The organism is Pseudomonas sp., from assembly GCF_035554175.1.
In the GTDB taxonomy this organism is placed as follows: domain Bacteria; phylum Pseudomonadota; class Gammaproteobacteria; order Pseudomonadales; family Pseudomonadaceae; genus Aquipseudomonas.
This window is the reverse complement of sequence record NZ_DATMIV010000009.1, coordinates 1-57671: the sequence shown is the minus strand read 5'-3', so window position 1 is coordinate 57671 and position 57671 is coordinate 1. Positions and strand designations below refer to the sequence as shown.

The following is a 57671-nucleotide window of genomic DNA, read 5'->3' as shown; positions in this document are numbered from 1 at the left end:
CGACGCTTTGGCGCTGGAGTCGGAACGCATATTCACGGATGATATGGCCTTTCAAGCGCCGGCGTGGCCGAGCGTTCTTCATATTTATTGAGTATTTTCACTGTGGTCAGCCTTGTGGCGGCCACCTGGACGGGATGATGACTGCTCTACGCCCCCTTATTTTGTTGCTCGCCGGCGTTCTTGGCCTGGCGGGTTGCAGCGTTCACCAGCCGGTGTCGCTGTACCAACTGGACAGCGGAAGTCCGGTTCAGCCTGCGCAAAGCGCGGGCATGGCGGTTTTGCTGGGGCCGGTAATCGTGGCCGATTACCTGCAACGCGAGACCTTGCTGCAACGACAACCGGACGGCAGCCTGCAAGCGGCGACCGACGGTCGCTGGGCCGGCAGCCTTTCGTCGGATATCGATCAACTGCTGATGCGTCAGGTGGCCGGTCATCTGGACAGCCAGCGTGTGGTGCTGGCGCCTGCTACGGCCGGGTTCTCGCCGGACGTGCAGGTGCTGCTGACCATCACGCGTCTGGATTCCGGGGCCAAACAACCGGCGATTCTCGATGCGCAATGGCGTTTGATCGATCGCCGGGGCAAGGTGCGCGATAACCGCATCATTCATCTACAGGAGCAGCACGCCGGCAGCACCGCTTCGCAGGTGCAGGCGCAAGGGATCCTGCTGCAGCGCTTGGCCGAGCAACTCTCGGTGGCGCTCAAGCCTCTGGCCAATCAGCCGCCCGTGGCTGAGGCACCGCGCAAGGCAGCGCCGAAACCGGCAGCGCCGGCGGCTGATGCCGAGAAGCAACCGAAGATTCCGATGGCTTCACCGATTCGTACGGATATGGAAGTGTTTCGCTTCTAATGCTGAACGAGTCAGAACAGAGCCCGCCTTGTGCGGGCTTTGTTGTGTCTGTGGCACAGAACATTCGTCAGCGCTGACCCCTTCGCGAGCAGGCCCGCTCCCACAGATAGGCAGAAGATCGCAGCCTTCGGCAGCTCCTGAGGTATCAGAGCGGCACACATATTTTTGACGCCGATTCCATGCAGGAGCTGCCGCAGGCTGCGGTCTTACTGCAGGCAACAAAAAGCCCGCAGACAATCCCTTGTCTGCGGGCTCTTGTGCATCCGGCCTAAGCCTTACGCCCGCCGTTCATGCATCCGCGCCAGTTGCCGTTCGAGCATTGACGGATAAGGCTCCATCAACCGCTCCACGCAGCAAGCGCCCTCTGGACTGGCAATCGGCCGGATCCGTGCACGCTGGCGGATCAGCGCATCATCGCTGATCTTGCGCTCAACCAGCAGCAGATTGCGGCTGTGCTGCGACAAGGCCAGTGCATCCTGGGCCGAATCGGTCAGCAGCAGATCAATCTGGCTCAAACCGAACAACTCATCGCCCAACGTCAGGCCAAGTTGCAATTGCAGGGTGATGCCGCTGTCCGCCACCTCGATTTGCAACTGATGACCCAGCGCCCGCAGAAGCTCGCCGCAACAAATCGCATTGGTCAGGTAATCGTCGCCGCAGTCTTCGGTGTGGAACAGCAGCAGCGTGCTGCCATCGTTGAGGGTTTCTATTTCGCCCTGATACAACGAAGCAGCCTGCTCGAGGCAGTCGCGATAGCGTTCCTGCAATTCTTCCAGGCGTGCCCGGGGCAAGCGGCGCAGCTGTTCCTGCGAACCGAGCTGCACAGCCAGCACGGCGGTGTGCTGCGGCACGTTGGGGGTCGGCTTGCGCGTGAGCGGTTGTGCGGCGCCGCTGAGTGATTCGTCGCGCAGGTCGGCAAAGGCGTCGTCGTCATCATCGTCTTCGACCGTGCTGACCAGATGACGCGGTGCCGGTTTCTGCGCGGCCATCGGACGGGTTTCGTCGAAGCTTGGATCGCGCAGATTGCGCACTTCGAATTCCGGCTCGTCTTCTTCGAATTCAGGTTCCACTTCCGGCTCAGGCGCAGATTCCGGGGCATAGCTGGCGTGCAGCTGGCGCGCCAGATCGCCGATTTCATCCTGACGATCGATGCCCGGCGTGTGCTCGTCGATGCGGCGCAGCCACACGCGCAATTGCAGCAGCGGCGTGGACAGGTAGCGACCCATGCGCAGGCTCAGAGCCAGCGACAGCGCCAGCAGAATCGCACTCAAAATGCCCATGCTTTGCAGGCTGATGGTCATTGGCTGCTGGAACTGATCCATGTCCAGGCTGATGCGCAGTTGCCCGGCGGTCACGTCCTGGAAGGTGATCTTGCTCTCGTACATGCCTTCGGCTTCGCCCAACAGGCTGTGCTTGGGCCGCTGACCGGACTCGGCGAGGATGCGGTTGTCCACACTGTAGATCGCCGCGTGGGCGACCAGTTTGTTCTTGGTCAGATTGTTGAGCAGCACGTTGAGGCTGAGGATGTCGTTGGACACCAGCAGCTCGGTGGCGGAGGTCGCGGTCTGCGTGGTCAGGCTTTCGCCCAGCGCATCGGCCTGCTCGTGCATGGCCTGCTTGAACTGCAGACCCATCACCCCGGCATAGATCACCAGGGCCAGAGCGACCAGGATCACGTTGTGGCTGGCAATGCGCAATGCAATCGGTACACGGCGATGGCGCAGTGCACGGAAGATCAGCAGGAAGAAGTTATCGGTTTTGACTGGCGTGGGCCGGTTCACTTGAGCTCGGCTCTTTGTCCGTGAAGTTGACGCGCAGTATAGCGACAGGCCCAAGGCGGGCAAAGCGCTCGCGGTGCCCGATGGTCACTGAAAGTGGGTAGAATGCGGTTTTTTTCCAGTTGCGGGGGTGCGCGTTGCGCGAAATCGTCCTGATTAACATCACGGGAGTCGACCGTCCGGGTCTGACGGCGGCCATCACCGGTGTTCTGGCACAAGGTGGTGTGAATATTCTCGACATCGGTCAGGCGGTGATCCACGACACCCTGTCGTTCGGCATCCTGGTTGAAATTCCCGACTCGGAGCAAGGCAAGTCGGTGCTCAAGGACATCCTGTTCAAGGGCTACGAACTGGAGCAGCAAGTGCGCTTCACCCCGGTGTCGGAAGAGGATTACCAGCAGTGGGTGGGCAATCAGGGCAAGAAGCGCCATATCGTTACCCTGCTGACGCGCAAAGTGACCGCCGGCCAATTGCAGGCTGTCAGCGCAATCACCGCCAGATATGGTCTGAACATCGACCATATCGACCGTTTGTCAGGGCGTATGCCGCTGGACACGCCGGCCGACAAGGGCAAGGGCTGCATCGAGTTTTCCGTGCGTGGCGAAGCGGCCGATCCGCAGGCCCTGCGCGCCGAATTCCTTAGCGTCGCTCAGGAACTGAACGTCGATATCGCCTTCCAGGAAGACTCGCTGTTCCGCCGCAACCGGCGTCTGGCCGTATTCGATATGGACTCGACGCTGATCGAAGCCGAAGTGATTGACGAGCTGGCCAAGGCTGCCGGCGTCGGCGATCGGGTTTCGCAAATCACCGAGCGCGCCATGGCCGGTGAACTGGATTTCCGTGCCAGCTTCAAGGAGCGTCTGGCACTGCTCAAGGGTCTGGACGTCAGCGTGCTCGACTCGATCGGCGCCTCGCTGCGCTTGACCGAGGGCGCCGAAACCCTGTTCGCCGAACTCAAGCGCCTCGGCTACAAAACCGCGATTCTCTCCGGCGGCTTCACCTATTTCGCCAAGCAATTGCAGGCCAGACTGGGTATCGACTACGTATTCGCCAACGAACTGGAAGTGGTCGACGGCAAATGCACCGGTGTGGCGATCGAGCCGATTGTCGATGCACAGCGCAAGGCCGACCTGCTCAAAGATCTGGCGCACAAGGAAGGCCTGCGTCTGGAGCAGACGATTGCTGTCGGCGACGGTGCCAACGATTTACCGATGCTGGCGATTGCCGGGTTGGGCGTGGCGTTTCGCGCCAAGCCGTTGGTCAAGCAGTCGGCGAAACAGGCGATCTCCACCCTTGGACTGGATGGTGTGTTGTATCTGCTGGGTTTGCGCGATCGCGACGGGCAGTTGTAACTGACAAAGCCAAAAGATCGCAGCCTTCGGCAGCTCCTACGGGGAAATGCATTCCAAATGTAGGAGCTGCCGAAGGCTGCGATCTTTTGCTTTAAAGCGATTTCCACAACGAATCGAAATCCTCCTCGTCCGCGCCATTCTGCGTGGGGTCCAGCGAGCGATAAGCGAACTGATTGAAACTGTGCGTGCTCGCTACCCGGCGATCCAGTCCGGCGCGGTGTTCTTCTCCCTGGGTGTTGATCAGCACCTTGCTGCCTTCCTGAAATGGCAGACGCGGCGCAAGCACGGTGGCCGGCAAATCGATTGCACTGATCTCCGGCAGCAATAATCCGCGCAAATACTGGTGGTGATCGTCCTGTGGGCGCACCAGTTGCAGGCCGCACGGCTGAGCGTATGGCGCGACCAGTTCAATACCCATCTGCGTGCCGCTGCCGCGCACCTGACGAATCCAGCGGATCACCGCAATACTCCAGCCCTTGTTTTCGCTGTCCTGAATCCCGAGCATTTCCCCGGCCTGTAGTTCGGACGGCACCTCGCTCGGCCAGGCCAGGCAATAACCGCCGGGGCTGTGATTGATCACGGGCAACGCATAGGTCGGATAATTTGGCGCGTTGCCGGGGCCTTCGTCTTCGCTCAACTGGTCGTACTGGATTTCCTCGTACGGCAACAGCTCATCGTTGCTTTGCGGTGCCGCGTCGAACGCCTGGCTCCAGCTGTCCTTTTCACCCTTGGCCACGACGCTAGTGAAATTCGCCGCACGGACGACCGGGTGTTTGAGCAATTCGCTGAAGGTGCGCTCGCCGCCTAGATAAAAGTGCAGCGCGCTCATGCCGACGCACACGGTCAACGTGCCCTGGCCGGCGATGCGCTGAAAGCTGCGCTCGGCAGCCTGTCCCCATGTGGCATGCAGGTGTTGCAGGGTATCGATGCTGAGGCCGGCAGAGACGGGCAGTGGCGTGGATGTCGGTTGCTGCAGCAACAACGCTTCGAGGCTCTGCACCAGGGCTTGCGGGTCGAAGCCCAGCAGTGCGCCTTGTTGCTCGCTGCGAAACATTTTCCGGTAGCGTGGGCCGACATCAAGGTCCGGGCTGATCGCGAACAAACCGTCATCGGTGCGTTCGGATTGCAGCTTGAGCAGGGCGCTCCACGGCTCGATCACCTCGGCCAGGCGAGCAATCTGGCTCTGGCGCAACTGATTGCAGCGGGCGCTGGCCAGGAGCAGTGCGGCGATATAGGTCTGCTCCACGCTCAGGTCGCTGGTCAGACAGGCCAGGTCATCGCGGATCCGGCGCTGTTGCAACTGCAATTGCGCGGCGCAGCGATACAGTTGATGCAATTCGAACCACACATGCTCTGGCGCTGAGCTATACAACTGCGTGGCGCGCAACAGTTGTGCCTTGAGCGCATGAGCAGCGCGTTGCAGTGCGATGCTGACCAGCGCCGCACGATCCTTGCTGTACTTCGGCGCGATGCGCATGACGATCTGTTTGTAGCCGATAGCCAACTGGCCCTGAAGCGCCTGGCAAAGGTTGCTGACTTTGCGTGAGCGTTCGTCGAGCATGATCGCCTGATGCAGAAAATGCCGTTCCAGGTGCTGGCAGACGAAATACACCTCGGGGCGCAGCAACTCCAGCAGCTGCAGGCGGTTGTCGCTGGGCGTGAGGAGCAGATTGAGTTCGCCAAGGCCTTGATAGAGCAGGCGGGCGGTTTCGCCGATATTGGCCTTGGGCAGGCCGGCAATCCAGCGCTTGAGGTCGCGCGGGCTGGCATCGCAAAACGACAGGCGCGTTTGCGTGGGTGTCGGAGCACGTAGCTTGGGAGAGGAGAGGGTCTGGCTCATGCCCCAAACCATAGCAGCAAAAAGCGCAACATGCCGCTACGGCGAGCCCTGTAGGAGCAGCCGAAGGCTGCGATCTTTTGATTTTGTTTTTAAAAATCAAGATCAAAAGATCGTCCGAACGCGGCTCGAGCCTTCGGCAGCTCCTGCAAGGCGACCGTCAGTTGGAATTCAGGCTTTTGGCAGTGCCAGACCCTGGCCCATCTGCACCGGCGAGCCGGCCACCAGCTCTTCAGCCCACTTCACCTGATCCGGGCCGAACAGTACGATCGCCGTCGAACCCAGCTTGAAGCGTCCCAGTTCTGCACCTTTTTCCAGATGAATCGGTGCGCGGGCGGCTTCGTCGTAGCGGAAGGTTTTCAGCTCGCGCTTGGGCGGCGTGACCAGACCGGCCCACACGGTTTCGATCGAAGCGACGATCATCGCGCCGACCAGTACCACAGCCATCGGCCCGCGCTCGGTGTCGAAGATGCACGCCACACGCTCGTTGCGGGCGAACAGTTCCGGCACGTTTTCAGCAGTGGTCTGGTTGACCGAGAAGATCCGGCCCGGAATGTAGACCATTTCGCGCAGGGTGCCGGCCAGCGGCATGTGCACGCGGTGGTAGTCCTTTGGCGACAGGTAAATGGTGGCGAAGTCGCCGCCCATGAACGGCGCGGCGTTGGCCGCATCCCCGCCGAGCAGTTCCAGCACGCTGAAGCTGTGGCCCTTGGCCTGGAACACACGACCGTGTTCGATCGGGCCGAGCTGGCTGACCGCACCGTCGGCCGGGCTGAGGATCGCGCCCGGGGTTTCGTCCAGCGGACGCGCGCCGTCTTTCAAGGCGCGGGTGAAGAAAGCATTGAAGTGCTCGTAAGCGGTCAGGTCTTCGACCAGCGCTTGCGACATGTCCACCTGATAACGCTTGGCGAACCATTGGGTGAAGGCATTCTTGAACCAGCGCACGCGGCACTCGGCAACACAGCCGGCCAGGCGCGACAGCAGGTGATGCGGCAGCAGGTACTGACTGAGGATAAACAGACGCTCTTTCATTAGTTGTCCTTGGAAGCTTGAATCTCGACAGGCGTGTCGGGGTGGTTGCCCCATTCGCCCCAGGAACCGGCGTAGCCCTTGACCCGCGGATACCCGAGGGATTTGGCCACCAGATAAGTGAAGCCCGACCGGTGATGGGTCTGGCAGTGGGTGATGATTTCCTTGTCCTTGGTGATCCCCAGATTTTCGAGGATCTGCGGCATGTCCGTGCGGATGCGCAGCTGACGTGTCTGGTCCATGCCGGCGGTCCATTCGAAATTGACCGCGCCGGGGATGTGTCCGCCCTTGGCGGCGAGGACTTTCTCGCCTGAGTACTCAAGCGGCCCGCGCGCATCCCAGATCGCCAGATCGGCAGCGCCGAGACGGCTTTGCAGGTATTCGCGGGTGGCGGTCGGCTCGTCGTGCAGGGTCAGCGCGACCGGGCCAGCCACAGTAGGCGGAACCTGGATCGACATGGGCATGCCGGCCGCCAGCCACGCCGGCAGACCCCCGTCTATATAGTGGTACTTGTCGTGGCCGATGACGTCGAGTAACCAGATGAAGCGCCCGGCCCAGCCGCCGCCCTCATCGTCATACACCACGTAGACCGCGTCATGGCGATGGCCCAGCTCGCCAAACAACGCTGCCAGATCGGCTTTGGCCGGCAGCAGTCCCGGCGCCGGCGGCTGGCCGAGCTGAGTGCGTTTCGGATCGACAAAGCGTGCGCCGGGCAGGTGACCTTCGGCATACCGGGCAGGGCTGGTCAGGTCCACCAGAATCAGTTCAGGGGACTCGAGTCGCGGCAGCAGGTCGCTCGGCTCGATGACGAGCGGCAAGCCAGAGAAGTCAGACATGTGAGGTCTCCAGAGCACAAAGGGGGGGATTGTAGCGCAGGCTCATTGGCCACGGCTGCTAAAGCTGTGCAGGGCTTTTTCAATGCACTGCGCGGTTTTGCCGAAGGCTTGCACGGTGATGTCGGCGAACGGCCCGCCGCCTTGATCGGCGACGACGATCATGATCACCCGGCCGTTGTTGACCAGTGAGCGCAGGAACAGATGTTCGCCGCGAAACAGCGCGCGCAGGCCCGCCGGCAGCAGGGCGGAGAACTGGGCGTTGTTCTCTGGCGTGATCCGCACCTGCGCCTGCTGCGCGAGCAGGCGTTGCAGGACTTTGCTCTGGCTGACGACAAAACTCAGCGCCGCCGCGTCTTTCGGCAGCCCGGCAGTTTGATGCACGCGCAGGGTCGAGTGCGTGCGATCGGACATCAGCAGCATCACCCGCCGCATGCCGCTGGCCAGCAGCGCATCGCGGGCGGCGACCGTCAGGCTCATCGCGTTGGTGAAACGGCTGGGTTCGGCGAGCAGTTCGGCGCATTGCCGCCGCCACCGGCTCAGATCCTCGGCATTGGGGGTCGGCGCCGGGAGCATGCCGGCCGGCAATCGATGGCTGCCCCACGGCCAGATCAGCGCAACCGCCGGGTGCCACAGATCAGGCATTGCGTGCTGACGCGCACTGTTCGCCGCTTGCTGGTGCAACTGTTGCTGCACGTCGTCCACCGGCATCTGCAGATACAGGCTGGTCAGGTACTGCCAGCGTTTGTTGTGCGGACTGTCCCAAGCCTGCTGCGCTGACAATGCCAGTCCATTGGCCAGCAGCACGGTGTTGGCCGGTTGGTTGAGCCAGCGGCGCAGTGTCGGGTCATCGTCGAGGCGATTCTGCTGACGCAAAGGGTGCTCGCTGTCACGGGCGATGCGCAGCACTTTGACCAGTTCGCGTTGCTCGCTGAGCAGTGACTTGTAGCCTTGCTCAACCCAGATCGGCAGATGCCAGGCCTGTACCAGCGCTTCGGCAATCTTCAGCAGGCGCACGCCGAACAGTTGCTGTTCGACGATACGCGCCGACTCGCCCTTGTGGATCACACGCAGTTCCCATTCTTCGAGCAATTGCGGATACGTCAGCGCCAACGGCCACAGCGGCGACAGAAACAGCAGACTGCCCCAATGAATGTCCTGCCACAGCCGCGCCAGGCGACTGGCAAAAAAACCGTTGGCCTGTTGCGTCGCGTGCTGGCTGATCAACTGCAATTGGCGCAAGGCCTTGGGGATTTGCATCTGTGGTTCGGCGGGCAAGCGCGCCAGCAGTTCTTCGGTGCGGGCCAGGCCCAGGCGATTGATCGCCACCTCGAGATTTTCCGCCGGCGCGGCCATGGTGCCGTGGGTGTGACGATTCGCCTCACGGATGATGCTCAAGGCCAGTGCCGGGCTGTCCTGCATCAGATCGGCGATATCGCGAAGCGAGCTGCGATTGTCGCGGATCGCTCGGCAGACTTTGTCGTGAGCCTCTTGCGGTACGGGCAGGCGAACGCTGTCGAGCAGCTTGACCCAGCCATCGAGCGTGGTCGGTTTAGCGTGTGGGACGTTCGTTTCATTAGCCATGTCTGGACGAGATCTTCACTGACTGTAGACGCGCCCGGCATGGGCTAAATTGGCTTTTCGCCTGAACTGGCTATAGTCTGGCGCAGTTTTGCCGATAAGTAGAAGAAGAGATTTTTTAACTTCCGAATATGACCTTGAACCCGACTTAAACAAGTACCTTCTACCTATGGCTAAAATTATCGGCATCATCGTCGTATTCGCGAGCGTGCTCGGCGGATACGTGCTCTCCCACGGCAAGATTGCCGCTCTGATCCAGCCCTTCGAGGTGTTGATCATCGGCGGTGCGGCCCTCGGCGCCTTCCTCCAGGCCAACCCCGGTTACATGACGATGCACGTGCTCAAGAAGTCCCTGAGCATGTTCGGTTCGCGTTTCACCCATACGTTCTATCTGGAAGTGCTCGGCCTGATCTACGAGATCCTCAACAAGAGTCGCCGCGAAGGCATGATGGCCATCGAGGGCGACATTGAAGACGCGGCCGCCAGCCCGATCTTCGCCAAGTACCCGGCGGTACTCAAGGATGAACGCATGACCGCGTTCATTTGCGACTACCTGCGCATCATGTCGTCGGGCAACATGGCGCCGCACGAACTCGAAGGCCTGTTCGACATGGAACTGTACAGCCTCAAAGAAGACCTTGAGCATCCATCGCACGCGGTCAATGGTATTGCTGACGGCATGCCCGGTTTCGGTATCGTCGCGGCGGTATTGGGTATCGTTGTGACCATGGCGTCCCTGGGTGACGGCGACCAGAAATCCATCGGCCTGCACGTCGGTGCGGCACTGGTCGGTACCTTCTTCGGTATTCTCGCGGCGTACGGCTTCTTTGGACCGCTGGCCCACTCCCTGGCCCACGATGCCAAGGAAGAACTGAACGTCTACGAAGCCATCAAGGCCTCGCTGGTGGCTTCGGCCTCCGGCATGCCGCCGTCGCTGGCGGTCGAGTTCGGGCGCAAGGTTCTGTACCCGGCGCACCGTCCGAGCTTCGCCGAGCTGGAACAAGCGGTTCGCGGTCGTTAAGTCATGGAAAATAATCAGCCGATCATAGTCAAGCGCGTCAAGCGCATTGCCGGCGGGCACCACGGCGGGGCATGGAAAATCGCCTTCGCCGACTTCGCCACGGCGATGATGGCGTTCTTTCTGGTGCTGTGGCTGCTGTCCACCGCCACACCGGAACAGAAGATCGCCATCGCCGGTTATTTCAAGGATCCGGTCGGCTTCTCCGAAAGCGGCACGCCGTACATCATCGATTTGGGCGGCACGCCGACCCTGGCGCCGGAAAATACCCTCAACCCGGAAGTGAAGTCGCAGCCGCAACCGGACAAGGTCACCGTCGATACCGATCAGGTCGAAGGCATGGCCGAGCAGGTCGAGAAAGAGCGTCTGGAGCTGTTGCTGCAAGAGCTGCAGAACAAGGTCGACGAGAACCCGCAACTGCAGAAATTCAAGGATCAGATCCTCTTCGAGATCACGCCGAACGGCTTGCGCATCCAGATCATGGACGCCGAGAACCGGCCGATGTTCGACTCCGGTTCTGCGCGCCTGAAGCCCTACTTCGAAGACATCCTGCTGGCCATGGCCGACACCATCAAAGCGGTGCCGAACAAGATCAGCATCAGCGGCCACACCGACGCCAAGCCGTACACGGGCACTGGCGATTACGGCAACTGGGAACTGTCGGCCAACCGCGCCAACGCCGCACGCCGGGCATTGGTTGCCGGCAGTTATCCGGACGCGCAGGTGGCGCGGGTGGTCGGTTATGCCTCGTCGGCATTGTTCGACCGGGAAAACCCGTTCAACCCGGTCAACCGCCGAATCGACATTGTCGTGCTGACCAAAAAAGCCCAGGCCGCTATCGAAGGCGCGCAGGGTGCGGACGCAGCCAAACCGGTGGATCAAGGGCAGAACGGTGCTGCTCCGGCGGCCCCGGTTGACCCGAACGCGCTGCCGGCGGACAAGCAGCCAGTGCCGGCGCACGAGCTGCGCGAGCGGCTTAATCTGTTCGACGATCCCGCGCCGAAGCCAGCTGAACCCGGTGGGGCGGTGCCAGCGCCGAAACCGTGATCAAAAAAACCGACAGTGATGTCGGTTTTTTTAGGGCTGGGCGGGCGGCGTTCCGATGAGAGGCTTTTCGAAAATGGCGAAATTCTAAAACCCGCGACGAATCCGATTCTTCAACTGCTCATGAAACAGCTCGGCATCACGCTTGTAAGCCCCCTTCACCGACTCATTGATCGAATCCAGCGCCATCGACCGCTGGTTGGACATCTCATTGCGATACGCGTCGATAAAAAAATCCAGATCACTGGCCGTACTCAGCTTCGGCCATTTATCCAGATACAACGGCAACTCTGCCGGTCCGGTCCTGAACGAGCAGATCCGCCGGTTGCTGATGGTCGCCTCGCCGATTTCAAACGGCACCCACCACGACAACGCAGTCTTCTCCGACACCACCGCCAGCAAATGCGTGCACTCGGTGATGTTGCGCGTGATCACCCCGGTGATGTCGTCGGTGGTCTGCGACTCAGGGTCCAGCACGTCGAGGTACGTCCTGATCTTTGCCTGGGTCAAACGGGTGTTGATGGCGATCGCCTGGGTGCGATCCACATGGCGGTAGCTGATAAAGACCGGCATCAGAAATGTCCTTTAAGGGCGAGCTCGCGGTAATAGGCACCAAGTGCCGTCAGGCGGCAGCCGGTGGAGTGGAGGGCGGCGTAGTACATGTGTTCGGCGTCGACCGGCTCGATCAGGCTGTGGCGGTTGCACTTCTGCAATTGGGCGAACACCTCGCCGTGCTCGGGCACGAACGCCTGCTCGGTGGGCTCGTAGCTGGGGTCGAGCGGAAATATCGATTCGGCTTCGGCGAACCAGTCCGGCAGTTTTCGCAGGATTTGCTTGGGGATCAGCGGCGAGACTTCGCGCAGCGAAATGAACTGCGAAACATTGGTCTTGAATACCGGGCGCTGTTCCCAGGCACTCAGAGCGTTATCGACAAACGAGTAGAGGCTACCGGGGGTGATGTCGCCGAGGATGTTCGCCGCGCCGCCGTGCAGTGCTTGCAGAAGCAGGCCGGTGAACACGCCATGTTGCGCACCCTCCAGCGCCGGCTGTGCTTTTTTGCAGGCCGTCAGAATGGTCATGCCTTCGCCGACCACGCTGCTCTCGCTGCGCAAGGCACGCACTTCGCCGGCCGATCCGCTCTGGCAGCAGTCGAGAATGATCACTTTGTTTTTGATCCGCGTGGCCTTGGCCGCCCAGTTGAGGATGTCGCTGATGCGGATGCCGTCCTTGGTATTGCGGTAGTCCTGGGGCAGCAGCATGCCTTCATCGTTGTCGGTGTCGAAGCCGCCATGCCCGGCGAAGTACAGCAGCGCGACATTGCAGTCGCCAGAGAACAGCTCGCGAATCTGGTCTTCGAGTTTCCCTCTGCCCAGGGTGTCCTCGGCGGACGTCAGCACAACATTCTTGAAGTTGGGGTCGCCATTGGCGTTGGTTTTCAACACCGAGGCCATGGCCATGGCGTCGTTGCAACACCCGCTCAAGGGCGAAATATGCGCGTAGTGGTTAATACCGATAAACAGTCCTTTGCGCATGGCTATACCGCCGCGTGCATGCGGATTGCGCTGATGATGCTGTTGGTCAGATAACAGTTTTGCATGGGGTTCCTCAGAGATCGCGTAAGCGAAGGAGGAAACGAATGTAGGCCGCTGGTGCGGCCCTACAAGGTCTGCGCAGCAAAACAGAAGTGTCCTGCAAGCAGGCGCGCAAACGCCTTACAGAAAAGACTGATGTTTAAGCGAGGGGTAAATACGTCAGATGCGCTCCGACAGCCGGCAGCCCCTGGGGAAGGGCTGCCGACGCGCCTGTTTAGTAGCCGTTTTCGGGCAGGCTGGCGATGATCGAGCGGTAGCTGTTCATCCGTTGTTGCTGGATGCGGCCGTCCTCGAGTGCCTTGAGCAGGGCGCAGCCCGGTTCGCGATCGTGCTTGCAATCGCGGAAACGGCAGGTGCCGAGCAGATCGTCGAACTCGATGAAGCCGGCTTCGACGTCGGTGCGGCTGACGTGGCCCAGGCCAAATTCGCGAATACCCGGGGAGTCGATCAACTCACCGCCGCCGGGGAAGTGGAACAAGCGCGCGGTGGTGGTGGTGTGCGTACCCTGACCGGACAGCTCGGACAACGGCCCGACACGGGTTTCGACTTCCGGCAGCAGGCTATTGACCAGCGACGACTTGCCGACGCCGGACTGACCGACGAACACGCTGATGCGTCCGTCGAGCTGCTTCTGCAACTGCTCCATACCGTCACCGTGGTGCGCCGACACTTCCAGCACCGGATAACCCAATGTGCGATAGACCGCCAGCAAGGCGTTGAGCGCCGGGGCGTTCTGCTCGTCGATCAGATCGAATTTGTTCAACAGCAGCAACGGACGGATGCCGGCATGTTCGGCGGCGACCAGATAGCGGTCGATCAGGTTGGCGTGGGGCTCGGGCAGTGGGGCGAAGACAATCACGATCATGTCGACGTTCGCGGCAACCGGCTTGAGCTGGCCGCGGCTGTCCGGGCGGCACAGTTCGGTGCTGCGTGGCAGTTGCGCGACGATCACGCCAATGCCCTGGTTACCGGCGCGCCAGACCACTTTGTCGCCAGTCACCAGTGCCGGCAGGTTGGCGCGCAAGTGGCAGCGGAACACTTGGCCGGCGAGTTCGCCATCGACAGCCTCGACTTCGACCTGGACACCGAAGTGGGCGATGACCAGACCGTGTTGTTCAGGGCCGAGGTCGCCGCCTTCGAGGGCTTCGACCGCCGAGGACTCGCGTTTGGCGGCGCGTGCGGCGCGCTCGCCCTGAATCTTTTCGATGCGCCAGTTTTGACGACGATTGAGTTGGCGTTTGGCCATGGGTGTTCCGTCTGAAGAATGCAGCGATTAGGTAAAACGGCCGCGAGTTTAGCACGCCCGGCCACCGGCCTAGGCTAAACTGCGCAGCATTGCCTAGGAGCCCGAATATGCAAAACCCGCAGAACCTGATCTGGATCGACCTGGAAATGACCGGTCTGGACCCGGACAACGACGTGATCATCGAAATGGCCACCATCGTCACCGACAGTGACCTCAATACATTGGCCGAAGGCCCGGTGATCGCCATCCACCACAGCGACGAAGTTCTCGCGCGCATGGATGAGTGGAACACCCGCACCCACGGCAACTCCGGCCTGACCCAGCGCGTGCGCGACAGCCGCATCAGCATGGCCGAAGCCGAAGCCCGGACCATCGCCTTCCTGGAACAATGGGTACCGAAGGGCAAGTCGCCGATCTGCGGCAACAGCATCTGCCAGGACCGTCGCTTCCTTTATACCCACATGAAGGCGCTGGAAAGTTACTTCCACTACCGCAACCTCGACGTCTCCACGCTCAAGGAACTCGCCGCGCGCTGGGCACCGGAGGTGCGCGACAGCTTCAAGAAGGGCGGCACCCATCTGGCGCTGGACGACATCCGCGAATCGATCGCCGAGCTGCAGCATTACCGCGAGCATTTCATCAAGTTCTGATGTGATCCCGGCGTTATGCGGCGCCCTCTTTTGGTGCCGCAGCGAAATGGCTAGACTGCGCGCCTTCCTGCCTGGACTGCCACCATGTTGCTGATGCTCTATCTGATCGCCATTACCGCTGAAGCCATGACCGGCGCGCTGTCTGCCGGACGGCGCGGTATGGACTGGTTCGGTGTGGTGCTGATCGCCTGCATTACGGCTTTGGGCGGCGGTTCGGTGCGCGATGTGCTGTTGGGGCATTACCCGCTGACATGGGTAAAACATCCTGAATACCTGGTGCTGACTTCGGTCGCGGCAATGTTCACGGTGTTCACTGCGCGCTGGATGCGTCACCTGCGCTCGCTGTTTCTGGTGCTCGATGCCGTCGGCCTGGTGGCATTTACCCTGATTGGCTGCATGACCGCCCTTGAAATGGGCCACGGCATGTTGGTCGCGTCAGTCAGCGGCGTCATCACCGGCGTGTTTGGCGGCATCCTGCGCGATATCTTCTGCAACGACATTCCGCTGATCTTTCGGCGCGAACTTTATGCGAGTGTCTCCTTTGCCGCAGCATGGTGTTACATGCTGTGTCTTTATCTGAATGTGCCCGGTGAACAAGCCATTCTGATCACTTTGTTCGGCGGGTTTTTGTTACGTCTGCTGGCGATCCGTTTTCATTGGGAAATGCCAAAGTTTGTTTATAACGACGAGCATTAATGCTTGTTGCGGGAAAAAATAGTTGGTTGCCGGATAAACGCCTATAAGCCGCTAGAGGCGCAAGTGCATGTTCTTACATTTTTCGCTTTGCGGTTCCTTTAAAAGGTCTGTAATTTTTTTGTTGGCATCTTTTCGATGTCAATATTCAAGTGACTTTTTTAAAGGAATGCATCATGAGCGAAAGCATGGACGCTACACACGAACAACCAACCATTGCGCCGATTCTCGCAGGCCTTGGCCTGATGAGTGTCAAGTTTGATGCCAACGATGTTACTCGCAGCAAGTCGCTGTTCGGTAATGGTCGAATGCAGGTGAAAGTGCAGGTTCTGGTTTCCGGGGTAGATGCCGACGGCAATGCTATGCACGTACCGGCGCAGGTCATGGACAGCATTGAACTGGTGCATTACAACACTGGCAAGACGTTGCGCGACGGCTGGGTTGCGAGCACTGAGCAAGGAAGGTTTACCGTTGAGGCGCAAACTCCGCTTACCGTCAGAGAAGATGCCGAAGATGATGTGGAAAGTGACAGCGTCCATCCTCAGGTTCGCACGTTCTGGGTGTCCTCTTCGGGCGCTGGTACGACCCAGATCGGTGCGCGCCTGTCTCTGAATGGGGTGAGGATTGTCAGTAACGGGACCACGCTTTCCAGTGTTCATGACAGCAGCGTAACGCTCGAAGCAAGAACGCCCGAGACCTATTCGATTGGACTGTTTGACTGGTTTCAGACGCGCCGCGGCAATGAAGAACCCGGCAATCGTATCTGGAACTATTATTTAGGCCTGTTTCCGCAGGGGCAGCAGATCAGACTGGTCGACTGGATTGTAGATGGAGTACAACCAGGCGATGATCACGTCTTCGCGGGCGGTAACAAACTTAATGAAATAAAAACGAATTATATGGAGGCTACGCTTGTTCGTCGCGAACGATCCGAGTTCACCGCGTACTTGCCGTTTGCCGGAAATCAAAATCTGTACAATTTTACTTCTGATGCCATTACAAGACAGGAGAAGCGGTATAGCGTAACTGTCAATGATCGCGATGGTTACCTGACCGTCGTTCAAGTCCTGTCCGAATATTCGAAAGATGCGGGGAAATACAAAGTCGGCAGCGTGCTTCACTTCCGTGCCATTGATCAGTACGGTACAGAGCATAAGCTGGCGATTCGCGTGAATTTTTACGAGCGTAATTTGTATCTGGAACGAGGGTGAACGGAGCTCCATCGATGCAATATCGGTGGGTGTAGTAACTATGTATATGTTCGGTATTGCGCCTGCCGATAAGCTGTGAGGTTCAATTATCGGAATTCGCACCAGAAGTGCGTTTTCCGATACCCGCCGTTGGTCCTTCAACTACGTGGCCAACATAAAAACCCTCAAGGACGAGCATTCATGACTGGCAAACCGCCAAAGGTCAAACCTTTACCATCCCCAACCAAAACCCTCGATTTCAGCATAGATGGCCCTGATCGGCCGTCGTTCTTGTTTTCAACATTGCCGCATCTGACCGTTGCGCACGGCCAGGCACCCGATGCCCCGAGCTTTGGGCATGATTGGGTGTCAGTGATGCCAGCGGTCGGTATAAGCGCAAGCCCGATATCTACCACGGCCGCCGGATTCGCAGCGCTTTTCACCAATTCATCGCTGGCGGATTACCGGATACCCACTCCAAAAGGTCTTGGCGAACCTGATGCGCAGGGCGTCTGGAATTTCAAACAGCGTCAATATGTCACCGTCGCTGATGATCATATCGTGCAAGTGGTCCGGGACGCCGAAAGTGGCCTGTTTCGAGCCACACAGGCTGGTGAACTGCATCCTTCCGGTCCGCTGTTGGAGCCAGGCACGCAGGACGGATTGTGGTTTCCGCTCGATAGTGGCGATCCGCGCAATCGTCCTCCAGGCCAGTATTCGAAACATAGCCACACGACAGAACTGATCCGTCGCACGGGGTATTCAGTGGACGATTTCTCCCCGGTCGCCCTTGAACGAATTCTTGCCGTGAGTGGCGTGGACACACTGCTGGCGCAGCAATCCTCTATTCATCCTGAATCGCTGGCCTTGCTGCAGGACACGCTAAGGCGCTTTACGCTCGATCAGAACATCCGCCTGTTCATCACAAAAATGCAACATTCAGATCCGTCGGTGCGTGCGCAGGCCGATCCACAACTGCAGGCTTTGCTGCCGTTACACGAGGGTGATCCGATCGAGCGTGGTGTCCAGCAACACCGCGCTTTCCTTTTTCAGGAGAGTGAGCGTGCGTTCGAACTCGACTGCGATGAAAACACGTTGCGGATGCGGCGGATTTTTCCTCAACTGCCCAAGACGACCGCGCAAGCGCTGTGGCGGCAGGCAAGTGCAAGCGACCATCTGCATTTACGCCTCCAGCCAGGGATGCCGAGGCACATGGCAGAAAAGACGCTGTTGGCGCTGCGCAACGTTCGTCTTGCCCGAGCCTGTGAAGGCATTTTTCTGGATTCGGTATCCAGCCTCGACAGCGACCTGCTGACGTTGCAAATGCTCGGGCAGCTTGAACATTGGCCGCGAGACGTGCGCATCGAAATTCGTCAGGGCATGTCGCAAGGCAAAACCCTCAGCGCTATCGGTGATGCGTTGTCGCAAGTGCGTTACACATTGACACGTCAGCAGCAAGGCTATGTGATCCAGGGCAGCGACATACCGTTACCCGAACGATCGATGGATCTGTATGCCGCAGTCTGGCGTCTTTTGCAGCCCGGGCAACGCCGACTGCTCGTAGTGGCGCACGGCGATGGCGCGACGTTACAGCAGTTGATTCGAGCACAGCCCTTGCCATCGCGAAAGGCTGTGAGCGAATTGCTGGGTCTGACGCCGCTGCCATCGGTTGCCGAGGTCGGCAGATTGCAAGACCGGCACGCGGGGTATTTGCGTGGCGGATCTGACGAGGAGGCCAAATCGACGAAACCATTCGAAGAGCGCATTCGTAATCTTTATCCGGAAATTCCGGATGAAGAAGTGAAAACGTTTATAAACCAGCGCCTACAGCACGACCTCGGCATGGTTTTGAATCGTCTGGAGAAAGAATTCGCAACGCTGCGCCAAGAGTTGGAGGTATGGCGCGTGCAAGTGCCTTCCCATCCAACGGAAGGGGCCGAATGGAACGCTCAAGATCTGGCGGATCAACTGCAGTGGCGTCAGCAATTCAGTGACAAGCTGCAAGTCGTTTGGCAGCAAAAGTTGATTTCGTCTGACGATGAAAGAGATGAAAGCTTCTCTTCTTTCATTGATTTTAACGCTGAGTTGCCGCGCATGAGCGTGACGTTCGAGCATGTGACAGAGCTGGTGCTGGATGCACGTAATCCGAACGTGATATTAGGCAGCTTTCTCGACAGCTTCCCCAACGTGCGTTATCTGCTTCTTGAGAAAGTGCGAATGGACGGCTTCGCTACGGGCATTTTCCAGATGCGCGACTTGCGGCATCTGATTTTGAAAGACTGCTCACTTCGAATGTCTGAAACCGAGGCGGAAGGACTGTCGAGAATCGAGACCCTGACCCTGCTGAGGCTTGATGGAAATCCGTTGGGTGTGGTTCCTCATGTAGGATTCATGCGGCAGATGAAAGAGTTGTACCTGGGCAACACGGGTCTGTCTCAGATGCCTTCCGGTGTGGAGCAACTGAGTAATCTGAAACTGCTTGATTTGCGCGGTAACAATATTGTCGATATTAGCGAAGATTTTTTTGAAATACCGGACACCCAGGAAGTGTATGTCAATTTGATTGATAATCCCTTGAGCCCGGCTGCGGTATTACATATAAATGAGTATCTTCGAAACGCGAGCCTGGATCGCGAGATCGTTATCAGAACCCACGAGCCGGTTTTTGACGATATTTTCGAACTTTCGGATTTTTCCGATAGTGGCTTGGGGTCTGAAAGCAGTGACGATGATGCCTGAGCCGCTTATGATCTGATCGGCGCCGTCGAGTAGTAATATAAATTTAGTCCATCTCTTGTATCGTATTTCAAACGATGTCGTAAAGGTGGATTTTTTTTGGGTCATTATTTTTAGAGGGTAAATATTGCATTGGCTGTAAAAGGGAGCGTGAGTGGCGAATTGCTAATGAATAAGTTTCGAATTTTTTCCCTGTTGGTGTTGCGATTTGCATCATTACATATGGATATAGAGTGCTTCTGTTGTTTGGGCTGAATGCGTGTATCAATATGCTTGGTCGGGTGCGTGGAACTGTGCCGGCAATCATTAATTATTAGGATGTTGATATGTTTGAGCAGGATTTGAGTATTCAGGAACTTAAAGTAAAGTTTGATTCTCCGACCATTCGTCATAAGGCGCTGTATGCCAACGGTCGTATGCAAGTCCGGGTGTTGGTGCTGGTGACGGCAGAAAACTCGCAGGCTCAAGGCGTGTCGCTTTATGGGCATCCGGCCCTGCAAACCCTGAAATTGATCAGCTATGACACCGCTGCACCATTAGGTGGTGACTGGGATGTAGGGACGCGGGAGAACCGCTATGCGCACGATATGTCGGGTGGTGCGGCGCGCGTTGTGCCGCTGGTGCCAGCATCGGATAACCGGATCTCCGATCCATCGGAAACTACGCAGATTTTCGAGTTCTGGGTCACCTGTAGCCGCCCGGGTTCGATTCAGATTGCCGCCGAGATCACCCTGCAAGGCACCAGGTATCGAAGCGATGGCCGCAATGGCTTTGACAGCAGTATTACCCTGGAAGCAATTGCCCCCAAGCAATATCCAATTGCCCATTTCGTGATGGAAAAGACCAGAGTTCTGGATATGCCCAGCCTTTATGAACGGACCGAATTGCACAGTATCGCTTTACGGGCGGAAGGTAGGCAGATCAACTTGCTTGACTGGAAAAGTTTCGATACCAAATATGATGAAGAATTTGCCACTGAGTTCTTCTCGTCGGGTAACGCGCTCGATGTATCGAGCGGGTTGCGAAGTTATGTAGCGTATATTGGACCGATCTATGGTGCCCAAGTCACCGCGCGTACCTTGAAAGGATTCCGCTCCATACTGCAGGATCCGGGGACAATATCAGTCCTCAGCCATTTGACAGCGGACTATCCGGACAAACCCGCGCGTAAGGCTCAATTGGATCTGCAGGTTTTTGATGAGTACGGTACCGAGCACAGAATTCGTATCAATCCCGATATTGCTAACCGCTCGTTTACATTAAGTTGACAGGAAGTGTCCTGAAGTTTTTGGCTTGATTATTTTCTGTGAAGTGAGCGCGACGCTTGCTCGTTGTTTTTTTCTGTAAATCACTGGATGTTGTCTATGGATAGTCAAACTATTGATTCAGTAAGTTCCAACGCATTCAATTTTGGAGCTTTTGTCGCGGGAGGCGTTGATCCGCGCACGGGCATATATACCCTGGCTTTGACACTCGGCGCCATCCGCTCCAATGATCTTAACGGACCCTCGTTCAACCTTGCGCTGGGCTTTAATCCTCTCAATGTACGCAACGCAGGCTTTGGCACGGGATGGTCGCTGTCGACCAGTCGTTATGATTTACGCAGTAAAGTCATGACATTGGCCAGCGGTGAAACTTATAAAGCCACTGAAACACCCGAAGCTCTGTTCTTCAAGGAAATGAAGTTAGAGAGCGCCAAGGTTCTGAAATCAGGCAACGGGCGATATGAAGTCCTCTATAAGGATGGTCGACGAGAAGAGCTTGAGGTTTTCGGTGCCACTCAAGTCGCTGTGCCCAAGAAGATTATCGCTGCGAACGGTGCGAGCATCGTCCTGAAATATGCCTTGTTCAATGAGCAACCTATGCTCGTGGAAATCAGCGACGTAAAAAGAAAGCTGCTCCAGGTCAACCGAACTGCTGGCCTGCTCACACTGACCCAGAATCCTGGGGGGCAGGACAGCGCTGTATTCTCGATGACGTTCAAAAATGATCGCGTCACCGCCATCGGCTTGCCGGTAGGCCGGGGTTGGGATATTCAGTACGAAGACATTGACGGCAAAAGCTATGTGAAGCGCGTGGTATCGCCGCTCGGAGCCGTGGAAAGCATTCGCTACAAACAGCTTGGTCACGAATTTCCCGTTTTGGGTGGAGTGCAAAGTCTGCCCTACGTGATTGCCCATGACATTTTCGCCAAGCAAGGGCAGCCCAAAGTAGTCAAGACTTACACTTATTCTGATCGAAACTACCTGGGGCACGGTATACCGCCCGATTCAAAGGATGATGGTGACCCTCTCTACCGTGCGCCGCACAACTATCAATACAGTTCCACCGAACGGTTGATTGTTGGGGGCGAACTTCATACCCACACCAAGCGCACTTACAACAAGTTTCATCTGCTGGTCTCTGAAGTCACCACGTGCAAAGACGCAGTCGTTTCGACTTCTACCGAGTATCACTGCGACGTCACCAAGCCGTTCAGCGGCCAGAGTGCACAGTTCAGAATGCCCAAGACCCAGACCCTCGTGTACGAAAACAGCACTACCAAAAACCAGCGCTTCGAGACATCGACCACTGAATTCGATGCTGCCGGTAATTTGCTGAAACAGGTAGAGACCAACGGGATTACCACGCAATTCGAATACTATCCAGCTACCGAATCAGAAGGCTGCCCCGAAGATCCTCTCGGCTTTGTCCGCTTCCTAAAGCAGAAGACCGTGATTCCTGCGGCTGGCGGTGGTGCCTCTACCGTTACGCGCTATCGATATGCTCTGCATCCCGCCCTTGAGGGCGCAACGAAGGCCAATGTGGTGGCCATCCAGGAAAGCTTTTTCGAACGGGTGGAGGGAACGGAGATGCTTCGCTCCCAAGTCGATCTGGTTCACCTCAATACTCCCAATGAACCTGCAAGGCACGGCTTGTTGCAACAGCAAAGCGTTACCCGCAATGCTACAACGACTCGCATCGATTACTCGTATGTGCTCGACGGGACGAAACTGGTGCTGAAGAAAACCGTACACGGTTTTGACGCCACAACCAGCTCCAGTGAGCAGACCCTATCGACCCTGAGCGGACTGCTGGTGTCCGAGCGCGATGCTGACGATCGCGTGATCGAATACGAATACGACAAGCTTGGCCGGCGTCTGTGCAAGACACTCGCACCCGGTACTGCGTACGCTTCCGCTACCCGCTGGAGCTACCACGCGGCCGAGGTTGACGAGCCAGCGACGATGACTACCACAGACGCGTCAGGCGGCATGCAAATAGCCACATACGACGCTCTGGGGCGCATCTGCAAAGTTCAGGAAAAGGATTGCGACAATCCTGATCCGCAAGGTGTTTGCCCGATGCGCACGGTCTACACCGCTCTGCATGACCAGACCGGACGGCCGGTGGAAGTCGTTCGCAGCGACTGGTGGGACGGCCTCGAGCGAGCCGTGAAAACAGAGTTTTCATACGACAATTGGGGACAGGTCACGCAAACCCGCCACGGCGATGGGCGAGTCGAGCACAGTGAGTTCGATCCGATCAAACGCCAGCAGGAGAATTGGCAGCAGGGCATGGGCAAGACCGTCACCGCCCTCAATGCTTTCGGTAAGCCAGACAGTGTTGAAATGTTCGATCTCAAGGGGCAGAGCCTGGGCAAATCCGTTTACAAGTATGACGGCCTGGGTCGCACCCTCAGCCAGACCGATCCGGCAGGTAACCAGACCCGCTACGAATATGATGTGTTCGACCGGATGGTTCGCAGTGTTCTGCCGGACGGCCATGCCGTGGAAACCACGTTTGCCAACCACAGCACTGATGAGTTGCCCGTGGAAATCAAAGTGGCCGGTGTGTTACTGGGGCAACAGCGGTTCGATGGGTTGAACCGTGTGACTGAAATGACTGCGGGAGCGCGCAAGTCGGTTGTCAGTTATGAGGGCGGCCGCCGCCTGGCCAAGTCCTCCACCGATGCCATGGGGCAGGCAGTCGATTTCGTCCATGCGCCAGAGTTAGGTGGATTGTTGACCCAGCGCAAAGCCGTGACCGAGGGCAAAGATAACGGGTTGACCACCCAGTTCACCTACGATGTCTTGAACGGAAAAACCAAAAGTTGCATCGAACAAGGTCGCGAGTGTCATTTTGAGTATTTTTCTTCCGGTCGTCTGAAATCGGAAACCACTCAGTATGGCTTGCACCGCAAGACCGTTTCTTATACTTGGTCGCTCTTCGGTCGGCCTCTGACGTACGTGGATGCGCTGGGGACAAAGCATCAGTCGGTCTATGACAACTGCGGACGCAGGACCTCGTTCAAGCAAGGTGCGGTGAAGGCAGATTTTTTCTATGACAAACGCGGTCTGCTGGAGAGGATCGAAACGCGCGACACGTCGTCCAATCGTCTGTTGACGACGCGTTTGACCTACGATGATATCGGGCGTGAAACCATCCGAAGTCTGGAAGTCAGCGGTCTGCCCACCCAGACGCTGACGTCCAGCTACACCTCGACTGGCAAGCTGGCGCAGAAGGTTTTGAAGCGCGGCGCCGCCGTGTTGCGGGATGAGACATTCACGTACGATGTACGCGGGCGCCTCAAGCAGTACGACTGCGCTGGCAGCCAGCGGCCACGGGATCCCTATGGCAAGGAGATCGTCCAGCAGATTTTCACCTTTGACGCGCTGGATAACATCCTTGCGCTGCAAACCACCTTTCCCCAAGGCGTCAACACGACGACTTTCAGCTTCAGCAAAGTCGATCCGGCACAGTTGGTCGCGGTGACGCACTCCCACGCCGATTATCCGGAGCCGGTCACCCTCGAGTACGACGCTAACGGGCGCATGATCAGAGATGATCAGGCGCGCACCCTGGCTTATGACGTGTTCGGGCGTCTGGTTCAGGTTACCCGCGCAGGCGGGGAGGTCGCGCGCGGGTTTCATTACGACGGCCTTGACCGTATCGTGGAACTGTCGCAACCGCGCCTGTCGGATATGCAGCGCTACTATCACAACGCCAAGGTCAGCAGTGAAATCCGTGGCAATGATTCGCGCAGTATCGTCCGTCACGGCGGTTATCTATTGGGCCAACAACAACTCGGGGCAGAGGCCGGCAACCGGATTTTCGGTACCGATCAACAGCAAAGTGTACTGACTCAGTTGCATGGCGAGCGGTGGGATGACTGCGCCTACAGCCCTTACGGGCATCGCCCTGGCGAAGGTGGGCTGTTCAGCCTGGCGGGGTTTAATGGCGAGCAACGGGACGCGGCCACTGGCCTGTATCTGCTGGGCAATGGTTATCGAGCGTACAGCCCTACCCTGATGCGCTTCACCAGCCCCGACAGCATGAGTCCGTTCGCGGCGGGCGGTTTGAATGCCTACGCCTACTGCCTCGGCGACCCCGTCAATCGTGTTGACCCTACGGGACACGTTTCCTGGCAGTCGATTGCGGGAATAGCGCTGGGCTTTCTCGGCATCGTCGCCAGCATCGTGACGCTGGGCGCGGCGACGCCATTAGCCCTGTTGGCCATGGGCTTGGGCGTCGCTTCCGGAGCGGCGGCCATCGGCAGCGAGGTCGCGTATGCATATGACCAGCAATCCCAGGTCGGCGCGATACTCGGTTGGGTCAGTCTGGGGCTGGGTATTGCATCGGCAGCAGCAGGGGCATTGGCGGCCAGACAAGCCGTCGCACAATCCCTTAAGCCGCGGCCTTACCTTGTGCAACTGGCTGACGAGCCGCCGGTGAGGATTATAGAAAGGGAGTATGCAACGTTCGGTATGCCGTTCGACAGGAGGCAAGCCAGATTGGCCGCGGCCGCAGATGCCGCCGCTGAGGCAGAGCAGCCAGCGGGCTGGCGGATTACCGAAGAGTTCCTCGATAAAGCTAATCTGGACGGTTTCCCTAAAGGTGGTCTCGGCAAAACTGCACGGGGAAAATATGGTGATTTCATAGCCGAGGTTCAAAGGGGTACTCATCCAAACGAAGCTACCAGAATTTTTTCAGGAAGCCGCTTGGACCCTTACCCTCACTATAAATTCTTCTATCCCTCCAGTTTGCACAAAGGATATACGCACATGCATTTTCGGGTAGGGGGTGAGCAAAGGGTGTTTTATCTGGTGAACAACGAGACCAGACACCTCCGCATCATGCAGCGGGGACCGCACGATCCAGAGTGGGGGCACGCGTATGTAGCCAAGTGAAGACTCGAATGGGTTTGATCGTCCCCCTCAGAACGACGTCTGCTCTTTATATTGAATGGCGCTTCAGCGCCCACTCCACATGCTCCCTGACCAGCTCTGACGGATAATCCCGTCGCGCCTTCAACGCTTCCAGCACCGGGATCGTTGAAGGCGCATTGCCCAGTCCCACCGCCAGATTGCGCAACCAGCGCTCATACCCGGCACGCCGCAACGGCGAGCCTTCGGTGCTGCTCAAAAACTTCTCTTCATCCCACAAAAACAGTTCGGCCAGTTCAGCATTATCGAGATTGTGCCGTGGCTTGAAATCGCTTTCCCCGGATGGCCGGGCGAAGCGGTTCCACGGGCAGACGATCTGGCAGTCGTCGCAGCCAAAGACCCGATTGCCAATCAGCGGTCGCAAGTCTTCGGGAATCGCGGTCTTAAGCTCAATGGTCAAATAGGAAATGCAACGGCGAGCATCCAGCACATACGGGCCGACGAAGGCTTTGGTCGGGCAGATGTCGAGACATGCGGTGCAGCGCCCGCAATGTTCGCTGCTGTGCGGGTCGTCCACCGGCAAGGGCAGATCGACGAACAGTTCGCTCAAGAAAAAATAACTGCCGGCCTTGCGGTTCAGCACCAGGGTGTTTTTGCCGATCCAGCCCAGGCCGGCCTGTTCGGCAATGGCTTTTTCCAGCACCGGGGCGCTGTCGACGAAGGCGCGAAAACCGAACGGGCCAATCTCGGCCTGAATCCTGTCGGCCAATTGCTGCACACGTTTACGGATCAATTTGTGGTAATCGCGGCCCAAGGCATAACGCGACACGTAGGCTTTTTCCGGTTGCCCCAGCATTTGCGCCATTTGTGTGTCGCCGGGCAGGTAGTCCATGCGCAGGGACACCACGCGCAATGTGCCTGGCACCAGTTCCTCTGGATGGGAGCGCTTGCTGCCATGGGCCGCCATGTACTCCATGTCGCCGTGGTAGCCGCCCTCGAGCCAGCGTTGCAGATGCTGTTCGTGCTCGGCCAGATCCAGACCGCTGATGCCGACTTGCTGGAAGCCCAGCTCGCGGCCCCAATCCTTGATCGATTGGGCGAGGGCGGGCAGGTCTGTGGTGATGGCGGACATGAGGCGAGAGAAACCGGAGCTGAGGTGCGTATAATTCTGCCAGACATCGGAGCCCGAAGACGCATGCCGCAGACGAAAGATGAATTACCCGACGCGCTGTACCGCGCCGCGCAGGTGCGCGAACTCGACGCCCGGCTGATTGCCGCCGGCACGCCGGGCTTCGAATTGATGCAGCGCGCTGCCCGCGCGATGTGGCGTGCGCTGGTGCGCCAGTGGCCGGCGGCCAACGAGCTGACGGTGCTCGCCGGGCATGGCAACAATGCCGGCGACGGTTATCTGGTGGCGCTGCTGGCACGGCGTGCCGGGTGGTCGGTGCGGGTGTTGGCGGTAGGCGACCCGCAGCGTTTGCAGGGCGACGCGGCGTCAGCCCATGCCGATGCGCTGGCCGCAGGGGTTGCGGTACATGGCTGGCAGGTGCAGAGCGAACTGCGTGGAATCGTGCTCGATGCCTTGCTCGGCACTGGCCTGAGCGGTGAAGTGCGTGAGCCCTATGCATCGACGATCAACGCTATCAACACCTGCGGTTTGCCGGTAGCGGCGGTCGATATTCCGTCCGGGCTATGTGCCGATACCGGGCGTGAACTGGGTGTCGCGGTACATGCCGATCTAACGGTGACCTTCATTGGTTTGAAGGTCGGGCTGTTGACCGGCGATGCGGCGGATCATGTCGGCGAGTTGGTCTTCAACGATCTGCAAGCCACCGAAGACATTTTCAGTGACATTCCCGTCTGCGCTCGACGTCTGAGCGCCGCTAATCTTCCCGCACTTGCCCCGCGTGCGCCCACTTCGCACAAGGGGCGTTTCGGCCATGTGTTGCTGATCGGCGGCGATCACGGATTCGGCGGGGCCATTTTGCTCTGCACGGAAATGGCCTTGCGTAGCGGCGCGGGCATGGTGTCGCTGGCGACCCGCCCCGAACATGTCCCCGCGGCGCTGACCCGCGTACCTGAAGCCATGGCGCTCGGCACCTCTTCAGCCAATCAGCTGATGGGCCTGCTGGGAAAGGTTTCGGTGTTGGTGGTGGGGCCGGGCCTCGGTCAGGCGAGCTGGGGTCGCGCCCTGTTGTCAGCAGCCGCCAATGCAGCGTTGCCGCAGGTGTGGGACGCCGACGCGTTGAACCTGCTGGCCAGCGGGTGTGCCCGGTTGCCCAAGGAGTGCGTGATCACCCCGCATCCGGGCGAAGCGGCGCGTTTGCTGGGCATCAGCACTGCCGACGTGCAGGCGGATCGTCCGGCCGCTGCATTGGCGTTGAGCAAGAAGTATTCAGCGGTAGTGGTTCTGAAAGGCGCCGGCAGTCTGATCGCGCATCCCGATGGGCATCTGGCCCTGTGTTATCAAGGCCATCCGGCGATGGCTACCGGTGGTCTCGGAGATGTGCTGGCCGGTTTGATCGGCGCGCTGCTGGCACAGGGCATGGGCGCATTCGACGCTGCATGCCTGGCAGTCTGGCTGCACGCGAATGCCGGCCTGCAGCAAGGAAAATTCGGCCGTGGGCTGGCGGCCAGTGATCTGATTCCAGCCATTCGTCAGTTGTTGGAGGAGCATGCACCGTGTCTGAAGTAACCCTGTACCTGGCCGATGAACAGGCGATGAGCGACTTTGGCGCACGGATCGCCCGCGTGACCCAGGGCCATGGCCTGATCTTTCTCGAAGGGAATCTGGGCATGGGCAAAACCACCCTGTCGCGGGGCATCATTCGCGGCCTGGGGCATGTCGGGGCGGTAAAAAGTCCGACCTTCACTCTGGTCGAACCCTACGAGATCGGTGACATCCGCGCTTTCCACTTCGACCTGTATCGCCTGGTCGATCCCGAGGAGTTGGAGTTTCTCGGCATCCGCGACTACTTCGAAGACGATGCCCTGTGCCTGATCGAGTGGCCCGATAAAGGTGCAGGCTTTTTGCCAAAGCCTGACCTGACCATTACCATTAGCCCGCAAGGCAGCGGGCGTTCGCTGAAAATTTTAGCCCAGGGCTCGCGTGGCGAGGCCTGGTGTGCCGCTTTGGCATTGGAATCCAATTAAATGATGGGGTTTGGTATGCGCTTTCGCGCGTTGGTGGCTGCCGCTGGACTGATGTTGATGGCAGTAACCGTCAACGCTGTGGCCGATTCAAAGGTCAACAGCGTGCGCCTGTGGCGGGCGCCGGACAACACGCGACTGGTGTTCGACCTGAGCGGCCCGGTGCAGCACAGCGTCTTCACCCTGACCGCACCGGATCGGCTGGTCATCGACATCAATGGCGCCACGCTGGGCGCGCCGTTGAATGTGCAGACGGCGAACACGCCGATCACCGCAATGCGCTCGGCCCAGCGTACGCCGACCGACCTGCGGGTAGTCATCGACCTGAAAAAAGCCGTCACCCCGAAAAGTTTTTCGCTGGCGCCGAACGCGCAGTACGGCAACCGTCTGGTAGTCGATCTGTTTGACAACCCGGCCGATGCTGCGCCGCCACCTGCGCCGACGCCATCGGTGGCGACCGTGCCGGCGGTACCGGTGACTCCGACTGAACCGGCGATCAAGCTACCGCCAGCGCCTGCGGGCAAGCGCGACATTATTGTGGTGATCGACGCCGGCCACGGTGGCGAAGACCCGGGTGCATCCGGCTCGCGCGGTCAGCGTGAAAAAGACGTGGTGCTGCAGATCGCCCGCGAGCTGCAGCGCCAGGTCAACGGCATGAAAGGCTTCCGCGCTGAGCTGACCCGTACCGGCGACTACTTCATTCCCCTGCGTGGGCGTACCGAAATCGCCCGCAAGAAGGGCGCCGACCTGTTCGTTTCGATCCACGCCGACGCCGCACCGTCAGCGGCCGCGTTCGGTGCTTCGGTGTTCGCCCTGTCTGATCGTGGCGCTACATCCGAGACCGCCCGTTGGCTGGCCGACAGTGAAAACCGCTCCGACCTGATCGGTGGTGCCGGCAACGTCAGCCTCGATGACAAGGACCGCATGCTGGCCGGCGTGCTGCTCGACCTGTCGATGACTGCCTCGCTGACCTCAAGCCTCAATGTCGGCCAGAAAGTCCTGACCAACATCGGTCGTGTCACGCCGCTGCACAAACAGCGCGTGGAACAGGCCGGGTTCATGGTGCTGAAGTCGCCGGACATCCCGTCGATCCTGGTCGAAACCGGGTTTATCTCCAACGCCAATGAGGCCAACAAACTGTCCGCCTCGAGCCACCAGCAAGCGCTGGCGCGTTCGATCAGCAGCGGCGTGCGCCAGTTCTTCCAGCAGAATCCGCCGCCGGGCACTTACATCGCCTGGCTGCGTGACTCCGGCAAGATTGCCCAGGGCCCGCGCGACCACCGCGTCGGCCCTGGGGAAACCCTGGCGATGATCGGCGTGCGCTATCAGGTCTCGCCGGCCACTTTGCGCGCCGCCAACAACCTGAAAAGTGACGAGCTGAAAGTCGGTCAACACCTGACCATTCCCGGCACCGAACTGGCGTCCAAAGAATGAACCAGGTATTGAATACCGCGCGCATCGAGCTGCTCAGCCCACGGCTGGCGAACCAGATTGCCGCCGGTGAAGTGGTCGAGCGTCCGGCTTCGGTAATCAAGGAATTGCTGGAGAACAGCCTCGATTCCGGCGCCAGGCGTATCGACGTCGACGTGGAGCAGGGCGGCGTCAAGTTGCTGCGGGTGCGGGACGATGGCAGTGGTATCTCCGCCGATGATCTGCCGCTGGCTCTGGCGCGCCACGCTACCAGCAAGATTCGCAATCTTGAAGATCTCGAGCAGGTCATGAGCCTGGGTTTTCGCGGCGAGGCGCTGGCGTCGATCAGCTCCGTGGCGCGTTTGACCCTGACCTCGCGCACCCGCGATGCCGACCAGGCCTGGCAGGTTGAAACCGAAGGCCGTGACATGGCGCCCCGCGTGCAGCCGGCCGCGCATCCGGTCGGCACTTCGGTGGAAGTTCGCGACCTGTTCTTCAACACCCCGGCACGGCGCAAATTCCTCAAGACCGAAAAAACCGAATTCGATCACCTGCAGGAAGTGATCAAGCGTCTGGCGCTGGCGCGTTTCGATGTGGCTTTCCATCTGCGCCACAACGGCAAGACCATCCTCAGCCTGCACGAGGCCCACGATGATGCAGCCCGCGCACGGCGCGTGGCGGCGATCTGCGGTTCGGGTTTCCTTGAGCAGGCGCTGCCGATCGAGATCGAACGCAATGGCTTGCACCTTTGGGGCTGGGTGGGTCTGCCGACCTTCAACCGCAGCCAGGCGGATTTGCAGTATTTCTTCGTGAACGGCCGGGCAGTGCGCGACAAACTGGTGGCCCACGCGGTGCGCCAGGCTTATCGCGACGTGCTGTTCAACGGTCGGCACCCGACCTTCGCACTGTTTTTCGAAGTCGATCCGGCAGCGGTAGACGTCAACGTGCACCCGACCAAGCACGAAGTGCGCTTCCGTGACGGGCGCATGGTTCACGACTTCCTGTATGGCACGCTGCACCGTGCGTTGGGCGACGTGCGTCCGGAAGATCAGTTGGCCGGTTCGGTCACCACGGCTATCGTGCGACCAAGCGGCATCGAGGCGGGCGAATTCGGTCCGCAGGGCGAAATGCGCCTGGCTGCCAATGCGCTGCTGGAGCAGCCGCAGGCGCAACCGGCGTTCAACACTTCATCCGGTGCCGGCGCTGGCGGCGCTTATCAGTATCAATACACACCGCGTCCGCAATCGACGGTGCCTGCCGCCGAGGCTCAGGCCGCGTACAAGGAGTTTTTCGCGCCGCTGCCCGAGGCCAATGCCAACGCGCTGCCGGAAGGTCAGGAAGACATTCCGCCACTCGGCTACGCGCTGGCGCAGCTCAAGGGCATCTACATTTTGTCCGAGAACGCCCATGGGCTGGTGCTGGTGGACATGCATGCCGCCCACGAGCGGATCATGTACGAGCGCTTGAAAATCGCTATGGCCAGCGAGGGCCTCAGCGGCCAGCCGCTGCTGGTGCCGGAGTCGCTGGCGGTCAGTCAGCGCGAGGCCGATTGCGCCGAAGAACATGCCGCGTGGTTTCAGCGGCTGGGCTTCGAGTTGCAGCGTCTGGGGCCGGAAACCCTGGCAATCCGGCAGATTCCCGCATTGCTCAAGCAGGCCGAGGCCAACCGCTTGGTTGGCGACGTGCTTTCGGACTTGATGGAGTACGGCACCAGCGATCGCATCCAGGCGCACCTCAACGAACTGCTCGGCACCATGGCCTGCCACGGTGCGATCCGTGCCAATCGGCGGCTGGCCCTGCCGGAAATGAACGGCTTGCTGCGCGACATGGAAAACACCGAGCGTAGCGGTCAATGCAACCATGGCCGACCGACCTGGACCCAACTGGGCCTGGACGATCTGGACAAACTGTTCCTGCGCGGTCGTTGATGAGCCAGCTCCCTCCAGCGATTTTCCTGATGGGCCCGACCGCTGCGGGCAAGACCGACCTGGCCATCGAGCTGACCAAAGTGCTGCCGTGCGAGCTGATCAGCGTTGATTCGGCGCTGGTCTATCGCGGCATGGACATCGGCACTGCCAAACCTTCGCAAGAACTGTTGGCCGAATACCCGCACCGGTTGATCGACATACTCGACCCCGCCGAGGCGTATTCCGCTGCCGATTTCCGCCGCGATGCCCTGCAAGCCATGGCCGAGATCACCGCACGCGGAAAGATTCCGCTGCTGGTCGGCGGCACGATGCTTTATTACAAGGCTTTGGTGGATGGCCTGGCGGACATGCCCGCGGCAGATCCAGACGTGCGCGCGCAGATCGAGGAAGAGGCTGCACGCCTTGGCTGGCAAGCGCTGCACGAGCAGTTGGCGCTGATCGATCCGGTGTCGGCAGCGCGTATTCACCCCAACGATCCGCAGCGCCTGAGTCGTGCGCTGGAGGTGTATCGAGTCAGCGGTCAGAGCATGACCGCCCTGCGTGAGCAACAATCTGCGCAAAGTACCGAAGCAGCCGCTTCGGGACGTCAACAATTGCCCTATACTGTCGCGAACCTGGCCATTGCTCCGGCGAATCGCCAGGTTCTGCACCAGCGAATTGAACAAAGATTCACAAATATGTTGGAACAGGGGTTCATCGACGAGGTCGTAGCCCTGCGTAAAAGAAGTGCCCTGCACCCGGGGTTGCCGTCTATACGTGCGGTAGGCTACCGCCAGGTCTGGGATTATCTGGACGGCAAGCTGACACTGGCCCAGATGCAGGAGCGCGGCATCATCGCCACGCGCCAATTGGCCAAGCGCCAGTTTACCTGGCTGCGCAGCTGGGACGATTTGCACTGGCTGGACAGTCTTGATTGCGACAATCTGCCACGCGCCTTGAAATACCTTGGGACCATCTCCATATTGAGCTGAGTCCTTGCAATTGCCGTCTATCCTTGGGGGTGTGGCGGCCGAAGCCATCTGAATTATCCATTTTTTATTATTGAATCCTTAAAGGAGTGCGGCACATGTCAAAAGGGCATTCGCTACAAGACCCTTACCTGAACACTTTACGTAAAGAGAAAGTCGGGGTTTCCATCTATCTGGTCAACGGTATCAAGCTGCAAGGGACGATCGAATCGTTCGACCAGTTCGTGATCCTGCTGAAAAATACTGTCAGCCAGATGGTCTACAAACACGCTATCTCGACCGTCGTGCCGGTTCGTCCGATTCGTCTGCCTAGCGCAACCGAAAACGAACAGGGCGATGCCGACGCAGCGCCGGGTAACGCCTGATAGGAGTCTCCTTTGTTCTTTGAGCGCCACGGTGGTGGTGAGCGAGTCATCCTCGTTCACTTGGATGGACAGGACCCTGAGGCGCGCGAAGATCCGCAGGAGTTTCAGGAACTGGCAAATTCGGCTGGCGCCGAGACCGTCGCGTTTTTTAACGTGCCGCGTCATCGGCCAACCGCCAAATACCTGATTGGCAGCGGCAAGGTCGAGGAGCTGCGCGACCTGGTCAAGGCTGAAGAAGCCGATCTGGTGATTTTCAATCACATCCTCACGCCCAGTCAGGAACGTAACCTCGAACGTGTTTTCGAGTGTCGCGTGATCGACCGTACCGGGCTGATTCTCGACATTTTCGCCCAGCGTGCCCGCACCCATGAAGGCAAGCTCCAGGTCGAACTGGCCCAGCTTGACCACATGAGTACGCGGCTGGTTCGCGGCTGGACTCACCTTGAGCGTCAGGGTGGTGGTATCGGTATGCGCGGCCCGGGTGAGACCCAGCTGGAAACCGACCGCCGTCTGCTGCGGGTTCGCTTGCGGCAGATCAAGGGCCGGCTGGAGAAGGTGCGCAGTCAGCGCGAGCAATCGCGACGCGGTCGTTCGCGTGCGGACATTCCGACCGTTTCGCTGGTGGGATACACCAACGCCGGCAAATCCACACTCTTCAACAACGTGACGAAGTCCGACGTGTACGCGGCCGATCAATTGTTCGCCACGCTGGACCCGACCCTGCGCCGCCTGGAGCTTGATGACCTCGGTCCGATCGTCCTGGCGGACACCGTGGGTTTCATTCGTCATCTGCCGCACAAGCTGGTCGAGGCATTTCGGTCTACGCTCGAAGAGTCGAGCAATTCCGACCTGCTGTTGCACGTGATCGATGCCGCCGAACCGGATCGCATGTTGCAGATCGAGCAGGTGATGGTGGTGCTGGGCGAGATTGGCGCCCAGGACTTGCCGATCCTCGAGGTCTATAACAAACTCGATTTGCTTGAAGGCGTCGAGCCACAGATCCAGCGCGACGCCGATGGCAAACCGCAACGGGTCTGGCTCTCGGCGCGCGATGGCACTGGTCTGGAATTGCTCGAACAAGCCATCGCCGAGTTGCTGGGCAGTGATTTGTTCGTCGGTACCCTGCGCTTGCCGCAACGATTCGCAAGGCTGCGTGCGCAGTTCTTCGAACTCGGGGCGGTGCAGAAAGAAGAATACGATGAAGAGGGTGTCAGCCTGCTGGCCGTTCGTTTGCCCCGGATCGAGCTGAATCGACTGGTAAGCCGCGAAGGATTGCAGCCGATGGAATTCATCGAGCAACACACTTTGCAATAAAAGCCTGAAAAAGCGGTTGTGCCGCAACGGCAGGCATTCTGTAGCATTGGTCGGCGCGCCGTGGGTGCGTCTTTGCTTTATCAGATGGAGAGCGCTATGGCTTGGAATGAGCCGGGTGGCAACTCGAATAATCAGGATCCCTGGGGTGGCAAGCGCCGCAATAACGGCGACCGCAAGGGGCCACCGGATCTCGACGAGGCCTTCCGAAAGCTGCAGGAAAGCCTGAACGGGTTGTTCGGTGGTGGTAAGAAACGCGGCGATGACGGCGGTGGGTCGGGCAGGAGCAGTGGCGGCTTCGGCGGTCTGCTCGGCATCGGCCTTGTCGTGCTGGCGGCCGTCTGGCTGTACAGCGCGGTCTACGTGGTGGACGAACAGGAGCAGGCCGTGGTGCTGCGCTTCGGCAAGTACTACGAGACCGTCGGCCCGGGCCTGAACATCTACTTCCCGCCGATCGATAAAAAGTACATGGAGAACGTGACGCGTGAGCGTGCGTACACCAAGCAGGGCCAGATGCTCACCGAAGACGAGAACATCGTCGAAGTGCCGCTGACCGTGCAGTACAAGATCAGCAACCTGCAGGACTTCGTGCTGAACGTCGATCAGCCGGAAATCAGTCTGCAGCACGCGACCGAAAGCGCCCTGCGCCATGTGGTGGGTTCTACCGCCATGGACCAGGTGCTGACCGAAGGTCGTGAATTGATGGCCAGCGAAATCAAGGAGCGTCTGCAACGTTTCCTCGATACTTATCGCACCGGTATCACCGTCACCCAGGTCAACGTACAGAGCGCAGCAGCACCGCGTGAAGTACAGGAAGCCTTCGACGACGTGATCCGCGCCCGTGAAGACGAGCAGCGTTCGCGCAACCAGGCTGAAACCTACGCCAATGGCGTGGTGCCGGAAGCCCGTGGTCAGGCCCAGCGCATCATCGAAGATGCCAACGGTTACCGCGACGAAACCATCTCGCGCGCCAAGGGTGAGGCTGATCGCTTTACCAAACTGGTCGCCGAGTATCGCAAGGCACCTGAAGTCACCCGCGAGCGTCTGTATCTGGACACCATGCAGGAAGTCTTCAGCAACACCAGCAAGGTACTCGTGACCGGCAACAAGAACGGCCAGAGCAATCTGCTCTACCTGCCGCTGGACAAAATGATCCAGAACAGTTCGGGCAACGCACCGGTGACCGGTTCGGCCGCCAGCAACAACACGGACGTCACGCCGCATGTCACTGACGTGCCGCAGACGCGTACAAGGGAGACCCGCTGATGAGCAATAAATCGCTGATCGCCCTGATCGTTGGCGTCGTCGTGGTACTGGTGGGCTGGAACTGCTTCTACATCGTCGCTCAGACCGAGCGCGCGGTGCTGCTGCAATTCGGCCGTGTGGTTCAGGCGGACGTCCAGCCGGGTCTGCATGTGAAGGTGCCTTACGTCAATCAGGTGCGCAAGTTCGACGCCCGCCTGCTGACGCTGGATGCCCCGACGCAACGCTTCCTGACCCTTGAAAAGAAAGCCGTGATGGTCGATGCCTACGCCAAATGGCGGGTCAAGGACGCCGAGCGCTTCTACACCGCGACCTCGGGCCTCAAGCAGATCGCTGACGAGCGTCTGTCCCGTCGTCTGGAATCCGGTCTGCGTGACCAGTTCGGCAAGCGCACCCTGCACGAAGTGGTGTCGGGTGAGCGTGATGCGCTGATGGCTGACATCACTGCGTCGCTGAACAAGATGGCGGAAAAAGAGCTGGGTATCGAAGTGGTTGATGTCCGGGTCAAGGCCATCGATCTGCCGAAAGAAGTGAACCGCAGCGTGTTCGAGCGGATGAGCACCGAACGTGAGCGTGAAGCTCGCGAGCACCGCGCCAAGGGTAACGAGCTGGCCGAAGGCATTCGTGCCGACGCCGATCGTCAACGCCGCGTGCTGCTGGCTGAAGCCTATCGTGAATCCGAAGAGGTTCGCGGTGACGGCGACGCCCAGGCCGCTGCAATCTACTCCAAGGCCTACGGTCAGGATCAGGAGTTCTACGGTTTCTACCGTAGCCTGCGCGCCTACCGTGAAAGCTTCGCGAACAAATCCGACGTCCTGGTCCTCGACCCAAGCAGCGACTTCTTCCGTTACCTGGAAAAAGCCAAACCTTGATACGACGTTGACCTGAATCACTCCGCCCGGCGGCTAAAACCTCGGGCGGGGTGATCCTTTCGGAAAACGTGTGTATGATGCGGCAGCCGGGAAATTCCCGGCTTTTTTGCGTCTGCACGTTTGATTGCTGTTTTTGTGCAGGCATCGGGTTTGAACGGCCCGAGCGTTTTTCGAGGAAAGTGATGGGCGAAGCCGCTGACAGGCCTTTCGCTGCGTCGTTCATGCGCGTGCGTTTTGAACGCCCCGGTCATTTTCTGCTTCACTCAAGGCTCGCCCTCGTGCTGGCCGCCCGGATCAAAGGGGAATGGCGTAATGGCAACGGTAGACCGCTGGCTGCTGCCAGATGGCATCGAAGAAGTACTGCCACCGGAGGCGGCGCGCATTGAAGTCGCGCGTCGTCAGGTGTTGGATCTGTTCCAGAGCTGGGGTTACGAATTTGTCGTGACTCCCCATATCGAGTACCTGGAATCCCTGCTGACCGGTGCGGGCCAGGACCTGGATCTGCGTACCTTCAAGGTCATCGACCCGCAATCGGGCCGGCAGATGGGGTTCCGTGCCGACATCACGCCGCAGGTCGCGCGTATCGATGCGCACACCCTGCGTCGCGAAGGCCCGAGCCGTCTGTGCTATGCCGGCAGCGTCCTGCACGCCCAGCCGCGTGCCTTGTCGTCCTCGCGCAGTCCGATCCAGTTGGGCGCCGAGCTGTACGGCGACGCCAGTCCGAGCAGCGACGTCGAAGTCATCAGCCTGATGCTGGCCATGCTGCAACTGGCCGACGTGCCGGACGTGCACATGGATCTCGGCCATGTCGGCATCTACCGAGGTCTGGCGCGCGCCGCCGGTTTGTCCGGCGAAGTCGAGCAGCATTTGTTCGATGCCCTGCAGCGCAAGGCCATCGACGAAGTGATTACCCTGACCGAAGGCCTGCCGGCCGATCTGTCCGGCATGTTGCGCGCACTGGTTGATCTGTGCGGCGGGCGTGAAGTATTGAGCGCAGCCCGTGAGCGTCTGGCCAATGCGCCGGCGCCGGTACTCGCTGCGCTGGAAGATCTGCTGGCAATCGCCGAGCGTCTTTCGGCGCGCTTCCCGCAGTTGCCGCTGTATTTCGACCTCGGCGAGCTGCGTGGCTACCACTACCACACCGGTGTGGTGTTCGCGGTGTTCGTGCCCGGCGTTGGCCAGTCCATCGCGCAGGGCGGTCGTTACGACGACATCGGCGCCGATTTCGGTCGTGCACGTCCGGCGACCGGCTTTTCCACCGATTTGAAAACCCTGGTGACCCTGGGGCGTGCTGAGATCGAGCTACCGTCCGGCGGTATCTGGATGCCTGACAGTACGGATGCGGCACTCTGGCAGCAGGTTTGCCAGTTGCGCAGTGAGGGTCAGCGTGTCGTTCAGGCCTTGCCTGGACAACCTTTGGCCGCCGCCCGTGATGCGGACTGCGACCGGCAATTGATTCAGCAGAACGGGCTTTGGCAATTATCGCCACTGGCTTCTTGAGTTTTCCTGCCGGCTATCGCCGGCACCAAGTTTGCGCGAATGAGGACAAGTGTTATGGGTAAGAATGTCGTAGTCCTGGGCACCCAGTGGGGTGATGAGGGCAAAGGCAAGATCGTTGATCTGCTGACCGAACATGCTGCCGCCGTAGTGCGCTACCAGGGTGGCCACAACGCCGGTCACACGCTGGTGATCGACGGCGAGAAAACCGTCTTGCACCTGATTCCATCGGGCGTGCTGCGCGAAGGCGTGCAGTGCCTGATCGGCAACGGCGTGGTGGTAGCACCTGACGCTCTGTTGCGGGAAATCACCAAGCTGGAAGAGAAAGGCGTACCGGTGCGCGAGCGTCTGCGCATCAGCCCGTCCTGCCCGCTGATCCTGTCCTTCCACGTCGCGCTGGATCAGGCCCGTGAAAAGGCCCGTGGCGAGCTGAAGATCGGTACCACCGGTCGCGGCATCGGCCCGGCTTACGAAGACAAGGTTGCCCGTCGTGGTCTGCGTGTCGGCGACCTGCTGAACATGCCGCGCTTCGAAGACAAGCTGCGTGAGCTGGTGGACTACCACAACTTCATGCTGGTCGGTTACTACAAAGAGCCTGCCATCGAGTTCGAGAAAACCCTGGCCGAGTGCAAGGAATACGCCGAGCTGCTCAAGCCGTTGATGCTCGACGTCACCGCCGAGTTGCACGACCTGCGTCGCGCCGGCAAGGACATCATGTTCGAAGGCGCCCAGGGTTCGTTGCTCGACATCGACCACGGCACCTACCCGTACGTGACCAGTTCCAACACCACCGCTGGTGGCGTGGCGACCGGTTCGGGCGTTGGCCCGATGTTCCTCGATTACATTCTGGGCATCACCAAGGCTTACACCACTCGCGTGGGTTCCGGCCCGTTCCCGACCGAGCTGTTTGACGAAGTCGGTGCGCACCTGGCCAAGCAAGGTCACGAGTTCGGCGCGACCACCGGCCGTGCCCGTCGTTGCGGCTGGTTCGACGCCGTCATTCTGCGTCGCGCTATCGACGTGAACAGCATTTCGGGCATCTGCCTGACCAAGCTGGATGTACTCGACGGTCTGGAAACCATCAACATCTGCGTCGGCTACAAAGACGCGCAAGGTAATGCCGTTGCCCCGACTGACGCTGACAGCTACGTCGGCCTGCAGCCGGTGTATGAAGAAGTCCCGGGCTGGAGCGAATCGACCGTGGGTGCCAAGACCCTGGAAGAGCTGCCGGCCAACGCTCGCGCTTACATCAAACGCGTTGAAGAGTTGATCGGCGCGCCGATCGACATTATTTCGACGGGCCCGGACCGCAACGAAACCATCGTCCTGCGTCATCCGTTTGCCTGATAAGTTGTTGATGTAAAAAACAAAGGCCCCTTAATCGGGGCCTTTGTCGTTTATGCCTGTTGGACGGCATGACCTTTGCTGTGAATCTGTCTACAAGAGTGCCATCAAATTAATGGCGTCAGAAGTAGAGGGATTTAAAGTGTCAGCCGTTCTCTCACTGTTACAAAGCCGTTTGTTGCGGCCGGTGTTCGTTACCCTTGGTATCGCCCTTTTGGTGCAGGTGTTGGTGGCGGTTGCCCTGACGCGCAGCACGGTCACGGCGCTGGAAGCCGATCTGGCACTGCGCCTGGGCGCCGACAGCCAGAAGCTCTCCGGTGAACTGGAGCAGGCCGGGCGTGAAGTCACCTCGAGTCTTGATGCGCTGTCAGCCAGCACTCGTCAGCGTCTGACCGCGGGACTTTCTGCGCGTCTCAAAGACGAGCAGGCGCAACTGCGCGCGACGCTGGAAAAGGATCTCAAGGACTCGGCCAACGACATGGCACAGTTGCTCGCGTCCGTGGCGCCACGCGCCATGTGGGACAGCGACGTTCCGACGCTGTCGGAATTTGCCCGGCGCGCCCAGCGCAATCCCAACGTGTTGTTCGTGGTCTACGACGACGCCACGGGCCAGCATCTGACCCGTTACCTCAATCGCGAAAACCCGATCAACAAGGCCTTGCTGGAAAAAGGCCAGGGCGAGCGTGCGCTGGATAAAGTGCTCGATGCGGCGAAGAACGATCCGTCGGTGTACTACCTTGAGGCCTCGATCAATCCCAATGGCGTGGAAATCGGCAAGGTGCTGATGGGTGTTTCCACGGCCTCGGTGGAAACCGATCTGGCCGAGCTCGACAAGCGCTTTCTGGCACTGATTGCCAGCAGCGATCAACTGGTCGGCGACAGCCTCAAAGGCGCGGCGGCGGACAGTGCCAAGGCCATGCAGGCGCGTCTGCAATCGGCACAGGCCACTGCGGGTGAAATGAAGGCCAACACCGCGCAAACCGTTCAAGAGGCGGCTGCGACATTGCGCTGGCGCATCGGCCTCGGCCTGGCGCTGGTCGGTTGCGGCGTGCTGCTGTTGCTGGCGGTGGTACTTGGGCATCGGGTGGTCAATCGCCTGAAAATGCTCAACGCGGCGATGGACGATCTGGCGGCGGGCGAGGGCGATCTGACCAAGCGTGTGCAGATCAACAGCAAGGATGAAATCGGCGACATGGCCTCGGCGGTCAATCGCTTCGTCGATAAGTTGCAGCCGATCGTGCGCGAGGCAGGCGATGTCGCTCAGCGCACTGGCGTGGAAATTGGCGCAATGACCCTGCGCAATGCTGGCGCCGATGCAGCGGCCGGAATGCAGCGCGACGAAGTTGCTGAAAGTCTGCGTGCGCTGTCGCAGATGGCCGACGAAGCGCAGTCAGAAAGTCAGGCCATGCAGGCGGCGTTGAAGCAGGTCGTCGATATTCGTCAGGCCACCGACGAAAACACCCGCACCTCGGCCAAGGTAGGCAGTCTGATCGAAGCGCTGGCCGGGCAGGTCGATACTGGCGCGAAAGTCATCGAACGGCTGGCCCAGCAGAGCGAACAGATCGAAGTGGTGCTGACAGTGATCCACGGGATCGCCGAGCAGACCAACCTGCTGGCGTTGAACGCGGCGATCGAGGCGGCGCGTGCCGGTGAAACCGGGCGGGGTTTTGCCGTGGTCGCGGATGAAGTGCGGGCGCTGGCGAGCAAGACGCAGAGTTCGACCGGTGACATTCAGGCGCACATCGTGGCGTTGCAGCAGGGGGCGCGTGAGGCGGTCGAGGCGATTGGCCAAGCCGGGCGTCAGGCCAGCGAAGGCTTGCTGGTGTTGCGTGACAGTGCGCGGTTGCAGCAGTCGGTGCAGGCTTCGGTCGAACAGGTGCACGCGGCAATCGGTCTGGCAACGCAAGCGGCAGCGCATCAGGCGCAGGGTGCGCAGGCGGTACGCGGGCGCGTCGAGACGATTCATGCTCAGGCCGAGAAAGCGGCGCAGGCAGTGGTGGAAACCACGGCCAGTGGCAAGGTGCTGGATGGTCTGGCGGCGCAGCTGAAAGCCAGCCTGGGGCAGTTCCGCGCTTAACCTCAAAAGATCGCAGCCTTCGGCAGCTCCTACATGGGAATTTGCGTTCCCTGTAGGAGCTGCCGAAGCCTGCGATCCTTTAGCGGCTCAGATACATCCGCGTCGTCAGCAAATACACGGGCAGCCCTGAGACCAGAATCAACAACGCCGCATACGGCGCCGCTGCCGCGAACTCGACATTCGCCGTGTGTGCCCAGACCTCGGTCGCCAGTGTGTTAAGCCCGGTCGGACTCAGCAGCAACGTCGCCGTCAATTCCTTCATTGCGTCGAGAAACACCAGAGCAAACGCCGCGCCCAACGCCGGGAAAATGATCGGCAGGGTCACCCGGCAAAACGCCGTAAACGATGAAGCGCCCAGTGTGCGCGCAGCCTCTTCCAGCTGTGGCGCAGCCTTGTTCAAGGCGGTACGAATCGGCGCCTGCGCCAGCGGCAGAAACAGCAGCGCGTAAGCGATCAGCAGCAACCCTGAAGTCTGATACAGCACCGGTACGTAATGCAGGGCGAAGTACACCAGCGTCAGTGCAATCACCAGTCCCGGCAGCGCGTGCAACAAATACGGCAGGCGCTCGGCCCAGATTGCCAGTCGGCCTTTGTAGCGCACCACCAGCAACCCGACCGGCACTGCCAGCACCAGGCACAACGCCGCGCCGCCAAGGGACAATGCGAGCGATGACAGCAGCGCCTCGGTGATCGCTGCTAGCGGGAACGCCGCCGATGAGCCGACCGCCAGCCAGTACGCCAGCATCCCCAGCGGAATACCGCTGCCGACAATCGCCAGCAACAGGCAATACAACTGGCCTGGCGCAGCCCACGACCCGAGCCGTACTTGTTCAGCTTGTCGCGCCGCGCCCTGGCCGATGCGCACATGCCTGCCCTTGCCGCGCACGCGCAATTCCAGCCACAGCAACAGCAGACACAATGCCAGCAATACCGCCGAGAGCATCGCTGCGTTGGCGTTGCTGAATTCCAGTTCGAATTGCTGATAGATCGCAGTGGTGAAGGTTTGCAGGCCGATGATCGACAACGCGCCGAATTCCACCAGCATGTGCAGGGCAATCAACAGCGAGCCGGCCAGCAGCGACGGCCACAGCAGCGGCAGTGTGACGCGGAAAAACACGCCCCAGCGACTCTGGCCCAGCGTGCGGGCGGACTCTTCAAGGGAGGGATCGAGGTTGCGCAAGGTCGCAGCAACCGGCAAAAAGATCAGCGGATACTTCGACAGGCTCATCACCAGAATCGCCCCGCCGAGGCCTTCGAACTGCGCGCTCAGCGATACCCAGGTGAAGCTGCTGACAAACGCCGGCACCGCAAATGGCAGGCACAGAATCACACCCCATAACCGGCGCCCCGGCAGATTGCTGCGTTCCAGCAGCCACGCCAGGGACAGACCGATCACGCCGCAGGTAACAGTAACGCCGACCATCAACGCCAAGGTGTTGCGCAGCAGGCCAAATACATAGGGGCGCCACAACAAGTGCAGCGCCTCGGCCCAGCCGGCCTGCCAGGCTTTCAGCCCGACATAGGCCAGCGGCAACAGGCTGAGGATGACCAGCAGCAAAACCGGCAGCACCAGCCAGATCGACGGACGTTTGCGTTTCGGTACGTAACCCCCGCGCGCGGCGGGCGCCGATAACGACGCTGCCATCAGTTCAAGCCAACTTCGCGTTCCAGCTCCAAGGCTTCTTCAGCATTGCCCAGATCGGCCGGAGTGACGTTCGGCGCTTGCAGTTCACTGAATGGCTTGAGGCCACGATCCGATTCCATGCCTTTGTGCAGCGGATATTCGGCGGTGGTCTGAGTGATCACGCGCTGACCCTCTTCGCTGGCCATGAACGCAAGGAATTGCTGGGCTTCTTTCGGGTGTTTGCTGGACTTTAGTACGGCAGCACTGGACACCGTGATCAGGCCGCCAGCGTCGCCGCCGGTGAAGTAATGCAGCTTGGAATCGAGCTTGCCTTTCTCGCGCTGCAGGGCGAACCAATAGTAATTGTTGACCAATACGGTGGCGACTTCGCCGTTTTCCACGGCTTTGAGGGCGACCATGTTGTTGCTGTAGGTTTTGCCGAAGGCGCGCAGGCCGGTCAGCCATTCCTCGGCAGCGTCACGCCCGTGCAATTTGATGATCGCGACAGCCTGCTCCTGGAAGGCGCCGCTGGTCGGAACGAAGCCGACTTTGCCCTGCCACTGCGGCTCGGAGAACTCCATCACCGATTTCGGCAGGTCTTTTTCGTCAATCAGTTTCGGGTTGAAGGCGACCACGCGCACGCGGGCTGTAACGCCGATCCAGGTGCCGTTGGCTGCCACATATTTTTCCGGCAGCACCGCCAGCGTGGCGTCGTCGGCCTTGGCCAGCAGGCCTTGTTCGCCGAGATTGTTCAGCGGTGGCGACTCTTCGGTGTAGATCACGTCGGCGGGGGAGCGGTCGCCTTCTTCGATGATCTGGCTCGCCAGCTGATTGCTGCTGCCTTTGCGAACGTTGACGTGAATGCCGGTCCTGGCTTCGAACGCCTTGGCAATCGCGTCGCCGACTTCCTTGTGCTGGCCGTTGTACAGAGTCAGGGAAACCGCGTCGGCAGCCTGGGTGAGGGGAGTGGCGAGTGCCAGGCCGAGGAGGCTGAAGGTCAGGCCTCGGCGCAGGGTATTTCGAAACGTCATTCGCAGGATTCCTCACTGTCGCATTGCAAAAACTTGCAACAATGATAAACGATATTGTTTCTCAAGTGCGCCTTGTGCGGCGCGAGGTGATCTTGTAGGAGCTGCCGAAGGCTGCGATCTTTTGATCTTGCTGTTGAACGATAGGGGTCAAAAGCACGATCAGAAGATCGCAGCCTCGTTGCACTCGTCAGCTCCTACAAGCTCCTACAGGGCCAGAAACGCAAAAACCCGCTTTCGCGGGTTTCTGTGAAATCCAAGGACTGAACCTTGAATTTGAATTGGTGCCCAGAAGAAGACTCGAACTTCCACGACCGTAAGGTCACCAGCACCTGAAGCTGGCGTGTCTACCAATTTCACCATCTGGGCAATCATCGCAAGCGTTGCCGCTGTTGATGTGGCGCACTATACGGAGCGCTCTTTGATCTGTAAACCCCTGATTTGGTTTTAATAAATCAGCCTGAACAAAAGCTTTCCCGCAAATGCAAAAAACCCGCTTTCGCGGGTTTTGTGTGAGTCTTGAAACTGATCTAGTCTCAAACTCGAAATTGGTGCCCAGGAGAAGACTCGAACTTCCACGACCGTAAGGTCACCAGCACCTGAAGCTGGCGTGTCTACCAATTTCACCACCTGGGCATCATCGAAATCGCTTGTGCGTCGTCGATGGCGCGCACTATACGGAGCGTCTTTTTAACTGTAAACCCCTGCCGAAGAAAAAACTGAATTTTTTTACCGGCGGCGTTCAAAACCGTATCAGAGCGTCGATACAGGGCCTTGTAAGGCCTTATAGAGTCGGAAATTTCCCGTTTCCCGGCGCCTATGCCAAACTAACCCGCATATAGACAAGGTGAAAACTCTCTAATGGCCGATTGGCAGTCCCTCGATCCCGAGGCCGCTCGTGAAGCGGAAAAATATGAAAACCCTATCCCCAGCCGCGAACTGATCCTGGCGCATCTCGCCGATCGGGGTTCGCCTGCTGCCCGCGAGCAACTGGTTGAAGAGTTTGGTCTGACCACAGAAGACCAGATCGAAGCCCTGCGCCGCCGCTTGCGTGCCATGGAACGCGACGCTCAACTGATCTACACCCGCCGTGGCACTTACGCGCCGGTGGACAAGCTCGACCTGATCCTGGGCCGCATCAGCGGTCACCGTGACGGTTTCGGCTTCCTCGTGCCGGACGACGGCAGCGACGACCTGTTCATGAGCCCGGCGCAAATGCGCCTGGTGTTCGACGGTGACCGTGCGCTGGCCCGCGTTTCCGGTCTTGATCGTCGCGGGCGCCGTGAAGGGGTAATCGTTGAAGTGGTGTCCCGCGCTCACGAAACCATCGTCGGTCGCTACTTCGAAGAGGGCGGCATCGGCTTCGTCGTCGCCGACAACCCGAAGATCCAGCAGGAAGTGCTGGTCACCCCGGGACGCAATGCCAACGCGCAGATCGGTCAGTTCGTCGAGGTGAAAATCACCCACTGGCCAACCCCGCGCTTCCAGCCGCAAGGCGACGTGGTCGAAGTGGTCGGCAACTACATGGCGCCGGGCATGGAAATCGATGTCGCCCTGCGCACCTACGACATTCCGCACGTCTGGCCTGAAGCCGTGCTCAAGGAAGCCGGCAAGCTCAAGCCGGAAGTCGAAGAGAAAGACAAAGAGAAGCGCATTGACCTGCGCCATCTGCCGTTCGTCACCATCGACGGCGAAGATGCCCGCGACTTCGACGATGCGGTCTACTGCGAAGCCAAACCGGGCAAGCTGCGCCTGTTCTCCGGCGGCTGGAAGTTGTACGTGGCGATTGCCGACGTTTCCAGCTACGTGAAGATCGGCTCGGCGCTGGATAACGAAGCCCAGGTTCGCGGTAACTCGGTGTACTTCCCCGAGCGCGTGATTCCGATGCTGCCTGAGCAGCTGTCCAATGGGCTGTGCTCGCTGAACCCGCAGGTGGATCGCTTGGCCATGGTCTGCGAGATGACCATCTCCAAGTCCGGCGAAATGACCGACTACTGCTTCTATGAGGCGGTGATTCATTCCCACGCCCGTCTGACCTACAACAAGGTCAGCGCGATGCTGGAAACGCCGAAGGCTACCGAAGCGCGCAAGCTGCGTGGCGAGTACACCGATGTCGTGCCGCACCTCAAGCAGCTCTATGCGTTGTACAAGGTGTTGCTGGCCGCCCGTCACGTGCGTGGCGCGATCGATTTCGAAACCCAGGAAACCCGGATCATCTTCGGTTCCGAGCGCAAGATCGCCGAAATCCGTCCGACCGTGCGCAACGATGCGCACAAGCTGATCGAGGAGTGCATGCTGGCGGCCAACGTTGCCACTGCCGAATTCCTCAAGAAGCACGAAATTCCTGCGTTGTATCGCGTGCACGCCGGTCCGCCGCCAGAGCGCCTGGAAAAGCTGCGCGCATTCCTTGGTGAACTCGGCCTGTCCCTGCACAAAGGCAAGGACGGTCCGTCGCCGAAGGATTATCAGGCCCTGCTCGCGAGCATCAAGGATCGTCCGGACTTCCACCTCATTCAGACGGTCATGCTGCGTTCGTTGAGTCAGGCGGTGTACACCGCTGAAAACGACGGCCACTTCGGCCTGAATTACGAAGCCTACACCCACTTCACCTCGCCGATTCGCCGCTACCCGGACCTGCTCACGCACCGCGCGATCCGCAGCGTGATCCATTCGAAACAGGACACCCCGCACGTTCGTCGTGCCGGTGCGATGACCATTCCCAAGGCGCGCATCTATCCATACGACGAGGCTGCGCTGGAGCAACTCGGTGAGCAGTGCTCGATGAGCGAACGCCGCGCCGACGAAGCGACCCGCGACGTGGTGAACTGGCTCAAGTGCGAGTTCATGAAGGATCGCGTCGGCGAGTCTTTCCCTGGCGTGATCACCGCCGTAACCGGTTTTGGTCTGTTCGTCGAACTGACCGACATCTATGTCGAGGGCCTGGTGCACGTCACCGCGCTGCCGGGCGATTACTACCACTTCGATCCTGTGCATCACCGTCTGGCGGGCGAGCGCACCGGTCGCAGTTTCCGTCTGGGCGATACCGTTGAAGTGCGGGTCATGCGCGTCGACCTCGACGAACGCAAGATCGACTTCGAGATGGCGGAAAAAACCATCAGTGCGCCGATCGGCCGAAAAAAACGCGGTGCAGAAACTGCTGCGCCTGTCGCCAAAGCTGCGGAAGAGAAAGCCCCGGCGAAAACCGCTAGCCGTCGCCCGGCCAAGGAAAAAGTTGCCGAAGCCTATCGTCCAAGCGATGCCGTGGCGAAAAACGCCGAGCTGCGCAAGAGCCGTGAACTGAAAAAGGCCTTGCTGGCCGATGCGAAAAACGGTGGTAAAGCGGCGTCCGGGGGAAAGACCGGGCGGTCGGCGCCTGACAAGGCGACCGGCGGCAAGCCAGCCAAACCGAGCAAACACCGTAAGGGCCCGCCAAAAGCGGGTTCCGCTCCAGCCAAAAGTGGCGGGGCGCGTAAACCGAAGGCGAAGTCATGAGTCAGTTGGAAAAAATCTACGGCGTTCACGCGGTAGAAGCGTTGCTGCGTCACCACCCCAAACGCGTCAAGCAGATCTGGCTGGCGGAAAGCCGCAACGATCCGCGCGTGCAGACGCTGGTCGAACTGGCCAACGAAAACCGTGTGCAGGTCGGCCAGGCCGAGCGTCGCGAAATGGATGCCTGGGTTGAAGGCGTGCATCAGGGTGTGGTCGCGGAAGTCAGTCCGAGCCAGGTCTGGGGCGAGGCGATGCTCGACGAGTTGCTCGATCGCACCGAAGGCGCGCCGCTGTTGCTGGTACTCGATGGCGTGACCGATCCACACAACCTCGGCGCCTGCCTGCGTTCGGCCGATGCGGCCGGGGCGCTGGCGGTGATCGTGCCGAAAGACAAGTCGGCCACGCTGACCCCGGTTGTGCGTAAAGTCGCCTGCGGTGCAGCGGAAGTGATTCCATTGGTGGCCGTGACCAACCTGGCACGCACGCTGGAAAAACTGCAGCAGCGCGGCCTCTGGGTAGTCGGCACGGCCGGTGAAGCCGAGGTCAGCATTTATGACCAGGACCTGACCGGCCCGACCATCCTGATCATGGGCGCCGAAGGCAAAGGCATGCGTCGCCTGACCCGTGAGCATTGCGACTATCTGGTGAACCTGCCGATGGCCGGCAGCGTCAGCAGTCTCAACGTCTCGGTGGCCACCGGCGTCTGCCTGTTCGAAGCCCAGCGCCAGCGCGGCGCGAAAGCCAAGGCTACTGCGAAGAAGTCCTGACCTGCTGCAAATCCCCTGTAGGAGCTGTCGAGTGAAACGAGGCTGCGATCTTTTGATCTTGCTTTGAAAAAATCAAAGTCAAAAGATCGCAGCCTTCGGCAGCTCCTACACGGGTCGCTCGGTGATTGTTCAAATATTCACCAATTGCCTTGCGCCCCCGCAGTCCCTTCTCTACAATTGCGCCCCTTGCTGTGACGGCAGGCACGCATGTGCCCCGCGCCAGCAAGTCCATAAGTGTCATTCACTCCTTGTCTGACCGTTTTTGAGCGGCAGGCTACAACCCGTAAGGAGCATTCATGCGTCATTACGAAATCATCTTTCTGGTCCACCCGGATCAGAGCGAGCAAGTCGGCGGCATGGTTGAGCGTTACACCAAGCTGATCGAAGAAGACGGCGGCAAAATCCACCGTCTGGAAGACTGGGGCCGTCGTCAACTGGCCTACGCAATCAACAATGTTCACAAGGCTCACTACGTGATGCTGAACGTTGAGTGCACTGGCAAGGCCCTGGCCGAGCTGGAAGACAACTTCCGCTACAACGATGCAGTGATCCGTAACCTGGTCATCCGTCGCGACGAAGCCGTTACCGGCCAGTCCGAGATGCTCAAGGCTGAAGAAAACCGCAGTGAGCGCCGTGAGCGTCGCGACCGTCCTGAGCACGAAGGCGCCGAAGGCACCGACAGTGATGACAGCGACAACAGCGATAACGCTGACGAGTAATCCACGGACCTTATTAAGGAGCCTATCAAATGGCACGTTTCTTCCGTCGTCGTAAATTCTGCCGCTTCACCGCTGAAGACGTGAAGGAGATCGATTACAAAGATCTCAACACTCTGAAAGCCTACGTATCCGAGACCGGCAAAATCGTTCCAAGCCGCATCACCGGTACCAAAGCTCGTTATCAGCGTCAGCTGGCCACCGCTATCAAGCGCGCCCGCTTCCTGGCCCTGCTGGCCTACACCGACAGCCACGGCCGCTGAGACCGGGCAGTCGACAAGTAGCAAAGGATTGAATGCATGCGCGCCTTAGCTGAGTTCATCATGCGAGGCCGAATGCAGGCCACTCTCGTGGTGGCCGGATGTGCAACATTGCCGTTGTTGTATTGGTTGGGTGCTGCCGCCGGGAGCCTTGTGCTGCTGCGGCGCGGATTGACGGACGCCCTGGGCGTTCTGTCGCTGGGATTGCTGCCGGCATTGATCTGGTGGCTGTATGCCGATGACCCACGGGCACTTCTGGTGCTGCTGGGGTCTTCGGGGCTTGCGTTGGTTTTGCGCGCAAGTGAATCCTGGGTCCGCACGCTGCTGGTCAGCGTAGCGGTCGGCGTGGTGTTTTCAGTGGTGCTCGGAGTCGCGTTTGCGGCTCAGATCGAGATGCTTGCACAGGCCCTCATAAAGGTCATGCCAACGCTTCTCGGTGAGACCTACAAGCGATTGTCGGTCGATGAGCAAGCGCGTTTCGCGTCCCTGATTGCACCGGTCCTGACCGGACTGATTGCGGCTTTGTTGCAGATCGTCAGCGTGCTGAGCCTGATTGTCGGGCGGCATTGGCAGGCGTTGTTGTACAACCCGGGTGGTTTCGGTCGCGAGTTTCGCGCCGTGCGCATCCCGCTGGGGCCGGCGATGGTACTGCTGGCGTTGATGCTTCTGGGCCCGAATCTCGGTGCACAGATGGCCATGTTGACGCCGTTGTGCAGTGTACCGCTGGTGTTCGCCGGACTTGCCCTGATTCACGGGCTGGTCGGGCAGAAGCGACTGGCCGGTTTCTGGCTGGTGGGGTTGTACGTCACGCTGCTGTTGTTCATGCAGCTGATCTATCCGTTGCTCGTGGTTCTGGCCATTGTCGACAGCCTGATTGATTTTCGCGGTCGTCACGTGTCGAAAGACACCGACAGCGCGAACGGTGAAGGTTAAAAGTTAGAGGATTTTCACATGCAACTGATCCTTCTGGAAAAAATCGCCAACCTGGGCAACCTGGGCGACAAAGTAAACGTTAAGGCCGGTTACGGTCGTAACTACCTGCTGCCTTTCGGCAAGGCTACCGCTGCGACCGCTGCCAACCTGGCTGCGTTCGAAGAGCGTCGCGCCGAGCTGGAAAAAGCTGCCGCAGACCGTAAAGCATCGGCTGAAAGCCGTGCTGCCCAACTGGCCGAGCTGGAAGTGACCATCACTGCCACCGCTGGCGACGAAGGCAAGCTGTTCGGTTCGATCGGTACTCACGACATCGCTGACGCACTGACCGCTTCCGGCGTTGAAGTGCAGAAGAGCGAAGTTCGTCTGCCGAACGGCACCATCCGCAACGTGGGTGAATTCGACGTGGCCGTGCACCTGCACGCCGAAGTTGAAGCCACCGTACGCGTTGTCGTGGTAGCAGCTTAAGCAACATCGATCGGCTGGCGGCTTGCCCGTCAGGCGGTTAACATCGGGCACGATCCTGTTTACAGGTCGTGCCCTTTGTCTTTCTGAATTCCCTGCTTTTCATCCAAACTCAAGTGGCCATGAACGATATCTCCGCTCCCGAGCAATACGATCTGCAAACCGCTGCCCTGAAGGTGCCGCCGCATTCCATCGAGGCCGAACAGGCCGTACTCGGTGGTCTGATGCTGGACAACAACGCCTGGGAACGTGTGCTCGATCAAGTCTCCGACGGTGATTTCTATCGACATGACCACCGCCTGATCTTCCGTGCGATCGCCAAACTGGCCGATCAGAATTCGCCGATCGATGTCGTGACCCTTGCCGAACAACTGGACAAGGAAGGTCAGACCTCGCAAGTCGGCGGCCTCGGTTATCTTGGCGAACTGGCGAAAAACACGCCGTCGGTCGCCAACATCAAGGCCTATGCGCAGATCGTCCGCCAGCGGGCGACGTTGCGGCAACTGATCGGCATCAGCACCGAAATTGCCGACAGCGCCTTCAACCCGGAAGGCCGCACCGCTGAAGAAATCCTCGATGAAGCCGAGCGGCAGATCTTCCAGATTGCCGAAGCGCGGCCGAAAACCGGCGGCCCGGTTGGCGTCAACGAGCTGCTGACCAAGGCCATCGACCGCATCGACACCTTGTTCAACACCGCAGACGCGATCACCGGCCTGTCCACTGGCTACACCGACCTGGACGAGAAAACCAGCGGTTTGCAGCCGTCCGACCTGATCATCGTCGCCGGTCGTCCGTCGATGGGTAAAACCACTTTCGCAATGAACCTGGTGGAAAACGCCGTGTTGCGCAGCGAAAAAGCCGTACTGGTGTACTCCCTCGAGATGCCAGGCGAATCGCTGATCATGCGTATGCTCTCTTCGCTCGGTCGTATCGATCAGACCAAGGTGCGTTCCGGCCAACTGGAAGACGACGACTGGCCACGCCTGACTTCGGCGGTCAACCTGCTCAATGACCGCAAGCTGTTCATCGATGACACCGCCGGTATCAGCCCGTCGGAAATGCGCGCGCGGACCCGGCGTCTGGTGCGTGAGCACGGCGAGATCGGCCTGATCATGATCGACTACCTGCAGCTGATGCAGATACCGGGCTCCAGCGGTGACAACCGGACCAACGAGATTTCCGAGATCTCGCGATCCCTGAAAGCCTTGGCCAAGGAATTCAACTGCCCGGTGGTGGCGCTGTCACAGCTCAACCGTTCCCTCGAACAGCGTCCCAACAAACGCCCGGTGAACTCCGACCTGCGTGAATCCGGAGCAATCGAGCAGGACGCCGACGTGATCATGTTCGTTTACCGCGACGAGGTGTATCACCCGGAGACCGAGCACAAGGGCATCGCCGAAATCATCATCGGCAAGCAGCGTAACGGCCCGATCGGTTTTATTCGTCTGGCGTTCATTGGCAAATACACGCGCTTCGAAAACCTTGCGCCGGGCAGCTACAACTTCGACGACGACGAGTGAAGGCTGGCCGAGCTCGTTCGGCCAACCTTCACTTTCATCGTGTTATGTGCTCGCGCCCGTTGCTTGCTCGCCAGCGTTGCCGGCTGAAGGCTCGGCGAGTTCCCGGCGGGTCATTGTTTCGATCAATGCTGCTTCTTCAATCATCCACGACGCCTGCACCTCTATTGACTGCGCCTTATAATCGTCATCCGATAGCGTTTTGGCTTCGTGCGCCTCGTCAAGAGCCGCCTGGCGGTCCTGAATCGGTTGACGCCGCATTTCGAACTCTTCCTGGTATTTGTTGGTCAGGAATTTTTGCCAGAAATCCCTCGACACCAGTTCCTGAAATTCCTCAGGGGAGTTGTCCAGTGCGATCACTTTTTCATAAGCGGCGTCCAGTTGCGCCTTTGTCACGTGGGCGAGATGCTCATAACCCATCTGTTCAGGTTGTGCCGGCAACTGCAGCCGGTCTTTCAGGCGGTAGCGGTAGAGCAGTCTGATTTCTACCTCCGCCGGAACAATGTTCAGTGGACTTGTTGCCTCACGTCGCGCAATGTCTGCCGAGGCGATCTTGTCGACCTCATGCAGACGGAACAGCGCTCTGGACAACGAGATCAGTTTCGGCCCCTGTGATTTGTCGCCGGCCTCGGCAAGGGCGCTGTGCATCATTGCCCTGGTTTCCAGATTGGCGAAGGTGAAAGCCGCCCGGTCACAGCAAGTCGCTTCGCCCGCGCGATCAAAGATTTCCTGGCGCAGGCGTTCCGATTCCGGGGTGTTCTCGGTGATGGTGTCGATCAGCCTCCAGACTCGCGCCTGAAGATCATTGTGACCGGTGCGGGAATCCAGTAACAGTTCAATGGCGTTGAAAAAACCATCTCCTTGTGGTTGATCACGCAGTGTTTGCCATTGGATTTTCCGGCGGGCTATCTCAGCGGCCGATAGCCCTCTTGTCCAGCGCACCATCCCATCAAATACCGGCGCTGGGCGGACGACTCTGCCGTTATTGATTCGCGCCGTGGCGACCAGGTTGTCCTCGCCGGTCAGCGGTGTTCCAGCCGCTGCCAGACGAAGGCTGTAAGCGTCCAGCCGGTCGAGAGTATCGGCCGACAGCGGGTTATTACGGATGTCCGTCACGTTGGCGACTTTCACGGATTGCGGTAGCAGCGCGTCTGATGGTGCGATGAGGGAATCCGGAAGGGTCCTGATGCGGTTATTGCTCAGATTGATCTGCGACAGAAGTGGCTGGGCGCCAATGCCGCTCGGGAAGGTGTCGATCCCTGTGTTGGCGAACGCGAGCACGCGCAAGTCGCTTATCTGACTGAAGTCCGGGATGACTCCCAGCCTGGGGTTGTCCTGCAGCGCCAGCAATCGCAGGGAGGTTCGCTGCGCCAGGATGTTGGCAGTGTCGGCTGTCAGGACAAGCCGGTTGCGATGCAGATACAGTCGGGTCATCCCGTTCATCTGGCCAATGGCTGGAGGCAGGACTCGCAATTGATTTTGTGACAGATTTAGCCAGCGTACATGGCGGAAGCGGGTCAGAAAACCTTCCGGAGACGTGCTCAGGTTCATGTTGCTCAGTACGAGCGAACCGACGTGACTGAAGTCCGCGTCAAGGTCGGGCAGGGCTGGCAGCCTCAGGCCGCTGAGATTCAGCTCAAGACCGATTTCCGTCTCGTCATTGGCTCGTTTCTGCGGGGTTTCCCGCCGCCAGCAACTGATGATCCTGCGCTTGGCTTCGGCGCGATCGGGACGGATTTGCGCGTTAACCGCCAGGCGGTTCGCTGGAACATAACCTGCACGGTTGCCTTCGCCGGAAAAGGTCCAGGCGTCGAGCTGATCCTTCAGGGTTTTGAATTCACGTTCCAGACTTTGCAGTTTGGTGATTGCAGTGTCAGCATCAAAGCTCCAGACAAACTCCCTGCACTCCCTGGCGGTCTTGTTCGGATACAGGCGCGCGTAGCGCCGCGCCGGTGAGTCACCGGTATCGAACTTCAGCTCACCGAGGGGGCTCAGCAGCTCCGGGTGCGCGGCGTGCACACGCCGCCAGTAGTCGTCGAATACTTTCCAGTAACCGGAAGGGAAAGCATTGCCGGTGACTTCCGTGAGCATGTTGATCCGGGCCGTGGCCAGCAACTGACCAGGTTCTGGATTTACAAGCGCCTGCGGCACTTCCTTCAGTTTGTTATTGCGCAAGTCGAGAACAAGCAGCTCCGTCTTGTCCAGCAACCCGGTCGGCCAGCGATCGATTCCGGTGTTATTCAACGTCAAGTATGTGAGCCCGGGCATGTTGCTGAAATCCGGGGTCAGCGTGAGCGTTGGATTGTCGGAAAGATTGAGACTGATCAGGTGACGCAGTTCACTGAGCGTCGCTGCGCCTTGTTCGTCCAGCGTAAGGTGGTTCGTGCTCAAGTCGAGTCGGCTCAGTTTGCCCATCATGGCGATTTCGCCGGGCAATGTTCCGAGCCGCGACTGAGTGATGGACAAGTGCTCCAGATTGGGAAAGTTGGCCAGAAATGTATGGGCCGCGTCGGTCCAGGTCACCGCGTTGAGTTCCAGTGTTTTGACATGACTGAAGTCTGCCGTCAGCGCCGGCAGTGGGCCATTGATGGAAGCCAGCTTCAAGGTGTCCCCCGAGTTCTGGAGCCAGCAGGCCTTGATGAGCCTGGCGATGCGTCGCGCCTGGATCTGCGCGGGTGGATTGATGGGGTCCCCGTCGTTTCGGCTGGCGAGGACGTAATCGACCAGTCGGGTGTCCAGTAATCCCAGCTCCTCGACACGTCGGGCCACGATTGCCTCGGCGTCGTCGCCCAGTGCAGTGAAATACTCTCTGGCCTGTGCGGGAGTTTTCCCCGGGTACACCTGCAGCACGGTGACGACGTGGGGCAGGTCCCGATCAAGCCTGAATGCGCTTTCCATGCGGGGCTTGGCCAGTTGAGGAAGATCGGCGGCCACGCGTTGCCAGAATACTTCGAGTTTTTTCCAATAGTCGGCAGGGAATGGATTGCCTTCCATCAGTGTGACGCTGTTGATCCGGGCCATCCTCTCGAACTGTTCGGGGGAAGGCGAAAGGAAGGCGGGGGGTACCTGGGTCAGGTGATTGTCGCGCAAGTCGAGAAATGTCAGTGCGCGAAGATGCTCCACGCCGGTTGGCCAACGCTCCATGTGCGTTTCATTCAGAGCCAGCATCTCGAGGTTGGTCAGATGAGTGAAGTCCGGTATTTTGCCCAGCGGATTCTGTGACAGACTGAGCACCCTGAGTCCGCTCATCCCGCTCAATGTCGCGGCCGTTTGGGTCGTGAGCCGAATCTGGTTTTTAACCAGATGCAAGGTGCTCAGGTTTGGCATGCGGGTGATAGCGTCGGGGAGCGTGTTCAGTGTGGAGCGGCTCACTGTCAGGCTACGCAATCCGGAGAAACTGCTGAGAAATATGTTGGCGCTGTCGGACCAGGTCGCGCTGCCCACAAACAAATGCTGGACATGGCTGAAATCCGTTTTCAAGGCTGGCAGCGAGCAATCGCGCAGCTCCAGACGGAGTGAGGTCTCTGTCGGATGACGCCAGACAGTTTTGATCCTGTGGGCGAGATGCCGCGCCACCCCCATATCGGCGCCCGGCCCGGAAGTGGTGTAGAGATGGCCAAGCCAGGACTTCAGTTCGGCCTTGAGTGTCAGGTATTCGGTTTCGCGGCGGGTCAAGGCACCGGTTACGTCATCCCCCAGTGAGTGCATGAGCGCCGCAAGCTGTGCGTCGTCGTGATAGCGATACACCTTTCTGGCCCGCGACCATGGGCTGCGCAGGCGATTGAACCTTAAAGAAAGCCTGTCCAGCAGCCCCAGGCGTACAGAAGCCCCGCCATCGTTGGGCAGCCCTCCCGCGCCGGGGAGCATGACGCCTGTCCAGCCTTCCACGGCATCGAAAACAATCGGCTCCGATCTTCCCGGACGTGTCGCAACATACAGGTTGCTGCTGTCACTGGCCACGGGGTCTTCGCTGCGCACGATGCGCATCACCGAAGCCAATGGTGTCGAGGCGTCCGGATCATGCAGCACCTGATAGGTGTGGTGGTCGATCTCCACGTAGAGTTTGCCGTCGAAACGGTGCAGGCCATCGGCTCCGGGCGTTGCCTCGCTGAAATCCAGGTGGCTGCGAAATGCTTGCAGACGTTCATCGCTCAACGGGAAGGTAATCGGTTCGAAATCCTCGAGCGGGTGCCAGCGCCCGGTGGTGGTGTTGCGCAGCAGCACTGGCCCGGATCCGGTCAGTTCACTGGATAGCCGGGCACGGTATAGCCCCGTGGCCGGATCCGGCACGACCTGCACGATGTCGTCATCGGCCAGATCAGCGTATTGACGCCCTTTGTATACTCTCACGCCGTCAGCGTTTACCTCCGGCAGCGCTGGCGGTCTGGCGATACGGTAATGCTCGAGCGCCGGATTGACCGGCGTCGCGCTTTGCACGGGGGATATGGCGCCATTGATCTCATGGACCGTGAGCACCGGTGCCGGGGTAATCGCGTTGAGGTCGCTGGCCTGCGTGCTATCACCCAGGCGCACTGGATCTGCATCGGTGCGCAGGAACGGCAAGCCGTCGTCCAAACGCGCAGGGGTATCGGGGCGCGTGGCAGTAGCATCCTGGCGTGGACGAGTGTGTACATCAACGGTGGTGGTGCCCTTGGTGGGCAGTCTCGGTGACATTTTTTCTTCCTTGTGGTGGTGGCCATTGGCGCCCGGAAAGGACGCCAATAGCCGTTCGGCTTCATTGCCTGTTAAGCGCGGTACGACAAAAATTGCGTATTTATTGGCTGGCCGCCGCTTCCTCGGTGGCCAGGGCAAACAGTTTTCGGGCGGTGTTGCCGTCAAACCTCTGCCGCCAGATGCGGACATGGGGCAAACCGGCCAGTTCATCACGGCGCTGGGACTCGATCCCCCGCCCGCTCTGCTCAAGCGTTTTCAGATGGGCGCCATCGACCATGAAACCGAGGGCCGGGCTCTGCGCCTTGTCATAGTGGAAGTGGGCTTCCCACAAGGGCTGGCCGTCGGTGCTGTTCTTGATCGAATAGACATCGAGAAACGATTTGGACTTGCCTTTGCCCATCTGCTTGCGTTCAACGGTTTTGCTCACCGCAAGCTCCTTGCGA

Annotated in this window: 41 protein-coding genes, 2 tRNA genes and 1 pseudogene; 29 read left to right on the top strand and 15 right to left on the bottom strand. The window is 59.5% G+C overall.

Annotated elements, in window-relative coordinates; translation table 11 throughout:
- The first annotated feature begins 137 nt into the window (after window positions 1-137).
- Window positions 138-848 carry a PqiC family protein gene (locus tag VNV36_RS03500; RefSeq protein WP_325716273.1) on the top strand — a complete coding sequence of 237 codons (711 nt, stop codon included), beginning with the start codon at window positions 138-140 and terminating at the stop codon, window positions 846-848.
- A gap of 275 nt (window positions 849-1123) precedes the next feature.
- Here the strand turns inward: VNV36_RS03500 and VNV36_RS03495 are convergent, their stop codons facing one another.
- Window positions 1124-2629, bottom strand: coding sequence for an AhpA/YtjB family protein (locus tag VNV36_RS03495; RefSeq protein WP_325716271.1), 1506 nt, complete (start codon window positions 2627-2629; stop codon window positions 1124-1126).
- Between the two features lie 134 nt (window positions 2630-2763).
- Between VNV36_RS03495 and serB the strand changes: the two genes are divergently transcribed.
- Window positions 2764-3978, top strand: a complete 1215-nt coding sequence (gene serB / locus VNV36_RS03490) for a phosphoserine phosphatase SerB (RefSeq protein WP_325716269.1) — start codon at window positions 2764-2766, stop codon at window positions 3976-3978.
- Between the two features lie 91 nt (window positions 3979-4069).
- Here the strand turns inward: serB and VNV36_RS03485 are convergent, their stop codons facing one another.
- From VNV36_RS03485 to VNV36_RS03470, 4 genes are all read right to left on the bottom strand, one after another.
- Window positions 4070-5818 (bottom strand): cyclic-di-GMP receptor FimW-related protein, encoded by a 1749-nt coding sequence (locus VNV36_RS03485; protein ID WP_325716267.1) that lies wholly within the window; start codon window positions 5816-5818, stop codon window positions 4070-4072.
- Window positions 5819-5986: 168 nt separating this feature from the next.
- Window positions 5987-6847, bottom strand: coding sequence for an archaetidylserine decarboxylase (asd, locus tag VNV36_RS03480; protein WP_008079215.1), 861 nt, complete (start codon window positions 6845-6847; stop codon window positions 5987-5989).
- On the bottom strand, window positions 6847-7680 hold the full coding sequence (gene rhdA, locus VNV36_RS03475) for a thiosulfate sulfurtransferase (protein WP_325716264.1): 834 nt from the start codon (window positions 7678-7680) through the stop codon (window positions 6847-6849). Before rhdA ends, asd begins: the two co-directional genes overlap by 1 nt.
- Window positions 7681-7722: 42 nt before the next feature.
- Complete coding sequence (locus VNV36_RS03470) at window positions 7723-9261, bottom strand: HDOD domain-containing protein (RefSeq protein ID WP_325716262.1); 1539 nt, start codon at window positions 9259-9261, stop codon at window positions 7723-7725.
- A gap of 166 nt (window positions 9262-9427) precedes the next feature.
- On the opposite strand from VNV36_RS03470, the gene motA reads away from it, so the two are divergent.
- A complete protein-coding gene (gene motA / locus VNV36_RS03465) occupies window positions 9428-10279 on the top strand; it encodes a flagellar motor stator protein MotA (RefSeq protein ID WP_325716260.1) in 852 nt (283 codons plus the stop codon).
- A gap of 3 nt (window positions 10280-10282) precedes the next feature.
- Complete coding sequence (motB, locus tag VNV36_RS03460; RefSeq protein WP_325716258.1) at window positions 10283-11323, top strand: flagellar motor protein MotB; 1041 nt, start codon at window positions 10283-10285, stop codon at window positions 11321-11323.
- Between the two features lie 84 nt (window positions 11324-11407).
- On the opposite strand, the gene VNV36_RS03455 is transcribed toward motB, so the two are convergent.
- From VNV36_RS03455 to rsgA, 3 genes are all read right to left on the bottom strand, one after another.
- Entirely contained in the window at window positions 11408-11893 is a 486-nt protein-coding gene (locus tag VNV36_RS03455) for a toll/interleukin-1 receptor domain-containing protein (RefSeq protein WP_325716256.1), read from the bottom strand.
- Complete coding sequence (locus VNV36_RS03450; protein WP_325716255.1) at window positions 11893-12852, bottom strand: caspase family protein; 960 nt, start codon at window positions 12850-12852, stop codon at window positions 11893-11895. Before VNV36_RS03450 ends, VNV36_RS03455 begins: the two co-directional genes overlap by 1 nt.
- 274 nt (window positions 12853-13126) lie before the next feature.
- On the bottom strand, window positions 13127-14158 hold the full coding sequence (rsgA, locus tag VNV36_RS03445; RefSeq protein WP_325716254.1) for a small ribosomal subunit biogenesis GTPase RsgA: 1032 nt from the start codon (window positions 14156-14158) through the stop codon (window positions 13127-13129).
- Window positions 14159-14265: 107 nt separating this feature from the next.
- Between rsgA and orn the strand changes: the two genes are divergently transcribed.
- The 6 genes from orn to VNV36_RS03415 all read left to right on the top strand — a co-directional run bounded on the left by orn (window position 14266) and on the right by VNV36_RS03415 (window position 25597).
- The gene (gene orn / locus VNV36_RS03440) at window positions 14266-14808 is read left to right on the top strand and encodes an oligoribonuclease (protein ID WP_325716252.1); all 543 of its coding nucleotides are present in this window, start codon (window positions 14266-14268) and stop codon (window positions 14806-14808) included.
- Window positions 14809-14892: 84 nt separating this feature from the next.
- On the top strand, window positions 14893-15504 hold the full coding sequence (locus tag VNV36_RS03435) for a trimeric intracellular cation channel family protein (protein ID WP_039756834.1): 612 nt from the start codon (window positions 14893-14895) through the stop codon (window positions 15502-15504).
- A 173-nt stretch (window positions 15505-15677) separates the two neighbouring features.
- A complete protein-coding gene (locus VNV36_RS03430) occupies window positions 15678-16712 on the top strand; it encodes a hypothetical protein (RefSeq protein ID WP_325716250.1) in 1035 nt (344 codons plus the stop codon).
- 180 nt (window positions 16713-16892) lie between these two features.
- Window positions 16893-19430, top strand: a complete 2538-nt coding sequence (locus VNV36_RS03425; protein WP_325716248.1) for a hypothetical protein — start codon at window positions 16893-16895, stop codon at window positions 19428-19430.
- Window positions 19431-19753: 323 nt separating this feature from the next.
- Entirely contained in the window at window positions 19754-20695 is a 942-nt protein-coding gene (locus VNV36_RS03420; protein WP_325716246.1) for a hypothetical protein, read from the top strand.
- 96 nt (window positions 20696-20791) lie between these two features.
- Window positions 20792-25597 carry an RHS repeat domain-containing protein gene (locus VNV36_RS03415; RefSeq protein WP_325716244.1) on the top strand — a complete coding sequence of 1602 codons (4806 nt, stop codon included), beginning with the start codon at window positions 20792-20794 and terminating at the stop codon, window positions 25595-25597.
- Between the two features lie 46 nt (window positions 25598-25643).
- Here the strand turns inward: VNV36_RS03415 and queG are convergent, their stop codons facing one another.
- Window positions 25644-26705 (bottom strand): tRNA epoxyqueuosine(34) reductase QueG, encoded by a 1062-nt coding sequence (gene queG, locus VNV36_RS03410; RefSeq protein WP_325716242.1) that lies wholly within the window; start codon window positions 26703-26705, stop codon window positions 25644-25646.
- Between the two features lie 63 nt (window positions 26706-26768).
- Here queG and VNV36_RS03405 point away from each other — a divergent pair, with 63 nt between their 5' ends.
- The 12 genes from VNV36_RS03405 to VNV36_RS03350 all read left to right on the top strand — a co-directional run bounded on the left by VNV36_RS03405 (window position 26769) and on the right by VNV36_RS03350 (window position 41758).
- Window positions 26769-28268, top strand: a complete 1500-nt coding sequence (locus VNV36_RS03405) for an NAD(P)H-hydrate dehydratase (protein WP_325716240.1) — start codon at window positions 26769-26771, stop codon at window positions 28266-28268.
- Complete coding sequence (gene tsaE, locus VNV36_RS03400; protein WP_325716238.1) at window positions 28256-28726, top strand: tRNA (adenosine(37)-N6)-threonylcarbamoyltransferase complex ATPase subunit type 1 TsaE; 471 nt, start codon at window positions 28256-28258, stop codon at window positions 28724-28726. Before VNV36_RS03405 ends, tsaE begins: the two co-directional genes overlap by 13 nt.
- A gap of 51 nt (window positions 28727-28777) precedes the next feature.
- Window positions 28778-30157, top strand: coding sequence for an N-acetylmuramoyl-L-alanine amidase (locus tag VNV36_RS03395; RefSeq protein WP_370593506.1), 1380 nt, complete (start codon window positions 28778-28780; stop codon window positions 30155-30157).
- Window positions 30154-32061 (top strand): DNA mismatch repair endonuclease MutL, encoded by a 1908-nt coding sequence (mutL, locus tag VNV36_RS03390; RefSeq protein WP_325716235.1) that lies wholly within the window; start codon window positions 30154-30156, stop codon window positions 32059-32061. The genes VNV36_RS03395 and mutL overlap by 4 nt, the downstream gene beginning before the upstream one ends.
- Window positions 32061-33032 (top strand): tRNA (adenosine(37)-N6)-dimethylallyltransferase MiaA, encoded by a 972-nt coding sequence (gene miaA / locus VNV36_RS03385; RefSeq protein WP_325716233.1) that lies wholly within the window; start codon window positions 32061-32063, stop codon window positions 33030-33032. Before mutL ends, miaA begins: the two co-directional genes overlap by 1 nt.
- Window positions 33033-33127: 95 nt before the next feature.
- Window positions 33128-33394: an RNA chaperone Hfq gene (gene hfq / locus VNV36_RS03380; RefSeq protein ID WP_016771947.1), complete on the top strand. Its 267-nt coding sequence runs from the start codon at window positions 33128-33130 to the stop codon at window positions 33392-33394.
- A gap of 12 nt (window positions 33395-33406) precedes the next feature.
- Complete coding sequence (gene hflX / locus VNV36_RS03375; protein WP_325716230.1) at window positions 33407-34708, top strand: ribosome rescue GTPase HflX; 1302 nt, start codon at window positions 33407-33409, stop codon at window positions 34706-34708.
- Between the two features lie 96 nt (window positions 34709-34804).
- Window positions 34805-35971, top strand: a complete 1167-nt coding sequence (gene hflK / locus VNV36_RS03370; RefSeq protein ID WP_024011368.1) for an FtsH protease activity modulator HflK — start codon at window positions 34805-34807, stop codon at window positions 35969-35971.
- Window positions 35971-36840 (top strand): protease modulator HflC, encoded by an 870-nt coding sequence (gene hflC, locus VNV36_RS03365; protein WP_016771945.1) that lies wholly within the window; start codon window positions 35971-35973, stop codon window positions 36838-36840. The genes hflK and hflC overlap by 1 nt, the downstream gene beginning before the upstream one ends.
- A 312-nt stretch (window positions 36841-37152) precedes the next feature.
- Window positions 37153-38340, top strand: coding sequence for an ATP phosphoribosyltransferase regulatory subunit (locus VNV36_RS03360; RefSeq protein WP_325716228.1), 1188 nt, complete (start codon window positions 37153-37155; stop codon window positions 38338-38340).
- A gap of 54 nt (window positions 38341-38394) precedes the next feature.
- Window positions 38395-39684, top strand: a complete 1290-nt coding sequence (locus VNV36_RS03355; RefSeq protein ID WP_016771943.1) for an adenylosuccinate synthase — start codon at window positions 38395-38397, stop codon at window positions 39682-39684.
- Window positions 39685-39823: 139 nt separating this feature from the next.
- Complete coding sequence (locus tag VNV36_RS03350) at window positions 39824-41758, top strand: methyl-accepting chemotaxis protein (RefSeq protein ID WP_325716225.1); 1935 nt, start codon at window positions 39824-39826, stop codon at window positions 41756-41758.
- Between the two features lie 79 nt (window positions 41759-41837).
- On the opposite strand, the gene VNV36_RS03345 is transcribed toward VNV36_RS03350, so the two are convergent.
- The 4 genes from VNV36_RS03345 to VNV36_RS03330 form a co-directional block, all read right to left on the bottom strand.
- Window positions 41838-43403 (bottom strand): ABC transporter permease, encoded by a 1566-nt coding sequence (locus VNV36_RS03345; RefSeq protein WP_325716223.1) that lies wholly within the window; start codon window positions 43401-43403, stop codon window positions 41838-41840.
- Entirely contained in the window at window positions 43403-44413 is a 1011-nt protein-coding gene (locus VNV36_RS03340; RefSeq protein ID WP_325716221.1) for an extracellular solute-binding protein, read from the bottom strand. Before VNV36_RS03340 ends, VNV36_RS03345 begins: the two co-directional genes overlap by 1 nt.
- Window positions 44414-44692: 279 nt before the next feature.
- A tRNA-Leu gene (locus VNV36_RS03335) sits at window positions 44693-44779 on the bottom strand.
- A 180-nt stretch (window positions 44780-44959) separates the two neighbouring features.
- Window positions 44960-45046, bottom strand: a tRNA-Leu gene (locus VNV36_RS03330).
- Between the two features lie 225 nt (window positions 45047-45271).
- Here VNV36_RS03330 and rnr point away from each other — a divergent pair.
- From rnr to dnaB, 7 genes are all read left to right on the top strand, one after another.
- On the top strand, window positions 45272-47902 hold the full coding sequence (gene rnr, locus VNV36_RS03325; protein WP_325716219.1) for a ribonuclease R: 2631 nt from the start codon (window positions 45272-45274) through the stop codon (window positions 47900-47902).
- On the top strand, window positions 47899-48666 hold the full coding sequence (rlmB, locus tag VNV36_RS03320) for a 23S rRNA (guanosine(2251)-2'-O)-methyltransferase RlmB (protein WP_095180954.1): 768 nt from the start codon (window positions 47899-47901) through the stop codon (window positions 48664-48666). Before rnr ends, rlmB begins: the two co-directional genes overlap by 4 nt.
- A 296-nt stretch (window positions 48667-48962) precedes the next feature.
- Window positions 48963-49385, top strand: coding sequence for a 30S ribosomal protein S6 (gene rpsF / locus VNV36_RS03315; protein WP_016771938.1), 423 nt, complete (start codon window positions 48963-48965; stop codon window positions 49383-49385).
- A 29-nt stretch (window positions 49386-49414) separates the two neighbouring features.
- The gene (gene rpsR, locus VNV36_RS03310; protein ID WP_002551829.1) at window positions 49415-49645 is read left to right on the top strand and encodes a 30S ribosomal protein S18; all 231 of its coding nucleotides are present in this window, start codon (window positions 49415-49417) and stop codon (window positions 49643-49645) included.
- A gap of 36 nt (window positions 49646-49681) precedes the next feature.
- Window positions 49682-50575 (top strand): hypothetical protein, encoded by an 894-nt coding sequence (locus tag VNV36_RS03305; protein WP_325716216.1) that lies wholly within the window; start codon window positions 49682-49684, stop codon window positions 50573-50575.
- Window positions 50576-50593: 18 nt separating this feature from the next.
- Complete coding sequence (gene rplI, locus VNV36_RS03300) at window positions 50594-51040, top strand: 50S ribosomal protein L9 (RefSeq protein WP_003221136.1); 447 nt, start codon at window positions 50594-50596, stop codon at window positions 51038-51040.
- A 119-nt stretch (window positions 51041-51159) separates the two neighbouring features.
- On the top strand, window positions 51160-52557 hold the full coding sequence (gene dnaB, locus VNV36_RS03295) for a replicative DNA helicase (RefSeq protein WP_325716214.1): 1398 nt from the start codon (window positions 51160-51162) through the stop codon (window positions 52555-52557).
- 42 nt (window positions 52558-52599) lie between these two features.
- On the opposite strand, the gene VNV36_RS03290 is transcribed toward dnaB, so the two are convergent.
- Both VNV36_RS03290 and VNV36_RS03285 read right to left on the bottom strand, forming a co-directional pair.
- A complete protein-coding gene (locus VNV36_RS03290) occupies window positions 52600-57228 on the bottom strand; it encodes an NEL-type E3 ubiquitin ligase domain-containing protein (protein ID WP_325716212.1) in 4629 nt (1542 codons plus the stop codon).
- 100 nt (window positions 57229-57328) lie between these two features.
- Window positions 57329-57671: pseudogene (locus tag VNV36_RS03285) on the bottom strand (hypothetical protein); the annotation flags it as partial.

Coding starts and splice junctions, on each gene's coding strand:
- VNV36_RS03500 (WP_325716273.1), top strand. CDS start 138: ATGACTGCTCTACGCCCCCTTATTTTGTTGCTCGCCGGCGTTCTTGGC.
- VNV36_RS03485 (WP_325716267.1), bottom strand. CDS start 5,818: ATGAGCCAGACCCTCTCCTCTCCCAAGCTACGTGCTCCGACACCCACG.
- asd (WP_008079215.1), bottom strand. CDS start 6,847: ATGAAAGAGCGTCTGTTTATCCTCAGTCAGTACCTGCTGCCGCATCAC.
- rhdA (WP_325716264.1), bottom strand. CDS start 7,680: ATGTCTGACTTCTCTGGCTTGCCGCTCGTCATCGAGCCGAGCGACCTG.
- VNV36_RS03470 (WP_325716262.1), bottom strand. CDS start 9,261: ATGGCTAATGAAACGAACGTCCCACACGCTAAACCGACCACGCTCGAT.
- motA (WP_325716260.1), top strand. CDS start 9,428: ATGGCTAAAATTATCGGCATCATCGTCGTATTCGCGAGCGTGCTCGGC.
- motB (WP_325716258.1), top strand. CDS start 10,283: ATGGAAAATAATCAGCCGATCATAGTCAAGCGCGTCAAGCGCATTGCC.
- VNV36_RS03455 (WP_325716256.1), bottom strand. CDS start 11,893: ATGCCGGTCTTTATCAGCTACCGCCATGTGGATCGCACCCAGGCGATC.
- VNV36_RS03450 (WP_325716255.1), bottom strand. CDS start 12,852: ATGCGCAAAGGACTGTTTATCGGTATTAACCACTACGCGCATATTTCG.
- rsgA (WP_325716254.1), bottom strand. CDS start 14,158: ATGGCCAAACGCCAACTCAATCGTCGTCAAAACTGGCGCATCGAAAAG.
- orn (WP_325716252.1), top strand. CDS start 14,266: ATGCAAAACCCGCAGAACCTGATCTGGATCGACCTGGAAATGACCGGT.
- VNV36_RS03435 (WP_039756834.1), top strand. CDS start 14,893: ATGTTGCTGATGCTCTATCTGATCGCCATTACCGCTGAAGCCATGACC.
- VNV36_RS03430 (WP_325716250.1), top strand. CDS start 15,678: ATGAGCGAAAGCATGGACGCTACACACGAACAACCAACCATTGCGCCG.
- VNV36_RS03425 (WP_325716248.1), top strand. CDS start 16,893: ATGACTGGCAAACCGCCAAAGGTCAAACCTTTACCATCCCCAACCAAA.
- VNV36_RS03420 (WP_325716246.1), top strand. CDS start 19,754: ATGTTTGAGCAGGATTTGAGTATTCAGGAACTTAAAGTAAAGTTTGAT.
- VNV36_RS03415 (WP_325716244.1), top strand. CDS start 20,792: ATGGATAGTCAAACTATTGATTCAGTAAGTTCCAACGCATTCAATTTT.
- queG (WP_325716242.1), bottom strand. CDS start 26,705: ATGTCCGCCATCACCACAGACCTGCCCGCCCTCGCCCAATCGATCAAG.
- VNV36_RS03405 (WP_325716240.1), top strand. CDS start 26,769: ATGCCGCAGACGAAAGATGAATTACCCGACGCGCTGTACCGCGCCGCG.
- VNV36_RS03395 (WP_370593506.1), top strand. CDS start 28,778: ATGTTGATGGCAGTAACCGTCAACGCTGTGGCCGATTCAAAGGTCAAC.
- mutL (WP_325716235.1), top strand. CDS start 30,154: ATGAACCAGGTATTGAATACCGCGCGCATCGAGCTGCTCAGCCCACGG.
- miaA (WP_325716233.1), top strand. CDS start 32,061: ATGAGCCAGCTCCCTCCAGCGATTTTCCTGATGGGCCCGACCGCTGCG.
- hfq (WP_016771947.1), top strand. CDS start 33,128: ATGTCAAAAGGGCATTCGCTACAAGACCCTTACCTGAACACTTTACGT.
- hflK (WP_024011368.1), top strand. CDS start 34,805: ATGGCTTGGAATGAGCCGGGTGGCAACTCGAATAATCAGGATCCCTGG.
- hflC (WP_016771945.1), top strand. CDS start 35,971: ATGAGCAATAAATCGCTGATCGCCCTGATCGTTGGCGTCGTCGTGGTA.
- VNV36_RS03360 (WP_325716228.1), top strand. CDS start 37,153: ATGGCAACGGTAGACCGCTGGCTGCTGCCAGATGGCATCGAAGAAGTA.
- VNV36_RS03355 (WP_016771943.1), top strand. CDS start 38,395: ATGGGTAAGAATGTCGTAGTCCTGGGCACCCAGTGGGGTGATGAGGGC.
- VNV36_RS03345 (WP_325716223.1), bottom strand. CDS start 43,403: ATGGCAGCGTCGTTATCGGCGCCCGCCGCGCGCGGGGGTTACGTACCG.
- VNV36_RS03340 (WP_325716221.1), bottom strand. CDS start 44,413: ATGACGTTTCGAAATACCCTGCGCCGAGGCCTGACCTTCAGCCTCCTC.
- rnr (WP_325716219.1), top strand. CDS start 45,272: ATGGCCGATTGGCAGTCCCTCGATCCCGAGGCCGCTCGTGAAGCGGAA.
- rlmB (WP_095180954.1), top strand. CDS start 47,899: ATGAGTCAGTTGGAAAAAATCTACGGCGTTCACGCGGTAGAAGCGTTG.
- rpsF (WP_016771938.1), top strand. CDS start 48,963: ATGCGTCATTACGAAATCATCTTTCTGGTCCACCCGGATCAGAGCGAG.
- rpsR (WP_002551829.1), top strand. CDS start 49,415: ATGGCACGTTTCTTCCGTCGTCGTAAATTCTGCCGCTTCACCGCTGAA.
- VNV36_RS03305 (WP_325716216.1), top strand. CDS start 49,682: ATGCGCGCCTTAGCTGAGTTCATCATGCGAGGCCGAATGCAGGCCACT.
- rplI (WP_003221136.1), top strand. CDS start 50,594: ATGCAACTGATCCTTCTGGAAAAAATCGCCAACCTGGGCAACCTGGGC.
- dnaB (WP_325716214.1), top strand. CDS start 51,160: ATGAACGATATCTCCGCTCCCGAGCAATACGATCTGCAAACCGCTGCC.
- VNV36_RS03290 (WP_325716212.1), bottom strand. CDS start 57,228: ATGTCACCGAGACTGCCCACCAAGGGCACCACCACCGTTGATGTACAC.